Source organism: Novosphingobium sp. BL-A-28-Hi1-0D, from assembly GCF_055521755.1.
This window is the reverse complement of record NZ_CM145502.1, coordinates 1,115,327-1,171,921: the sequence shown is the minus strand read 5'-3', so window position 1 is coordinate 1,171,921 and position 56,595 is coordinate 1,115,327. Positions and strand designations below refer to the sequence as shown.

The 56,595-nt window shown below is 64.9% G+C and carries 48 protein-coding genes (1 of these 48 running past the window's edge); 24 read left to right on the top strand and 24 right to left on the bottom strand.

Going from position 1 to position 56,595, the window contains the following annotated elements; genetic code table 11:
* Window positions 1–12 precede the first annotated feature (12 nt).
* From msrB to ACZ1JW_RS05785, 3 genes are all read left to right on the top strand, one after another.
* A complete protein-coding gene (gene msrB, locus ACZ1JW_RS05795; RefSeq protein WP_465124454.1) occupies window positions 13–411 on the top strand; it encodes a peptide-methionine (R)-S-oxide reductase MsrB in 399 nt (132 codons plus the stop codon).
* Between the two features lie 174 nt (window positions 412–585).
* Window positions 586–2,721, top strand: coding sequence for a transglycosylase domain-containing protein (locus ACZ1JW_RS05790; RefSeq protein ID WP_465142298.1), 2,136 nt, complete (start codon window positions 586–588; stop codon window positions 2,719–2,721).
* A gap of 99 nt (window positions 2,722–2,820) precedes the next feature.
* Window positions 2,821–3,063 (top strand): hypothetical protein, encoded by a 243-nt coding sequence (locus ACZ1JW_RS05785; RefSeq protein ID WP_465124456.1) that lies wholly within the window; start codon window positions 2,821–2,823, stop codon window positions 3,061–3,063.
* 574 nt (window positions 3,064–3,637) lie between these two features.
* Here the strand turns inward: ACZ1JW_RS05785 and ACZ1JW_RS05780 are convergent.
* The 3 genes from ACZ1JW_RS05780 to hflK all read right to left on the bottom strand — a co-directional run bounded on the left by ACZ1JW_RS05780 (window position 3,638) and on the right by hflK (window position 7,271).
* On the bottom strand, window positions 3,638–5,176 hold the full coding sequence (locus tag ACZ1JW_RS05780; RefSeq protein WP_465142297.1) for a Do family serine endopeptidase: 1,539 nt from the start codon (window positions 5,174–5,176) through the stop codon (window positions 3,638–3,640).
* 141 nt (window positions 5,177–5,317) lie between these two features.
* Window positions 5,318–6,160 carry a protease modulator HflC gene (hflC, locus tag ACZ1JW_RS05775; RefSeq protein WP_465126438.1) on the bottom strand — a complete coding sequence of 281 codons (843 nt, stop codon included), beginning with the start codon at window positions 6,158–6,160 and terminating at the stop codon, window positions 5,318–5,320.
* Window positions 6,161–6,170: 10 nt separating this feature from the next.
* Window positions 6,171–7,271 carry an FtsH protease activity modulator HflK gene (gene hflK, locus ACZ1JW_RS05770; RefSeq protein WP_465142296.1) on the bottom strand — a complete coding sequence of 367 codons (1,101 nt, stop codon included), beginning with the start codon at window positions 7,269–7,271 and terminating at the stop codon, window positions 6,171–6,173.
* 353 nt (window positions 7,272–7,624) lie between these two features.
* On the opposite strand from hflK, the gene ACZ1JW_RS05765 reads away from it, so the two are divergent.
* The 7 genes from ACZ1JW_RS05765 to ACZ1JW_RS05735 all read left to right on the top strand — a co-directional run bounded on the left by ACZ1JW_RS05765 (window position 7,625) and on the right by ACZ1JW_RS05735 (window position 16,599).
* Window positions 7,625–8,392 (top strand): Mrp/NBP35 family ATP-binding protein, encoded by a 768-nt coding sequence (locus tag ACZ1JW_RS05765; RefSeq protein ID WP_465142734.1) that lies wholly within the window; start codon window positions 7,625–7,627, stop codon window positions 8,390–8,392.
* A gap of 5 nt (window positions 8,393–8,397) precedes the next feature.
* On the top strand, window positions 8,398–10,698 hold the full coding sequence (locus tag ACZ1JW_RS05760) for a xanthine dehydrogenase family protein molybdopterin-binding subunit (protein WP_465142295.1): 2,301 nt from the start codon (window positions 8,398–8,400) through the stop codon (window positions 10,696–10,698).
* Window positions 10,699–10,718: 20 nt separating this feature from the next.
* On the top strand, window positions 10,719–11,732 hold the full coding sequence (gene hemH / locus ACZ1JW_RS05755) for a ferrochelatase (RefSeq protein WP_465142294.1): 1,014 nt from the start codon (window positions 10,719–10,721) through the stop codon (window positions 11,730–11,732).
* 68 nt (window positions 11,733–11,800) lie between these two features.
* Window positions 11,801–13,195: a cytochrome P450 gene (locus ACZ1JW_RS05750; protein ID WP_465124461.1), complete on the top strand. Its 1,395-nt coding sequence runs from the start codon at window positions 11,801–11,803 to the stop codon at window positions 13,193–13,195.
* Between the two features lie 114 nt (window positions 13,196–13,309).
* Window positions 13,310–13,570 (top strand): 30S ribosomal protein S20, encoded by a 261-nt coding sequence (gene rpsT / locus ACZ1JW_RS05745; protein WP_144904814.1) that lies wholly within the window; start codon window positions 13,310–13,312, stop codon window positions 13,568–13,570.
* Between the two features lie 639 nt (window positions 13,571–14,209).
* A complete protein-coding gene (gene dnaA / locus ACZ1JW_RS05740) occupies window positions 14,210–15,604 on the top strand; it encodes a chromosomal replication initiator protein DnaA (RefSeq protein WP_465126440.1) in 1,395 nt (464 codons plus the stop codon).
* A 227-nt stretch (window positions 15,605–15,831) separates the two neighbouring features.
* Window positions 15,832–16,599 carry a HesA/MoeB/ThiF family protein gene (locus ACZ1JW_RS05735; protein WP_465142293.1) on the top strand — a complete coding sequence of 256 codons (768 nt, stop codon included), beginning with the start codon at window positions 15,832–15,834 and terminating at the stop codon, window positions 16,597–16,599.
* A 216-nt stretch (window positions 16,600–16,815) separates the two neighbouring features.
* Here ACZ1JW_RS05735 and acnA read toward each other — a convergent pair whose 3' ends face one another.
* Window positions 16,816–19,488, bottom strand: a complete 2,673-nt coding sequence (gene acnA / locus ACZ1JW_RS05730) for an aconitate hydratase AcnA (protein WP_465124463.1) — start codon at window positions 19,486–19,488, stop codon at window positions 16,816–16,818.
* Between the two features lie 229 nt (window positions 19,489–19,717).
* Window positions 19,718–20,593: a DMT family transporter gene (locus ACZ1JW_RS05725; RefSeq protein ID WP_465126441.1), complete on the bottom strand. Its 876-nt coding sequence runs from the start codon at window positions 20,591–20,593 to the stop codon at window positions 19,718–19,720.
* Window positions 20,594–20,773: 180 nt separating this feature from the next.
* On the opposite strand from ACZ1JW_RS05725, the gene ACZ1JW_RS05720 reads away from it, so the two are divergent.
* A complete protein-coding gene (locus tag ACZ1JW_RS05720) occupies window positions 20,774–22,165 on the top strand; it encodes a L,D-transpeptidase family protein (protein ID WP_465126442.1) in 1,392 nt (463 codons plus the stop codon).
* Window positions 22,166–22,346: 181 nt separating this feature from the next.
* On the opposite strand, the gene ACZ1JW_RS05715 is transcribed toward ACZ1JW_RS05720, so the two are convergent.
* The 8 genes from ACZ1JW_RS05715 to ACZ1JW_RS05680 form a co-directional block, all read right to left on the bottom strand.
* Window positions 22,347–22,970 carry a murein L,D-transpeptidase catalytic domain-containing protein gene (locus ACZ1JW_RS05715; RefSeq protein WP_465124464.1) on the bottom strand — a complete coding sequence of 208 codons (624 nt, stop codon included), beginning with the start codon at window positions 22,968–22,970 and terminating at the stop codon, window positions 22,347–22,349.
* A 51-nt stretch (window positions 22,971–23,021) separates the two neighbouring features.
* Window positions 23,022–23,525: an N-acetyltransferase family protein gene (locus ACZ1JW_RS05710; RefSeq protein ID WP_465142292.1), complete on the bottom strand. Its 504-nt coding sequence runs from the start codon at window positions 23,523–23,525 to the stop codon at window positions 23,022–23,024.
* A gap of 5 nt (window positions 23,526–23,530) precedes the next feature.
* Window positions 23,531–24,163, bottom strand: coding sequence for a DUF4919 domain-containing protein (locus ACZ1JW_RS05705; protein ID WP_465124466.1), 633 nt, complete (start codon window positions 24,161–24,163; stop codon window positions 23,531–23,533).
* A gap of 45 nt (window positions 24,164–24,208) precedes the next feature.
* Window positions 24,209–25,345, bottom strand: coding sequence for a flavodoxin-dependent (E)-4-hydroxy-3-methylbut-2-enyl-diphosphate synthase (ispG, locus tag ACZ1JW_RS05700; RefSeq protein WP_465142291.1), 1,137 nt, complete (start codon window positions 25,343–25,345; stop codon window positions 24,209–24,211).
* A 40-nt stretch (window positions 25,346–25,385) separates the two neighbouring features.
* Window positions 25,386–25,898, bottom strand: a complete 513-nt coding sequence (locus ACZ1JW_RS05695) for an N-acetyltransferase family protein (RefSeq protein ID WP_465124468.1) — start codon at window positions 25,896–25,898, stop codon at window positions 25,386–25,388.
* A 40-nt stretch (window positions 25,899–25,938) separates the two neighbouring features.
* On the bottom strand, window positions 25,939–26,361 hold the full coding sequence (locus ACZ1JW_RS05690) for a hypothetical protein (RefSeq protein ID WP_465124469.1): 423 nt from the start codon (window positions 26,359–26,361) through the stop codon (window positions 25,939–25,941).
* 95 nt (window positions 26,362–26,456) lie between these two features.
* A complete protein-coding gene (gene tldD / locus ACZ1JW_RS05685) occupies window positions 26,457–27,896 on the bottom strand; it encodes a metalloprotease TldD (protein ID WP_465124470.1) in 1,440 nt (479 codons plus the stop codon).
* A 56-nt stretch (window positions 27,897–27,952) separates the two neighbouring features.
* Complete coding sequence (locus tag ACZ1JW_RS05680; protein ID WP_465124471.1) at window positions 27,953–28,153, bottom strand: zinc-finger domain-containing protein; 201 nt, start codon at window positions 28,151–28,153, stop codon at window positions 27,953–27,955.
* A 71-nt stretch (window positions 28,154–28,224) separates the two neighbouring features.
* Between ACZ1JW_RS05680 and ACZ1JW_RS05675 the strand changes: the two genes are divergently transcribed.
* Window positions 28,225–29,184 carry an ABC transporter ATP-binding protein gene (locus ACZ1JW_RS05675; RefSeq protein ID WP_465124472.1) on the top strand — a complete coding sequence of 320 codons (960 nt, stop codon included), beginning with the start codon at window positions 28,225–28,227 and terminating at the stop codon, window positions 29,182–29,184.
* 450 nt (window positions 29,185–29,634) lie between these two features.
* On the top strand, window positions 29,635–31,221 hold the full coding sequence (nadB, locus tag ACZ1JW_RS05670) for an L-aspartate oxidase (RefSeq protein ID WP_465142290.1): 1,587 nt from the start codon (window positions 29,635–29,637) through the stop codon (window positions 31,219–31,221).
* Here the strand turns inward: nadB and ACZ1JW_RS05665 are convergent.
* From ACZ1JW_RS05665 to trmB, 3 genes are all read right to left on the bottom strand, one after another.
* Window positions 31,218–31,745, bottom strand: coding sequence for a hypothetical protein (locus ACZ1JW_RS05665; RefSeq protein WP_465142289.1), 528 nt, complete (start codon window positions 31,743–31,745; stop codon window positions 31,218–31,220). The two genes, nadB and ACZ1JW_RS05665, sit on opposite strands and share 4 nt — an antisense overlap.
* Before the next feature lie 124 nt (window positions 31,746–31,869).
* Window positions 31,870–32,637, bottom strand: coding sequence for a sulfite exporter TauE/SafE family protein (locus ACZ1JW_RS05660; protein WP_465124474.1), 768 nt, complete (start codon window positions 32,635–32,637; stop codon window positions 31,870–31,872).
* A 124-nt stretch (window positions 32,638–32,761) separates the two neighbouring features.
* Window positions 32,762–33,478: a tRNA (guanine(46)-N(7))-methyltransferase TrmB gene (gene trmB / locus ACZ1JW_RS05655; RefSeq protein ID WP_465142288.1), complete on the bottom strand. Its 717-nt coding sequence runs from the start codon at window positions 33,476–33,478 to the stop codon at window positions 32,762–32,764.
* A gap of 124 nt (window positions 33,479–33,602) precedes the next feature.
* Between trmB and ACZ1JW_RS05650 the strand changes: the two genes are divergently transcribed.
* The gene (locus ACZ1JW_RS05650; protein ID WP_465142287.1) at window positions 33,603–34,421 is read left to right on the top strand and encodes a helix-turn-helix domain-containing protein; all 819 of its coding nucleotides are present in this window, start codon (window positions 33,603–33,605) and stop codon (window positions 34,419–34,421) included.
* A gap of 77 nt (window positions 34,422–34,498) precedes the next feature.
* Here ACZ1JW_RS05650 and ctrA read toward each other — a convergent pair whose 3' ends face one another.
* Together ctrA and ACZ1JW_RS05640 are read right to left on the bottom strand one after the other, a co-directional pair.
* Window positions 34,499–35,200 carry a response regulator transcription factor CtrA gene (ctrA, locus tag ACZ1JW_RS05645; RefSeq protein ID WP_011443965.1) on the bottom strand — a complete coding sequence of 234 codons (702 nt, stop codon included), beginning with the start codon at window positions 35,198–35,200 and terminating at the stop codon, window positions 34,499–34,501.
* A gap of 317 nt (window positions 35,201–35,517) precedes the next feature.
* A complete protein-coding gene (locus ACZ1JW_RS05640; RefSeq protein ID WP_465142286.1) occupies window positions 35,518–36,513 on the bottom strand; it encodes a tetratricopeptide repeat protein in 996 nt (331 codons plus the stop codon).
* A 279-nt stretch (window positions 36,514–36,792) separates the two neighbouring features.
* On the opposite strand from ACZ1JW_RS05640, the gene ACZ1JW_RS05635 reads away from it, so the two are divergent.
* The 4 genes from ACZ1JW_RS05635 to ACZ1JW_RS05620 are packed head-to-tail and all read left to right on the top strand — an operon-like array spanning window position 36,793 to window position 42,985.
* Entirely contained in the window at window positions 36,793–39,321 is a 2,529-nt protein-coding gene (locus ACZ1JW_RS05635) for a cyclic nucleotide-binding domain-containing protein (protein ID WP_465142733.1), read from the top strand.
* A 4-nt stretch (window positions 39,322–39,325) separates the two neighbouring features.
* A complete protein-coding gene (locus ACZ1JW_RS05630; protein ID WP_465124479.1) occupies window positions 39,326–40,222 on the top strand; it encodes a hypothetical protein in 897 nt (298 codons plus the stop codon).
* A 7-nt stretch (window positions 40,223–40,229) separates the two neighbouring features.
* Window positions 40,230–42,113 (top strand): cytochrome c3 family protein, encoded by a 1,884-nt coding sequence (locus ACZ1JW_RS05625; protein ID WP_465142285.1) that lies wholly within the window; start codon window positions 40,230–40,232, stop codon window positions 42,111–42,113.
* Between the two features lie 20 nt (window positions 42,114–42,133).
* Window positions 42,134–42,985 (top strand): phosphodiesterase, encoded by an 852-nt coding sequence (locus ACZ1JW_RS05620; RefSeq protein ID WP_465142284.1) that lies wholly within the window; start codon window positions 42,134–42,136, stop codon window positions 42,983–42,985.
* A 12-nt stretch (window positions 42,986–42,997) separates the two neighbouring features.
* On the opposite strand, the gene ACZ1JW_RS05615 is transcribed toward ACZ1JW_RS05620, so the two are convergent.
* The 3 genes from ACZ1JW_RS05615 to lptB all read right to left on the bottom strand — a co-directional run bounded on the left by ACZ1JW_RS05615 (window position 42,998) and on the right by lptB (window position 47,469).
* Complete coding sequence (locus ACZ1JW_RS05615) at window positions 42,998–45,022, bottom strand: amidohydrolase family protein (protein WP_465142283.1); 2,025 nt, start codon at window positions 45,020–45,022, stop codon at window positions 42,998–43,000.
* Between the two features lie 49 nt (window positions 45,023–45,071).
* Window positions 45,072–46,565, bottom strand: coding sequence for an RNA polymerase factor sigma-54 (rpoN, locus tag ACZ1JW_RS05610; RefSeq protein ID WP_465142282.1), 1,494 nt, complete (start codon window positions 46,563–46,565; stop codon window positions 45,072–45,074).
* A 127-nt stretch (window positions 46,566–46,692) separates the two neighbouring features.
* Window positions 46,693–47,469: an LPS export ABC transporter ATP-binding protein gene (gene lptB / locus ACZ1JW_RS05605; RefSeq protein WP_465142281.1), complete on the bottom strand. Its 777-nt coding sequence runs from the start codon at window positions 47,467–47,469 to the stop codon at window positions 46,693–46,695.
* A 230-nt stretch (window positions 47,470–47,699) separates the two neighbouring features.
* On the opposite strand from lptB, the gene ACZ1JW_RS05600 reads away from it, so the two are divergent.
* Window positions 47,700–48,065, top strand: coding sequence for a hypothetical protein (locus ACZ1JW_RS05600; RefSeq protein ID WP_465124485.1), 366 nt, complete (start codon window positions 47,700–47,702; stop codon window positions 48,063–48,065).
* Between the two features lie 107 nt (window positions 48,066–48,172).
* Complete coding sequence (locus ACZ1JW_RS05595) at window positions 48,173–49,519, top strand: TldD/PmbA family protein (protein ID WP_465142280.1); 1,347 nt, start codon at window positions 48,173–48,175, stop codon at window positions 49,517–49,519.
* Between the two features lie 61 nt (window positions 49,520–49,580).
* On the opposite strand, the gene ppa is transcribed toward ACZ1JW_RS05595, so the two are convergent.
* The 3 genes from ppa to ACZ1JW_RS05580 all read right to left on the bottom strand — a co-directional run bounded on the left by ppa (window position 49,581) and on the right by ACZ1JW_RS05580 (window position 52,825).
* Window positions 49,581–50,120 carry an inorganic diphosphatase gene (gene ppa / locus ACZ1JW_RS05590; protein WP_465124487.1) on the bottom strand — a complete coding sequence of 180 codons (540 nt, stop codon included), beginning with the start codon at window positions 50,118–50,120 and terminating at the stop codon, window positions 49,581–49,583.
* Window positions 50,121–50,207: 87 nt separating this feature from the next.
* A complete protein-coding gene (locus ACZ1JW_RS05585; protein WP_465142279.1) occupies window positions 50,208–50,858 on the bottom strand; it encodes a DUF1345 domain-containing protein in 651 nt (216 codons plus the stop codon).
* Between the two features lie 5 nt (window positions 50,859–50,863).
* Complete coding sequence (locus tag ACZ1JW_RS05580; RefSeq protein ID WP_465142278.1) at window positions 50,864–52,825, bottom strand: M61 family metallopeptidase; 1,962 nt, start codon at window positions 52,823–52,825, stop codon at window positions 50,864–50,866.
* 102 nt (window positions 52,826–52,927) lie between these two features.
* On the opposite strand from ACZ1JW_RS05580, the gene hisS reads away from it, so the two are divergent.
* The 4 genes from hisS to ACZ1JW_RS05560 form a co-directional block, all read left to right on the top strand.
* Complete coding sequence (gene hisS, locus ACZ1JW_RS05575; RefSeq protein WP_465142277.1) at window positions 52,928–54,184, top strand: histidine--tRNA ligase; 1,257 nt, start codon at window positions 52,928–52,930, stop codon at window positions 54,182–54,184.
* Between the two features lie 136 nt (window positions 54,185–54,320).
* Window positions 54,321–55,385, top strand: a complete 1,065-nt coding sequence (gene prfA / locus ACZ1JW_RS05570; RefSeq protein ID WP_465142276.1) for a peptide chain release factor 1 — start codon at window positions 54,321–54,323, stop codon at window positions 55,383–55,385.
* 99 nt (window positions 55,386–55,484) lie between these two features.
* Window positions 55,485–56,351: a peptide chain release factor N(5)-glutamine methyltransferase gene (prmC, locus tag ACZ1JW_RS05565; RefSeq protein WP_465142275.1), complete on the top strand. Its 867-nt coding sequence runs from the start codon at window positions 55,485–55,487 to the stop codon at window positions 56,349–56,351.
* Between the two features lie 195 nt (window positions 56,352–56,546).
* Window positions 56,547–56,595, top strand: partial view of a DUF4167 domain-containing protein gene (locus ACZ1JW_RS05560; protein ID WP_465142274.1) — the start only. It continues 896 nt past the right edge of the window; 49 of the gene's 945 nt are visible here — the first part of the coding sequence; it begins with the start codon at window positions 56,547–56,549; its stop codon lies beyond the right edge, outside the window.

Sequence of the window (56,595 nt, the reverse complement as noted above, 5' to 3'; positions counted from 1 at the left end):
GAGATCCCCCAGATGCCCGACAAGATGAACCTGAGCGATGCCGAATGGCGCGAACGCCTCTCGCCCGAACAATACCATGTCCTGCGCCAGGGCGGCACGGAACGCGCCTTTACAGGGGCTTATGAGAAGAACAAGGCGAGCGGCGAGTATCACTGCGCCGGTTGTGGAGCGCCGCTGTTCACGTCCGAAACCAAGTACGACAGCGGATCGGGCTGGCCGAGCTTTTATGCCCCGGTCGCCCCTGACGCGATCGAGGAGCACCGCGATACCTCGCACGGCATGGTCCGTATCGAGGCGCGTTGTGCGCGCTGCGACGGGCACCTCGGGCACGTCTTTCCCGATGGTCCCAATCCGACCGGCCTGCGCTACTGCATGAACAGCGCCTCGCTGGATTTCACGCCGGACGATTGAGGCCTGACCGACGCTGGCAGATTGCCAGCGCCGGTTCGCCGATTTGCAGTTAACCCGGCGTTGCGATTGCCCTATGCACAGGCGCGGTGAGCGTGGCGCCATCTGCCGTTGTCGCATCCGGTCCTGCGGACCACTGCGTCACGGGTCGATATTGAGGGAAGCGGTACAAGACTGATGGCCAGACGGGACATTCCCCGCCGCCCCGACGGCGGCAGGTCCGAACCGCAACCCAAAGGCAGGTCCACGCTCGGACGGTGGTTTCGCCGTCTTGTGGCGTGGGGCGCAGGCTTCGCGCTGCTCGGCACGATCGCGCTGGTCGTGGCGGTTGCCGTCACCGCGCGATCGCTCCCCGGTTACAGCGAGCTGAAGTCGAGCCAGACCGGCCAGATGATCGTGGTGCGCGCCGCCGACGGTTCTGAGATCGTCACGCTTGGCCCGAGCTACGGCAAGTGGGTGCCCTACGAGCGCATTCCGCAGGCCATGAAGGATGCGATGATCTCGGTCGAGGACCGGCGCTATCGCAGCCACTGGGGCGTCGATCCCATCGGCATCGTCCGTTCGCTGATGGTCCGCGTCGAAAGCGGCACGTGGAAGCAGGGCGGCTCGACCATTACCCAGCAGCTGGCGCGCAACATCTTTCTGAACAACACCAAGACCTTCGCCCGCAAGGGACGCGAGTGGGTCCTGGCGCTTGCGCTGGAGCAGAAGTTCTCGAAGGACCAGATCCTCGAACTCTATCTCAACAAGGTCTATTTCGGCGGCGGCGCCTACGGGATCGACAGCGCCGCGCGCAAGTTCTTCGGCCATTCGGGCGAGGAGATCACCCTGCCCGAGGCCGCAATCATCGCGGGTCTGGTCAAGGCACCGTCGCGCTATTCACCGACCGCCGATGCCGATGCCGCAGTGGGCCGCGCAGGCGTGGTACTGCAGACCATGCAGAACGCAGGCGTGCTGACCGCGCAGGAAGTGCAGGGGATCGACCTCAAGGCCGTGAAGATGGTCGAGGATCGCGCCAGCCAGAACTCGGCGCGCTACTTCACCGACTGGGCCTTGCCGCAGCTCGACCTGATCCTGCCCGAGAACGACAAGCCGATCGAGGTCTGGACCACGCTCGATCCGATCGCCCAGAAGGCGGCGACGAGCGCGATTGCCGGATTTGCTCCGAAGGGCGCGCAAGGGGCGCTGGTCTCGCTTGACCGCGACGGTGCGGTGCTGGCGATGGTCGGCGGCACCGATTACGTGACCTCCAACTACAACCGCGCGGTCAACGCCGTGCGACAGCCGGGTTCGGCGTGGAAGCTGTTCGTCTATCTCTCCGCGCTTGAAGCAGGCTATACGCCGGATGACCGCGTGGTCGACGAGCCGGTCACCATCGATGGGTGGACGCCACGCAACGATGGCAACCGCTATGCCGGTGAAATCGACCTGCGCACCGCCTTTGCCTATTCCAAGAACACCGTGGCGGCGCAGCTTGGCAACGAAGTGGGCTTTGGCACCGTGGCCAACATGGCGCGGCGCTTTGGCATCACCACGCCGATCAACACGCTGCCCTCGATGGTGCTGGGATCATCCGAGGCGCGGGTGATCGACATGGTCCGCGCCTTCGCCTCGGTCCAGGCCAAGGGCATGTCGGTGACGCCCTATGGCATCCGCAAGGTGACCACGACCGACGGCGAAGTGCTCTACAAGCATCGGCCCGACAGCTCGCAACAGCTGGTGCCGCCCTATGTCGCGGCGGCCATGACCGACCTGATGCAGACTGCCGTCAACATCGGCACGGGCCGCGCCGCTCAGATCGGCAGGCCGGTGGCGGGCAAGACCGGCACGACCTCGTCCAACAAGGATGGCTGGTTCCTCGGCTTTTCGAGCGGGATCACCACCGGCGTGTGGATGGGCCGCGACGATGCAAAGGCCGTGCCCGGCCTGCAGGGCGGTGCGGCCCCGGCGCGCGCCTTTGCCGCCTACATGAAGGTCGCCACGCGCAAGCGCCCGGTCGAGCAGTTCGACACCGAGCTGAAGCTGCCGCAATGGCAGTTGGAGCCCGATGGCGAGGCGATGCAGGGCAATCCCGACGACTACTTCTACGTCGACGAGCAGGGTAACCTGGTAGATCCTTCGCGCAGGCAGGCGGTCAATCCTGACGGGCTCGATCCCGAGGCTCCACCGGAAGGTGTGCCGCCGGACGTGCCGCAGGCCGCAAACGATGACTTCCTCAACCGGGCGACCGGTCGGCGCGATCCGGAAACTGCGCCGCCCGCCGCCGGAACGCGTCCGAGGCCTACCAGCACGAGGCCTGCGACCTCTCCCTGATTCCTTTGCGGCCTGAACCTTTTGCCAGAACCATTTGGCTGTCCGTTCGTTGGCTGCTCGATGGGAGGCGCCCTCGCCTCCCGAACGAGGAGATGAACCATGAGCCTGCTGCAATGGGCGGTCGCTGGTGCGGCCGGATACGCGATCTATCGCGCGGTGCAGAAGAACAAGACCGAACAGGCCCCGGCCGCGTTCGCGCAAGGGGAAGAGACCGGCGGCAACTTTGCGCAAGTGCGCTCCGCCGGAGTTGAAGGGATGCGGTCGGATCCCAAGCGCTGGGATGCGGTAGATCAGGCCTCGGACGAAAGCTTCCCGGCCAGCGATCCGCCGTCGACGTATTGATCGCGGTTCTACCTTGCCTACGTCATCCCGGCGAAGGGCAGGATCCATGGGCTTTCGTTGAGACGCAAACATTGCGCTTTGCGAGAGGTTATGGGCCCCGGCCTTCGCCGGGGTGACGGTTGGGGTGAGTGGAGGATGGAGTTACATCTAGCCGGTGTTCTGCGGCCAACATCCTGAATGGCCGCCCTAACAACTCCCGTCATCCCGGCGCAGGCCGGGATCCATCGGCCTTCGTTAAGACACGATAGTTGTGTTTGGCGAGAGGTTGTGAGCCCCGGCTTTCGCCGGGGCGACGGTTTGAGGTGGGTGGAGGATGGAGCTTTCTGGTCGGCATTCTGCTGATGATCTGCTGAATGGTGACCCTACCACTTCCTCGTCATCCCGGCGCAGGCCGGGATCCATGGGCCTTCGTTGAGACGCAGACTTTGCGCTTTGCGAGAGGTTATGGTCCCTGGCCGACGCCGGGGTGACGGTTGGGAGAGGTGGGACTGACGGGAGAGGTGGGGCGGGGCCCAACAGAAAAGGGCCGCTCCATCGCTGGGGCGGCCCTTTCTCTTTTCGTTGTTTGCCTGGATCAGCGGATGCGGACCGGGGCGTAGAGTGGGGGCTGGCCGCGGCGCTGGATGCGCAGGAGCACGGCCTCGCGACCCTCGGTCTTGGCCTGACGCACGATCCGTTCAAGATCGGCGACCGTAGTGACGCTCACATAGTTTGCCGAGAGCACGATGTCGCCACGCTGCAGGCCCTTGGTCCCCGCATCCGAGGAAGCATCTACTGCCGTGATCACCACGCCCTTGGCGTCCTCGCCTGCGCCGAGCTGGCGGGCGATCTGCGGGGTCAGCGGGATGGCGGCAATGCCGAGCGAGCCTTGCAGGACGCTCGGGCCCTGCTGCTGTTGCGGCTTGCCATTGGGGCCGAACTGGTCATCGTCCTGCGCATCGGGATCGAAGGTCTGCTGGGCGAGTTCTTCTTCGCTCGGGCGCTTGCCGACGACGGTCTGCACGGTGAGGCGCTGACCGTTGCGGATCAGCTCGATCGGGATGCGCTTGCCGGGCGTGGTGTTGGCGACGATGAACGACAGGGTCTGGTCAGGGGTGACCTCCTTGCCATCGACCTTCACCACAACGTCGCCTGCCTGCATGCCGGCCTTGGCCGCTGCCTGTCCGGGTTCGACCGCCTGGATGAATTCGCCGCGGTTCTTCGGCAGGCCGAGCGAGGCGGCGAGGTCTTCCGAGAGGCCCTGGATACGCACGCCGAGGTAGCCGCGCTCGATCGCCTGACCCGCACGCAGCTTGTCGACGATGGGTGCGGCGATTTCTGCCGGGATGGCAAAGCCGATGCCGACCGAGCCGCCGGTGGGCGAGAAGATCGCATTGTTGATACCGATCACGTTGCCCGCCATGTCGAACATCGGGCCGCCCGAGTTGCCCCGGTTGATCGACGCGTCGGTCTGCAGATAGCGGTCATAGGCCGAGCCCGAACCGGTGTTGCGATAGACAGCCGAGATGATGCCCTGCGTGACCGTCCCGCCAAGGCCGAACGGGTTGCCGATGGCGATGACCCAGTCTCCCACCCGGGCCTTCCGCGAATCGCCGAACTTGACGAAGGGGAAGGGTGTCGGGCGGCTGATCTTGAGTACCGCGAGGTCGGATGCTGCGTCCTTGCCGATCAGCTTGGCGGGGTATTCGGTGCCATCCGGCGTGGTGACGGTGATCGATTCGACCTCGCCCTGCCCGTCGGCGGTGATGACGTGGTTGTTCGTCACTACGTAGCCGTCGGCCGAGATGATGAAGCCCGAGCCCAGCGACTGCGCCTCGCGCGTCTGCGGGCTGCCGCCCTGACCGCCGCCGAACAGATCGCCGAACGGCGTTCCGGCGAAGGGGTTGTTGGGCTGCACCTTCACGCGCTGGCGGGTGGAGATGTTGACCACCGCAGGCTGGAGCTGCTGCGTGAGGTCTGCAAAGCTTGACGGGGCGCCCGCGCGCGGGACGACGCTGCGCATCTCCGACTGGTCGTTCTGCGCGACTTGCGCGCCTGCGGGAAAGCCTGTCACCAGGGTCAGTGCGCTGCCTGCGAGCAGCAGCGCCGAAGTCACACCATAAGCGTATCGCACGTGGCCTGGTCCTCTTTTTCTATCAAGCGCCGAATGCGGCGCGGCTGACTTGTGCCGCAGTCGATTCACGCGTCTTGCGATGAACGGACTTTGAATGACGATGTTCCGTATCGTTCAGGTTGCGGTTTCACTTTCCCCGAGTCACTTACCTTTGAACTGGCGGAGGTATTCGTTGTCGGGCGAGAGCACGATCGAGGTGCTCGAACCCTTCTGCGCGAAGGTTGCGTCGTAGCTCTGCATTGCGCGGTAGAAGTCATAGAATGCCGGGTCCTTGTTGAAGGCATCGGCATAAGTCTTGGCGGCGGTGGCTTCGGCGGTGGCGCGGATGATCTGCGCCTGCTTCTGGCCCTGCGCACGGATCGTGGCGGCTTCCTGCTGGCGCGCGGTGGCCATGCGGGTGAACGCTGATTCGAGCGGCGTGCCTTCGGGAAGGTCGGCCCGCTTGATCCGCACGTCGATCACTTGCGCGCCATATTCGCGGGCTTCACGGTCAAGCCCTTCGCGGATCTGTTCCATCGCGCGGCCGCGATCGGCCGTGAGCAGCGAGCCGAACGTGCGCTTGCCCAATTCCTGGCGCAGCGCGGAGTTGAGGATCGGCTGGAGCTGTTCGGCGACGCGCTCGGTCGTCCCCGCGGTCTGCACCATGCGCACCGGATCGATGATGCGGAAGCGGGCGAAAGCGTCGACCTCGAGGCGGCGCTGATCGGCCGAGAGGACCTGCTGGCGCTCCATGTCGAGATCGAGGATGCGTTTGTCGACCTCGACCACCTGTTCCATGAACGGGATGCGCCAGATCAGGCCTGCGCCGGTCTGGCCGAAATCGGCATCGGGCTTGAAGCGGTTGACCACGCGTTCGGGCTGGCCGAGGCGGATGATCACGGCCTGGGTCTTCTCATCGACGACCTTGAGGCAGCTGGCGGCCGCGGCAAGCGCGATCAACGCGGCGATGATCGGGGCTTTGCGTTCCTGCCAGAGTGTCTGCATTGCGCTCATCTTACTGGCCCCCTTCCTGCGGCTTCTGATTACGCTTCATCTCGGGAAGCGGCAGGTAGGCCTGAGTGTTGGGCGTTTCGAGGATGACCTTGTCGGTCTGGCTCAGCACGCGCTCCATGGTTTCGTAGTACATGCGGCGGCGGGTCACCTCGGGCGCAAGCTTGTACTGTTCGTAGACCTTGTCGAACGCGGTTGCCTCGCCCCCTGCGCGGGCGGTGAGCTGTTGCGCCCACGACTGCGCGCGGTTGATTTCGCTCTGCGCGTCCTGCTGGGCGGCGAGCACTTCCTTGAAGGCATCGACGACCTTGGCCGGGGGATCGGTCTTCTTGATGTCGACGCCCTGGATCAGCACGCCCGAGCGGTAGGCATCGAGCACGCGCTGCATCCGGTCGCGGACGTTCTGTTCGATCTGCTGGCGGCCCGAGCCCATCGCGTCGTTGAGGTTCACCTCGGCAATGGACTGGCGCATCGCGGCTTCGGCCACTTCGCGCACCGTCTGGTCCGGATCGGCGAGCTGGAACATGTAGAGCTTGAGGTCCTTGATGTTCCAGCGGACGAGGTAGGTCAGGTCGACGAGGTTCTGGTCGGCGGTCAGCATGAGCTTTTCGCCATCGCCCTCGGGGATCGATTCGCGGCGGATCGAGGTGACGTCCTCCACCTTCACCGACTGGATCGGCCAGGGCAGGGTCAGCGCCATGCCGTTGTCGATGGTGCGGCTGTAGGAGCCGAAGGTGGTGACCACGCCCTTTTCCTGCGGGGCGATGCGGTGGACCATCGAAGTGCCGAGCCAGGCCGCAATGATCAGCGCGATGCCGACCGGCGCCCACGACTTGCCATCGGGGCGCTGCGGCAGGCGGGGCATGTTGGGACCGCGCCCGCCACCACCACCGTTGCCACCGCCCTTGCGGTTGCGGAACAGGTCTTCGATGTTGGGGCCACGGCGCGCAGGATCCTTGGCAGGCTCACCCGATTGCGGCGGGAGCCATGGGTTGCGCGGGCCTTCGGCAGGCGGTGAAGAGGGAGGCGGGGATGCTTCGCCATCGCCAGCGGGCGGCACATCGGTGCCTCCGCCAGAGCCCCAGGGGCTTTTCTTTCCGGTCATGTAAAGGCCCCGGCCAAAACGCGCGATCAATCCGCCCAAGTCTGTCATGCATTCGTTATAGGAAGCCCGGGCGCGAAAAACAGTGTCCATTCCCGAAAATTCATCTGCTAGGGGGCGTGAGAAGGCTCCGAGGCGGAGCAGAACAGGGAAATGGCGTGAGCATCGAAGAACAGGCGCTGCGCGAGGCGCTGAACGCAGTGGCAGGGGATCGCCTTCAGTCGGTCAAGCTGGCGGGCGAGGCCGCGACGATCGTGCTGGAAGTGGGCGGGCTGGACCGGCTCGACCGTGACAAGCTGGAAATGGCGCTGCGCGATGCGGCGCGGAAGGCTGGCGTGGCCGAAGTGCGCATCGGCATGACCGCCGAACGCAAGGCGCGGGTGATCATCGCGGTGGGATCGGGCAAAGGCGGCGTCGGCAAGTCGACGCTGTCTGCCAACCTCGCGGTGGCGATGGCGCGGCTCGGGCGCAAGGTCGGGCTGGTCGATGCCGACATCTACGGCCCCTCGCAACCGCGCCTGCTCCTGACCGAGGGCCGCAAGCCCGAGGCCGAGGGCAACAAGATGATCCCGATCGAAAGCCCGTGGGGTGTGCCGATGCTGTCGATGGGGCACCTCGTGCAGCCCGGGCAGGCGATTGCGTGGCGCGGGCCGATGGCGGGCAATGCGCTGGGCCAGCTGATCGACGCGCACTGGGGCGACACCGAGATCATCGTCGTCGACCTGCCGCCCGGCACTGGCGACGTGCAGTTGACGATGCTGTCCAAGCACAAGCCGGCAGGCGCGGTGATCGTATCGACGCCGCAGGATCTGGCGCTGATGGATGCGACGAGGGCCATCGGCCTGTTCGAGCAGGGCCAGGTCCCGATTGTCGGAATGGTCGAGAACATGGCTGGGTACATCTGCCCGCATTGCGGCGAGGAGAGCGATCCCTTCGGCGTGGGCGGAGCGGAAGCGGCGGCGAAGACGATGGGCCTGCCGTTCCTTGGCCGCGTGCCATTGGACATGGCGATCCGGCGCGAGAGCGATGCGGGCAATCCGCCTGCCGCAGGCGACAGCCCGCAGGCCGAGGCGTTCCTCTCGATTGCGCGGGCGGTGCTCGCCTGGCTTGACGGGAAGCGCTGAGGCCCATGCGCCTCACCCGGCGAGGGATGCTGGTGGGAGCGGGGGGGGGCGGCGCGCTGCTCATCGCCTTCCCGCTGATCCCCCGCCGTTATCCCGTGCCGCTTGAAGCAGGCAAGGACGAACATGTCGTCGATGCCTTCCTGAAAGTGGGGCGGGTCAAGGGCGGAAAGGACTGTATCCTCACGGTCGCCGTGCCCTTCTGCGAGATGGGGCAGGGGATCACCACGCTCGTCGCGCAGATCGTGGCTGACGAGGCAGGCGCAGACTGGCGCAAGGTGGCAGTGGAAGCCGCGCCGATAAGCCCGGCTTATGCTGATCCCGTGCTTTCGGCGAAATGGGCGCCACTGTGGATGCCCGCCTTTGCCTCGCTCGGCGCCGATGCCGAAGGAATGCTGGCCAGGCTCCATGCCGAGCGTGGGCCGCTGATGATCACGGCCGATGGCACTGCGCTGGCCGCTTTCGAAGCGCCCTTGCGCGAAGCGGGCGCTGCGCTGCGGGCGATGATGGCGCAGGCCGCTGCCAACAAATGGGGCGTGGGCTGGGAGGAGTGCGAGACGAAGGACAGTTTCGTGACGCATGGGTTCAAGCGCCTGTCCTTTGCCGAACTGCTCGATACCGCGGTGGACTACGATCCGCCCGCCGTACCGGTGCTGCGCGCCGAACCGCCCCGGGAGAAGCCGGGGCAGTTTCCCGAAGGTGCCCCTGCGCGCCATCCAAGGCTCGATCTTCCCGCCAAGGTCGATGGCAGCTTCACTTTTGCAGGCGATCTGCGCCTGCCCGACATGGTGTTTGCCGCGATTGCCCATGGGCCGCTGGGAGCCAGCGTGCTGTCGAGCTACGACAAGCAGGCGGCTGCGCAGGTGCGCGGTCTGGTCGGCGTGGTCCATGCCAAGCGCTGGCTGGCCGCCGTGGCGACCGACTGGTATTCGGCGGACAAGGCGGTGCGGGCGATGGAGCCGCGCTTCAAGGCGGACGGGCCGATTGCAGACAGCGAAAAGGTGCTGCTCGCGCTCGACAAGGCCTTGACCAAGGGTGAGCCGCAACGCCTGCTGGCCGAGGGCGATCCCGATGCCATGCTCGCCAAGCCCTCGCTGACCGCGCGCTACGATGTCGAGCCGGCCTTCCACGCTCCGCTGGAGACGGCGAGCGCGACGGCGCGATTGCGCCATGGCTTGCTGGAACTGTGGATCGCAACGCAGGCACCCGAGCGGGCAAGGCGCGCGGCGGCGCGGGCGGCGGGGCTCTCGCGCCGTGACGTGATCGTCTATCCCTTGCACGCGGGCGGCAGCTTCGATGCGCGGCTCGATGTGCGGATCGCCGCCGAAGTCGCAGCCATTGCCAAGACCATCGGCAAGCCGGTGCAACTCACGTACTCGCGCTGGCAGGAAGCGCTGGCCGGTATTCCCCGCACGCCCGTTTCGGCGCAGCTCGACGGCGCGCTGAGCCCGGACAAGACGCGGGTGCTCGGCTGGCGGGCGCGGCTGGCGGTGCCTGCGACCGCGATCGAATCCGGCGCGCGGTTGCTCGATGGCTGGGGCGTGAAGGATGCGCTCGACCTGCAGAACAAGGCCGATCCGATGGCCTGCGAAGGCGCCATGCCGCTTTACCGCATTCCGGAAAAGGCGGTGGAGCAGGTGCCGCTGGCGCTGCGCCAGCCCACCGCCCGGTTTCGCGGGCAGGCACATGGCTACACCGCGTTTTTCACAGAATGCTTCGTCGATGAACTGGCCCATGCGGCGGGTAAAGAGCCGCTGTCGTTCCGCGTCGGCATGCTGGAGGGCGAACCAAGGCTGGTGTCCTGCCTGCAGGGCGCAGGCCGTCTGGCGCAATGGGGCGGCGGGATCGACGCTTCGGGGCAGGGCATCGCCTGCCACCAGATGGAGGTTGCGCTTGGTGGCGGCAGGGTCGCCAAGGGCCTGATCGCCGTCGTCGCCACCGCGCGCAACGAAGCGGGCGTGGTTCGGGTCGAGCGGCTGAGCGCCTTCGTCGACATCGGCCGCATCGTGAATATCGACATCGCGCGTCAGCAGATCGAAGGCGGGCTGATGTTCGGGCTCGCCCATGCTGTCGGCGGGGCCAGTGGCTATGCCAGAGGGCGCCCCCTTTCGGGCAGACTCTCGCAATTGGGCCTTCCTCTGCTTGCCGATTGCCCCAAGGTTGATATTGCCTTTGCCGACAGCAACGAAGACCCGTTCGACCCCGGCGAACTGGGCATGGTTGCGGTGGCCCCTGCCATCGCCAATGCCCTGTTCTCTGCCACGGGCGTGCGCTTCCGCCGCCTGCCGCTGATTTCCGAAGGCCTCTAGGCCCTCTTTTAAGGACCGTAATGGAACGCCCAGCCGACCATCCTGTTGTGCTTACCGGCAAAGTCGGCGTGCTTGTCGTCAACCTCGGCACGCCTGACGCGCCCGATGTGAACGCGGTGAAGCGCTACCTCAAGGAGTTCCTCTCGGACCCGCGCGTGGTCGAGATTCCGAAGCTGATCTGGCAGCCGATCCTGCGCGGGATCATCCTCAACACCCGGCCGAAGAAGTCCGCCCACGCCTATTCACAGGTGTGGAGCGAGGACGGCTCGCCGCTTGCCGCGATCACCAAGGCGCAGGCGCGCGCGCTGCAGCAGCGGCTGGGCGATGCCGCGATCGTGCGCCATGCGATGCGCTACCAGTCGCCCTCGATGGCCAAGGAGCTCGATGCGCTGCTGGAGGCAGGGTGCGAGCGCATTCTGGTGGCCCCGCTCTATCCCCACTATTCGGGCGCAACGACTGCCTCGGCGCTCGATGCCGTGGCCGACTGGATCAAGGCGCGCCGCCGTCTGCCCGCGCTGCGCACGCTGCCGCCCTATCACGACGATCCGGCCTATATCGGTGCCCTCCATGCGGACATGAGCCGGCAGATGAGCGCGCTCGACTTCGCGCCCGAAGTGCTGATGCTGAGCTATCACGGCATGCCCGAACGCACGCTGTTTCTGGGCGATCCCTATCATTGCCACTGCCGCAAGACGTCGCGCCTGCTGGCCGAACGCTTTGCGCAGAGCCATCCCGAGCTGCGACTGGCAACCACGTTCCAGTCGCGCTTCGGGCGGGCCAAGTGGCTGGAGCCTGCGACCGATACCGTGCTGGTCGAGGAAGCGGGCAAGGGCACCAAGCGCGTGGTGATTGCCGCGCCGGGTTTTTCGGCCGACTGCCTCGAGACGCTCGAGGAACTGGCGATCCGCGGCAAGGAGGATTTCGAGGCGGCAGGCGGCACGCACTTTGCCGCGCTCGAATGCCTCAATGCCGGGGCGGAGGGCATGGACCTGCTCGAGACGCTGGCGCGGCGCGAGCTTTCGGGCTGGATCTGAAGAACCCGCTTGGCTGCTGCTGACAGCCATGTTAATTGACCGGTTAAACCACGATACCGGGAGATAGCATGGCCAGCCTCGCGCCGGACATCCGCAACGACCTTCATACAGAACGCGCCAATCCGCACTGGGTGCGGCTGGGCGGCGACCATAAGCTCGATCACATTCCGGGCGAGGACGGCTGGCCGGTGCTCGGCACCACGCTGATGCAGCTGGCCGACCCGATCGGCTTCCAGAAGCGCATGGTCGATGCTTACGGCCCGGTGTTCCGGACGCGCAGCTTCGGGCGGCGCGGGGTCAACCTGATCGGGGCCGACGCCAACGAACTGGTCCTGTTCGACCGCGACAAGCTGTTCTCGAACGAGCAGGGCTGGGGTCCGGTGCTCAACCTGCTGTTCCCGCGCGGGCTGATGCTGATGGACTTCGAGGCGCACCGGGTGGACCGCCGCGCGCTGTCGATCGCGTTCAAGCCCGAGCCGATGCGCGCCTATTGCTCCGTGCTCAACAGCGGCATTGCCTCGGCCATCGAAGGCTGGGGCGGCAAGATGCGCTTCTATGACGCGATCAAGGCGCTGACGCTCGATACCGCCGCGTCCAGCTTCCTCGGCCTGCCGCTGGGGCCGGAGGCGGACCGGCTGAACAAGGCCTTCGTCGACATGGTCCAGGCCTCGGTCGGCGTGGTGCGCAAGCCGCTGCCGTTCACCAAGATGGGCAAGGGCGTGGCCGGGCGGCGGCTGATGGTCGACTACTTCGGACGGCTGGTGCGCGAGCGTCGGGCCAATCCGGGGCAGGACATGTTCAGCCAGTTCGCGCTCGCCACGCGCGACGACGGATCGCTGCTGCCCGAAGACGTCGTGGTCGATCACATGATCTTCCTGATGATGGCCGCGCACGATACGATCACTTCGTCTGCCACGGTGCTGTTCTGGCAACTGGCGAAGAACCCCGAATGGCAGGACAGGCTGCGCGCAGAAGCGCGGGCAGTGACGGGGGGTGATGGCTTGCCGCTGGCCTACGAGGACCTCGGCCGGATGGAATTGACCGAGATGGCATTCAAGGAAGCGCTGCGCTTCATGCCGCCGGTGCCCAATATGCCGCGCCGCGCCTTGCGCGATTTCGAGTTCGGGGGTTTTCGCATTCCGGCAGGCACGCCCGTCGGCATCAGCCCGGCCGCCGTTCATGCCGACCCGGCGCACTGGGATTCGCCGGAAGTGTTCGATCCGCTGCGCTTCACGCCCGACAAGGTGGCGGCGCGGCACAAGTATGCCTGGGCGCCGTTCGGCGGCGGAGCGCACATGTGCCTGGGGCTCCACTTTGCCTATATGCAGGTCAAGCTGCTCGCCAATCACATCCTCACCCGCTTCGAGGTGCGGATGCAACCGGGGGCCGAGCCTTCGTGGCAGGCCTGGCCGATCCCCAAGCCGCGCGACGGGCTGCGCGTGGAACTGCGCCGAATCTGTTGACGATTCGGGCACTCGCAGTTAAGGGGCGCGCTTTCCGACGGGATTTCCCGTCACTCCACGAGAATTCATGCGGCCGCCCCGTGCGCCCGCTAAGGCACGAGAAACAGGAAAACCATGGCCAACACGCCGCAAGCCCGCAAGCGTATCCGTCGCAATGATCGTCGCGCCGAAATCAACGGCAACCGCCTTTCGCGCATCCGCACCTTCGTCAAGAAGGTCGAATCGGCGCTCGCTGGTGGCGACAAGACGGCTGCTGCTGCGGCGCTCAAGGAAGCCCAGCCTGAACTGGCGCGTGGCGTGGCCCGTGGCGTGCTTCACAAGAACACCGTTGCCCGCAAGATGTCCCGCCTGTCGAAGCGCGTCGCCGCGCTCTGATTCGGCTGCTCTCTGCCTGACCGGAGGTCGGGACGGGAGATTCGGATCTGCGCATGATTCTCTCCTGCCCCTTTGGGCCTAAGGGATATCCCGCAGATTCGGGCACAAAGACGGAACATGGCCGACGGGTTTCCCGTCGGCCGTTTTCGTTTCTGCGGCATGTCACGCAGCCGTCTGCGCATTGTTACAGTGTGCAGTCGCAACAAGTCACGGAATCTACGCGATTCGCTTGGCTCCAACCCAATGCATAAGTAAAAATCCCTATTTTTCAGTAACTTGATGCATCTCTGCGGGTTAGGGCGAGTCAAGGGCATTTATTTCAGTTTTTTTGCGCTCGCCCCGCTTGCGTGATGCCCCCCAACACCAATAGACAATGCGGACCGGGGGCGGGAATCACTGCTCATCGGCGTCACAAGAAAATTCTTCGAACGGGGTCTGCCGCGCGCGTGCGTGGCGGGGCGGCAGGTTAATTGTGCCTGCATGCCGGACAGCGTGCGGGTAGGGAAGTCGGGGCAGCGACGCGTGAAGATTGATGATTTCGCAGGGGGGGCCGGCAGCCACGACGTGGCGGCCGTGGCCGGAGCCGACCGGATCGGCAACGAGCGGACTATAGCGGGCAGGAAGGGAAAAGACAGCACGATGATCGAGGACCAGGAAGCGCTGGATCTTGCAGCAGACTGGGCCGACATCAGCCAGGGGCTGAAGAAGGATCTCGGCCCGCAATTGCATGCGCAGTGGATCAAGCCGATCCAGCTCGGATCGTTCTGCAAGGAAACCGGCACGCTGGACCTGTTCCTGCCGACCGAGTTCTCCGCGAACTGGGTGGCCGACCGTTTCGCCGACCGGCTGAGCCTTGCGTGGAAGATCGCCCGTTCGGAAGTGCGCCAGGTGCGCATCACCGTCCACCCGCGCCGTCGCTCGATGCCCGAGCTGCGCATCGGCGGTGAATCGCCGGTCCAGGCGCGCGTGCCAGCCCACATGAGCGCTGCTCCGGCCATGATCGATTCGGCGCTTTCGGGTCTCGATCCCTCACTGACATTCGCCGAATTCGTCTCGGGTTCGGCCAACGTGCTGGCGGTCAACGCCGCCCAGCGCATGGCCGCGATCGAAACCCCGCAGTTCTCGCCGCTTTACCTCAAGGGATCGACCGGACAGGGCAAGACGCACCTGCTCCACGCCATCGGCCACGCCTTTGCCGCCAACAAGCCCGGCGCGCGCATCTTCTACTGCTCGGCCGAGCGGTTCATGATCGAGTTCGTCCAGGCCATGCGCTCCAACGAGATGATCGAGTTCAAGGCCCGCCTGCGCGGCTTCGACATGCTGCTGGTTGACGACATCCAGTTCATCATCGGCAAGGCGAGCACGCAGGAGGAATTCCTCCACACGATCGACGCGCTGATGAGCGCGGGCAAGCGCCTTGTCGTCGCTGCCGACCGCGCACCGCAGGCACTGGACGGCGTCGAGCAGCGCTTGCTCTCGCGCCTGTCGATGGGCCTTGTGGCAGACATTCAGCCGGCCGACATCGAACTGCGCCGCAAGATCCTCGAACATCGCCTGAACCGTTTCGGCAACACGCAAGTGCCGTCAGACGTTGTCGAGTTCCTTGCCCGCACGATCAACCGCAATGTGCGCGAGCTGGTCGGCGGCCTCAACAAGCTGATCGCCTATGCGCAGCTGACCGGTCAGCCGGTCTCGCTGCAGCTGGCCGAAGAGCAGCTGACCGACATCCTCTCGGCCAACCGTCGCCGCATCACCATCGACGAGATCCAGCGCACGGTCTGCCAGTTCTACCGCGTTGACCGCACGGAGATGGCTTCCAAGCGCCGCGCGCGCGCTGTGGTGCGCCCGCGCCAGGTGGCGATGTACCTCGCCAAGGTGCTGACGCCGCGCTCGTATCCTGAAATCGGCCGCAAGTTTGGCGGGCGCGATCATTCGACGGTGATCCATGCCGTGCGCCTGATCGAGGAACTGCGCACCCGCGATGCCGACATGGACGGCGACGTGCGCACGCTGCTGCGGCAGCTGGAAGACTGAGAAGTTTAGGGGCGGTTCACGCAGAGACGCAGAGAAGAAGTGGAGGCGCAGAGAGGTCGGGCGCGGCCGATAGGCCGCTTTGTCCATCAATGATCACGTCAGAGTCCGGGCAGAGATTATCGAGCGGCTTTGCCGCAAGGGCAACGTCTCTCCGCGCCTCCACTTCTTCTCTGCGTCTCTGCGTGAACTCCCTTCCTCTTCTGCCCCGCAGCCCCTAACTGCACATCATGACGCCAGACCGCCTCGACCGCTTCGCCCGCCATATCGTCCTGCCCGAAGTGGGCGCGATGGGGCAGGCGCGGTTGGCGCAGAGCCATGTCGTGCTGATCGGCATGGGTGGCATCGGCTCGCCCGCCTTGCAGTATCTCGCAGGGGCTGGCGTGGGGCACCTGACGCTGGTCGACGATGATGTGGTCGAGGCGAGCAACCTGCAGCGCCAGACGATCTATACCGAGGCTGACATCGGCAAACCGAAGGCAGAGGCGGCGGCGGCTTGGGTGGCCGCGTTCGATCCAGCGCTGCAGGTCACGGCGCATGTCACCCGCATCATGCGCGACAACGCCGCCGGGTTGATTGCCGGAGCTGACGTGGTGCTCGATGGCTGCGACAACTTCGCCACGCGCCTTGCCGTCTCGGATGCCTGCGTGAAGGCGGGCGTACCGCTCACCAGTGCTGCGCTCGGGCGGTTCCAGGGACAGGTGGCGAACTTTGCCGGGCATCGTGAAGGGCATGCCTGCTATCGCTGCTTCGTGGGCGATGCCTTCGATTCCGAGGATTGCGATACCTGTGCCGATCTTGGCGTGCTGGGCGCGATGGTCGGCATGGTCGGCGCATTTGGCGCGATGGCTGCGATGCGGGTGCTGCTGGAGGGCGTCTCGACGCTCGGCGATCCGCAGTGGGGGCAGTTGCACGTTGTGGACGGCCTGAAGCCCTCCCTGCGCACGATGCGCATTGCGCGCGACACGGAGTGCCGCGGGTGTGGTTCTCGCCTCTGAGGCGGCGCAGGCAGCCCACCCCGCTGCGACTAACTTCACTGCGTTCAGTAAGTCTCGCGGCCCTCCCGTTTGCGGGAGGGCTGGAGCAGCGCGCTTAACTCCCCTCCCGCAAGCGGGAGGGGTTGGGGGTGGGCATTCCCTGACCTTGCCGTACAAACAGAAAAGGGCGCGAGGACCGAAGTCCCGGGCCCTTTCTGTGTGGCTTGAAGCCGCGTCTTACGAAGCGAGCTTGCGCAGCACGTAGTGCAGGATGCCGCCGTTCATGAAGTACTCGACTTCGTTGGCGGTATCGATGCGGCACAGTGCGGTGAAGGTCAGCTTGGTGCCGTCCTTGCGCGTGACTTCCACTTCCACGTCCTGACGCGGCTGGAGGTTGGCAACGCCCTTGATGGTGAAGGTGTCGTCAGCCGAGAGTGCCAACGAGGTGCGGTTCTGGCCTTCCTTGAACTGCAGCGGCAGCACGCCCATGCCGACGAGGTTCGAGCGGTGGATGCGCTCGAAGCTTTCGACGATCACGGCGCGAACGCCGAGCAGGTTGGTGCCCTTGGCCGCCCAGTCGCGCGAGGAGCCGGTGCCGTATTCCTTGCCCGCGATCACGACCGTCGGCGTGCCGTCGGCCTTGTGCCTCATGGCGACGTCATAGACCGAGCCGACTTCATCGCCATAGCGCGAGAAGCCGCCTTCGATGCCGGGGACCATCTCGTTCTTGATGCGGATGTTGGCGAAAGTGCCGCGCATCATCACTTCGTGGTGGCCACGGCGCGCGCCGTAGGAGTTGAAGTCCGCCTTCGAAACCTGATGTTCCATCAGCCACTTGCCCGCCGGGCTGTCAGCCTTGATCGAGCCTGCAGGGCTGATGTGGTCGGTGGTGATCGAATCGCCGAGGATCAGCAGCGGCTTGGCCTCGATGATGTCGTTCACCGGCGAAGGCGTCATGCTCATGCCTTCGAAGTACGGCGGGTTGGCGACATAGGTCGACCCGGCGCGCCACTGGTAGGTTTCCGAGCCGGTGACGTTGATTGCCTGCCAGTGCGCATCGCCCTTGTAGACGTCGGCATAGCGGGCCTGGAACATCGCGCGGTCCATGCAGCCGGCCATGGTGGTGGCGACTTCGCTGTTCGAGGGCCAGATGTCCTTCAGGTAGACGTCAACGCCATCCTTGCTCTTGCCGATCGGAGTGGTGGTGAAGTCTTCGATCACCGTGCCCTTGAGCGCATAGGCGACGACCAGCGGCGGCGAGGCGAGGAAGTTCGCGCGCACGTCGGGCGATACGCGGCCTTCGAAGTTGCGGTTGCCCGAGATCACGGCGGCAGCAACGAGGCCGTTGTCGTTGATCGCCTTGCTGATCGGTTCGGACAGTGGCCCTGAGTTGCCGATGCAGGTCGTGCAGCCATAGCCGACGAGGTTGAAGCCGACCGCATCGAGATGTTCCTGCAGGCCTGCACGGACGAGGTAGTCGGTGACGACCTGGCTGCCGGGGGCCAGCGAGGTCTTGACCCACGGCTTGGGCTTGAGGCCGAGTTCGTTTGCCTTCTTGGCCACCAGGCCAGCGGCCACCAGCACGCCCGGGTTCGAGGTGTTGGTGCACGAGGTGATCGCCGCGATGGTCACGTCACCGTCGCCGATGTCGTAGTCGGTGCCTGCCACCGGAACGCGCTGCTGCGCCTTCTTGTAGGTGTTGGCCATGTCGGCGTTGAACACGTCGTCGACTTCGGGAAGCGAGACGCGGTCCTGCGGGCGCTTGGGGCCTGCGAGCGAGGGCACCACTGTGCCAAGGTCGAGTTCCAGCGTCGAGGAGAAGATCGGCTCGACCGAGGGATCGATCCAGAAGCCCTGCTCCTTGGCATAGGCTTCGACGAGCGCGATCTGCGATTCCTCGCGGCCGGTCAGGCGCAGGTAGTCGAGCGTCTTTTCGTCGATGCCGAAGAAGCCGCAGGTCGCGCCATATTCAGGCGCCATGTTGGCGAGCGTCGCACGGTCGGCCAGCGACAGCGCGGCAAGGCCGGGGCCGTAGTATTCGACGAAGCGGCCGACCACGCCGTGCTTGCGAAGCAGATTGGTGCAGGTCAGCACGAGGTCGGTGGCGGTGACGCCTTCCTTGAGCTCGCCGGTGAACTTGAAGCCGACGACTTCGGGGATCAGCATCGAGACGGGCTGGCCGAGCATCGCGGCTTCGGCCTCGATCCCGCCAACGCCCCAGCCGAGCACGCCAAGGCCGTTGACCATGGTGGTGTGGCTGTCGGTGCCGACGCAAGTGTCAGGGTAGGCCACGGTCGCGCCGTTCTGGTCCGTGCTGGTCCACACCGTCTGCGCGATGTTTTCCAGATTGACCTGGTGGCAGATGCCGGTGCCCGGGGGCACGGCGTAGAAGTTGTTGAGGCTCTTCGAACCCCACTTGAGGAAGTCGTAGCGCTCCATGTTGCGCTCGTACTCGATCTCCATGTTCTGCTCGAACGCCTTGGGATGGCCGAATTCATCGACCATGACCGAGTGGTCGATCACGAGGTTGACCGGCACCAGCGGGTTGATCTTGCTGGTATCACCGCCGAGCGTGGCGATGGCATCGCGCATCGCGGCAAGGTCGACCACGCAGGGCACGCCGGTGAAATCCTGCAGCAGCACGCGCGCCGGGCGGTACTGGATTTCGTTGTTCGATTCGCTGGGGTTCTTCTGCCAGTCGACCACCGCCTTCACGTCGTCGGTCGAGACAGTGAAGCCGCCGTCCTCGAAGCGAAGGAGGTTTTCGAGCAGCACCTTCATCGAGAAGGGCAGGCGAGAGATGTCACCGAACTTGGCCGCAGCCTTGTTGAGCGAATAGTAGGCGAACTCCTTGCCGCCCACGTTCATCGTGCTGCGGGTGCCGAGCGTATCCTGTCCGACCTGGGTCATGGCTGTGCGTCTTCCCTCCTGTCGCGGCCGCAACGCGATTGTGTCGCGCGGGGAATCGCCGAAGGGCTCGTGGCCCATAGGCGGCGCGACGAAATGCGGCCTGAAAGCCCGAGCGCGATGCGCGCAAACCGGCCATGCGTCAAGGGCGGGAAGAGGCCAATCTGCGCAGGTGCGGCACAATTTGCCGCGCATCACGCCGTATTGATTATCAATAGCAATAATGACTGCTTCACGCTGCCGGTGTGCTGCTTCGCGTGGCATAGAGGCACCCTGCCACGATCAGCGCAACGCCGGTCAGCATGGTCAGCGTGACCGGCTCGGCAAAGGCAATCCAGCCGACGATGGCGGCCCAGATGAACGCGGTATACTCGAGCGGGACCAGCACTTGCGCCTCGGCGCGGCCATAGGCCCAGCTCAGCAGCATCAGCGAGGCGGCAGACAGGATCGCCGAGACGACCAGCAGTTCCCACACTGGTGCCGTGGGAAAGGGAGCGAACCACCAAGCGCCAAGGCCGAGAAAGCCGAACTGGACCAGCGCCTGAAAAAACGCCACTTCCTCGGGCCTGGCGAGCAGCGCCTGCTGCCGTTGCAGCACGAGGTTCCAGGCATAGAGCACGGCCGAGACCAGCGTGGCGACCAGGCCCTTGACCGCCTCGGTATCGGAAGGGCCGCTCAATTGCCCGCCCGCAATGATCGCCACCCCTGCCAGTGCCAGCAGCGAACCACCAATCGCCGCAGGGCGCACTTTTTCGCCCAGCAGGATGGCGGCGAGATAGAGCGCGATCAGCGGGGCGATGAACGACAGCGCAATGCCCTCGGCCAGCGGCAGGCGGACGATGCCGTAAAAGAACAGGACCGCCATGGTCGAAGCCACGGTGCCGCGCAGGATGTGGACCTTGAGCGTACTCCATGCAGGCCAGCCCTGTCCGCGCCATAACCACAGCGGCAGCATCAGCAGCGACCCGGCAAGGCCGCGCCAGCACATTGCGGCATAGGCACCGACCGCAATCGAGGCGGCTTTCATCACCCCGTCCATCACCGAGAAAAGCGCCAGGCCAAGCATTGCCGCCAGCACGGGGAACAGGGGAAAGCGCACGTCGTTCATCCATGTGCCATAGGCAAACTGGTTGCGACTTGAAACCATCTTGTAGGGCGAGCAGATGATTAAGCCTCCAGACAGGCCCGAGGTCCGATAGATGCGTGGCTTGATAGTCGATGGGGCTTGAGGCAGGACATGAAGGTGAGGCCTCAGGCCTTGCGAACGTGGGTGCGAGTGAACAGGGAAATGCAAAGCGTGAAGCGTGCGATCGAAGGGACCGGCCTTTCCGGCAAGCTTGGCGTGGCGTTCTTGGCGCTTTCCATCGCGACCCAGCCGCTGGCTGCACAAAGCGCTGCCTCGGCAGGGCCGGTCGATCTGACCAAGCAGGCCAAGCCCGCGCCCGTTGCACCCCCGATTGTTGCGCCGACTCCTGCTGCCGCTGCTACCGCCGCCCCTGCAGAGGCTTTGCCTGCACCTGCACCGCACTGGACGCAGAGCGACGCGCAGAGCCTGCTCGTGACGATCAAGGGCATTGGCGCCGAGGGTCTGTTCCCGCGCGACTATCAGCCCGAAGTGCTCTCCGCTGCCATCGTCAAGGGCGAGGGGCCGGAGCTTGACGAAACCGCGACCCGCCTGTTCGGCTGGCTTGCCGAAGACCTGCGCGACGGACGCACGCCGATGACCGCGCGCGTGCAGTGGTTCGCAGTCGATCCCGATCAGGACGTCAACCCGACCTCGCTGATCCTCGCCGACGCGCTGGCAAGGCATGACGTGAAGGGTGCGCTGATGGCGCTCCTGCCGACCGTGCCCGACTATGCCGCGCTCAAGGCCGCACTGCCCAAGGCACAGACACAGAAGCAGGCCGCACTGATCCGCGCCAACATGGACCGCTGGCGCTGGCTCGCTCGCGATCTCGGCACGCAGTATCTGCTCGCCAACGTGCCGGAACAGATGCTGCGCCTGACCGTGCGCAACAAGATCATCAGCACCTACAAGGTCATTGTCGGCAAGCCCGGCAAGACGGCGACGCCGCAGTTGGCCGAGACGGTCGAGGGCGTGATCTTCAATCCTACGTGGACCGTGCCGCAGTCGATCGTGGTGGGCGAAGGGCTCGGCGCGCGACTTGTCGGCAACCCCAAGCAGGCCGAGCGCGAGGGCTACAAGGTGACCAAGGCCGCTGATGGCACGATCTATGTCGTGCAGCAGCCCGGAGACACCAATTCACTGGGCCGCATGAAGCTCGACATGCCCAATGAACACGCGATCTTCCTGCACGACACGCCCAACCGCAACCTGTTCAACCTCCCCGCCCGTGCGCTCAGCCATGGTTGCGTGCGCGTGGAGCGGGCGACCGAACTGGCAATGACGATGGCGATTCTCGGGGCAGGCATGACGCCGGACGACGCGGTCACCGCGCACACCTCGAAAGTCTATACCAAGGTGCCGATGACCAAGACCTTCCCGGTCTATCTCACCTACTTCACCGTGGCGCGCGACGTGACAGGCATGCTGCGTTCGTTCCCCGACATCTACGGGCGTGACGCGCCGGTGCTGGCAAGCTTTGCCCAGCCGCGCCAGCTGCACACCACGCAGCGCAAGAGCAACGAAGCGGTGATCAAGCTCGATAATCCGCTTTGACGCGGGCGAGATGAGGACAAGGCTCAGCGTCTGCCAGCGCAAGGCGCGCTATGTCAGCGTGGAAGATGCCGTCGAGGCCGCGACAAAGAGCGGCCTCGTGCTCCATCCCTATAAATGTGACCGGTGCTTTCGCTGGCACCTGACGAGCCGGACCAAGGGGCGTCGTCAGCCCCGCCCTTTGTTAACCTAGGCCAAGCCTGTCCGCATAGATCAGGCGGCCGCCCGAAAGGTGCCACAGCGCCTCGTTGAAGTCCGCCTCGCTCATGGCGAAGCATCCGTCCGAGCGGCCGAGCTTGCCCCATTTCTCCAGCATGTCCGGGTTTGCGTACCATGCCGGGTGCAGCACGATCGCACGGTCGAGCACGTTGCTGTTCTCAGGGCCAAGACCGCCCAGCCGGATCGAGGTGCCGTACTTGCCCTTGTACCATTCGTAGGTGACATAGGCCCCGCGCGAGGTGGCAAGGCTGCCGACATCGTTCGAGAAGGTCTTGAGGAACCCGTCATGTTCCGGGTCAGACCCGCGACCGTGCGCGACGAGGAACGAGCGGACCTCGCCGCGTTCGAGATTGGCAAAATGGAACCGCGGCAGCGAGGAGGGCAGTGCGAAGTCCGCGATGCCGACGATGTCCGTCCGCCACAGCGAGGCGCGGTGCTTTTCGACCTGCTCGGCCGCGATGCGCAGGACTTCGCGGTGCTGCTCATTGGGATAGTAGGTCGCGGCCGCAACGCGCGGAGGGAAGACAGCTGCAGCAGCGCTTGCCGCAACGCCTGCCAGTACCGTTCGCCTGTCGACTCGATGTGTCATGCCAAGTCCCGTACCACGCCGCCCCCGTATCGGGCGTGAACGGTTGCCATTCTATGCGTTTTCGACCGAATTTCCAGCATTCGCGCCAAGCTGCTTCAAGGCCGGGCCATCGACGCGCATTACGGTCCATTCGTCCATGAACCTGGCGCCGAGCGACTTGTAGAAGCCGATGGCAGGTTCGTTCCAGTCGAGTACCGACCATTCCAGCCGCGCGCAGTCGCGTTCCACAGCCAGCGCAGCCAGATGCGAGAGCAGCGCCTTGCCAAGGCCCGACCCGCGCGCCTCAGGCTTTACGAACAAGTCTTCGAGATAGATCCCCGGCTTGCCCTCGAAGGTCGAGAAGTTGTGAAAGAACAAGGCAAAGCCCTGCGGCGTGCCGTCGATCTCGCCGATCACGACTTCGGCATAGGGGCGCGGTCCGAACAGCTTCTGCCCAAGCACGGCCTCGTCGAACCGCACTTCGTGGGCGAGCTTTTCATACTCGGCCAATGCGCGGATCAGGTTGGCAATCAGAGGGACGTCAGAGGAGGTGGCAGGGCGTATGGTCGTCTGCATCCCTGTCAAAGTCCCAGCCCTTCGAATTGCTTGCCGAAGAAGAAGTCGATGTTGAAGTGAAGCGTCAACTCCTTGCCCGTCTCGGAGCTCGTTACCGTCATTGCGTCAAATCTCTTGCCATCTTCCATCACGAGCGCCTGCATCTTCGGCTCGAAGCCGATCAGTCGCAGTACCTGATACTCTTCGTCGATGCTGACCGCATTCCATGCTGTCTTTGGAGACTGTCCGTCCTTGCCGTCCATAACCGACTCAAGCAGCGCCATGAGCAGGTTGTGCTGGCGGGCTTCCTCGTCCTTGCGCCCCAGCTTGGACAGCGCAATCTCGGTGAGCAGGTTTGCATCCATGTCGAGGGGGTTTTCCGCAAGTTGCTTTGCGGCAACCTCCAGTGCTTTTTCGGGGTTCTTCTCAAGCGTCTCGAAGGCCTTGCGGCCGTCCTCCCAGCGTGGTGCCATGTAGGAGAAGCGGCGTGAGTTTTCCTGCCGCAGCCATCTTACGTCGGCAGCGGGGTCCTTCGCCTTCGTTTTCTCGACCATGGCAGAGAGGGCGGCAGGATCGACCTTTTCCTTGGCCAGCACGGGGCTGGAGCCGAGGCCAAGCAACAACAATGCTCCGGCCGCGATGAACGCCCTTACTCCCATGATCTGCCCCCTGCTTCGATTGTCGACGGTAATCGGGCAGCCAAGCTACTCCGCCGCCTCGGTCACGTTCCCCGCGTCGCTGGTTGCCGCTTCGATTTCCGCCGCCTTGGCTTCGACCAGCGCGACGATGTGCTCCAGCATTTCCTCGGACTGCACGGTATGGTCGGTCACGCCCGAGAGATAGACCATGTGCTTGCCGTTGCCGCCGCCAGTGAGGCCGATGTCGGTCTCGCGCGCTTCGCCGGGGCCGTTAACGACGCAGCCCAGCACCGAGAGCGAGAGCGGCGTCTTGATGTGGGTCAGGCGCTTTTCGAGCGCTTCGACGGTGCGGATCACGTCGAATCCCTGTCGCGCGCACGACGGGCACGAGACGACGCGGACGCCGCGGGTGCGAAGGCCGAGCGACTTCAGGATCTCGAAGCCGACGCGCACTTCCTCTTCCGGCTCTGCCGAGAGCGAGACGCGCAAGGTATCGCCGATCCCCGCCCAGAGCAGATTGCCGATGCCGATGGAGGATTTGACCGTGCCGCCGATCAGCCCGCCTGCTTCGGTGATGCCGAGGTGCAATGGGCAGTCGACCGCTTCGGCAAGGCCCATGTAGGCCGCAACCGCAAGGAATACGTCGCTGGCCTTCACCGCCACCTTGTATTCGTGAAAATCGTGATCCTGCAGCAGCTTGATGTGATCGAGCGCGGATTCGACCAGCGCTTCGGGGCAGGGCTCGCCGTACTTCTCGAGCAGGTCCTTCTCGAGGCTGCCGGCGTTGACGCCGATGCGGATGGCGCAGCCGTTGGCCTTGGCGGCGCGGACCACTTCGGCGACGCGTTCGTTGCTGCCGATGTTGCCGGGATTGATGCGCAGGCACGCAGCGCCAGCATCAGCCGCTTCGAGGGCGCGCTTGTAGTGGAAATGGATGTCCGCAACGATCGGGATGCGCGCTGCCTTGACGATCTTGCCAAGCGCCGCCGTGCTTTCGACGTCGGGGCACGAAACGCGGATGATGTCTGCGCCCGCATCCTCGCAGCGGCGGATCTGGTTGATCGTGGCCACCGGGTCGGACGTTGGCGTGTTGGTCATCGTCTGCACGGTGATCGGGGCATCGCCGCCGACGGGGACCGCGCCGACCATGATCTGGCGGCTCTTGCGACGCGCGATATCGCGCCATGGACGGATCGAGGACATGCACCCTCTATAGGGTGTCCCGCGCCCGTCCGGAAGGCTTCTAAAGTGGCCCTGCGAACATGAACTCCGGATCGCAGTGATCGCCGACCCAGAATTCGATGTCGGCAACCTTTTCGAGGCCGTAGCGGCGGTAGAAGCGCTGAGCCTCCGGGTTGTGGGCATAGACCGAGAGCTGCATCTCGTCGGCTCCCCAGGCGCGTGCCTCGGCAATAGCCCAGTCCATCAGCCGCGCGCCGTGGCCGCGACCGATAAGGTCGGGATCGGTATAGAGTTGCTTGAGCTCCATCGGCCGTTCGGCACCGGTCTTCGGGGGCAGGGTGCTGGTGCGGACGATCTTGCAGAAGCTGGTGAGTCGACCCTGTTCCTCAACTACCGCGATCTTCATCGAAGGATCGGCAAGCTGCGCAGCGACTGTGCTCTCGGAATGCGATTCCTCGAGAAACCGGGCAAGGTTCCCGGCGCTGTAGAGATGGCCGAACTTGGCGATGAAGGCACGTTGTCCCAGATCAGCAAGGGCAGCAGTGTCGGCGGCGGTGGCAAGGCGGAGCGTCATGCCCCGCCTTAGCCCGCAATTGCCGCGTCTTCCAAGAGGCTCAGCTGCCCTTGGCGTCCTTCACCTTGGTGTAAGGCACGAACTTGCCCAGTCCGATCGACCCGCGCCAGAATCCGACATTGCGATCGACCATACGTACGATGTCGACGCTGCAAAGCTGTGCGCCGAAAGGCGTCGTCACCATGATGTCGTTGTCGTCGAGCGAGCTGGCGCCTGAGTCCGGGCGATTGACCCAGATCGTGTTGCCCGAGTCATATACGATCGCGGTCTTGTCGTAGATGCGCGTGTTGATCACGCGCGGCAGATAGAGGCAATCCTGCGGCTTGCCCGCAACGCGGCCTTCCAGGGTCTTTGCGAGCTCCTGCTCAGGGGTGAGACGCGGCTTGGCGTCGGCGGCAGCTCCGGAAAGGAGCAGCGATCCGGCGGCCAGTGCCGCAGCGATTCTGCTGGCGGTATTCTTCATGACTGGCACTTCCTTCTGAGTCGGTCTGGTACCTTTGGCACGGATCGGCTTAACCCGCGCTGACCACACAACGCCGCATGTCGGGAAAGCCTTCGTCAGGCTGTCCCGCCCACGGTCAGGCCTTCGACCAGCAGCGTCGGCTGCCCGACGCCCGCAGGAACGCTCTGCCCGCCCTTGCCGCAGACGCCGACGCCTTCATCGAGCGCAAGGTCGTTGCCGATTCCGGTGACCTTGGTGAGGCAGGTCGGGCCATCCCCAATCAGGGTCGCGCCCTTGATCGGAGCGCCGAGCTTGCCGTTCTCGATGCGGTAGGCCTCGGTGCAGGAAAACACGAACTTGCCGCTGGTGATGTCCACCTGCCCGCCGCCGAAGGATTTGGCGAAGATGCCATTCTTGACGCGGGACAGCAGTTCGGCCGGATCGTCGCTCCCGCCGCGCATGAAGGTGTTGGTCATGCGCGGCATCGGCGCATGGGCAAAGCTCTCGCGCCGCCCGTTGCCGGTGGGCGCAACGCCCATCAGGCGCGCGTTGAGACGATCGTGGATGTAGCCCTTGAGGATGCCGTCCTCGATCAGCACATTCTCCTGCGTCGGCGTACCCTCGTCGTCGATGGAGAGCGAGCCGCGGCGGCCCTGTCCGTTCACGCCCAGCAGCGTGCCATCGTCGACCACGGTGACGCCGGGTGCGGCCACGCGCTCACCGATGCGGCCGGAGAAGGCGCTGGTGCCCTTGCGGTTGAAATCGCCTTCAAGGCCGTGGCCGACCGCTTCGTGGAGCAACACGCCGGGCCAACCTGGGCCGAGCAGCACGGTCATCTCGCCCGCTGGTGCGGCCACCGATTCGAGGTTCACCAGCGCCTGTGCCAGTGCCTCGTCGATCGCGCGGTTCCAGGTCTCGGGCGAGAAGAGGTCGTCATAGAGGCGGCGGCCGCCGATGCCGAACGAGCCGGTTTCGCGCCGTCCGTTCTGTTCTGCCACGATTGAGACGTTCAGGCGCACCAGCGGGCGGACATCATGGGCGACGAAGCCGTCGGCGCGGACGATCTCCACCACCGACCACGAGCCCGAAAGCGAGGCGGAAACCTGTGCCACGCGCGGATCGCGGGCGCGCGCGGCAGCGTCGATGGTTTCGAGCAGCTTGACCTTGGCCTCGAACGGCACGGCGTCGAGCGGCGAGGCTTCGGTATAGAGATGGCGGTTGTTGTTGCGCGGCGGCGGGGCAGGCTGGCCCTTTGCCGGATCAAGCAGCTTGAGCGTCTCGCCAGCACGCGCGATGGCGGCGGCGGAAATCTCGTTGGCGTGGGCAAACCCGGTCATCTCGCCCGAGACGCCACGAAGGCCGAAGCCCGCATCGCGCGAATAGTCGGCGGTCTTCAGGCGCCCGTCGTCGAACCCGAAGCTCTCGCTGGCGATGAACTGGAGGTAGAGTTCGCCATCGTCGCAGGATTTCAGCGCATTGGCGGTTATTGCCCGCGCCTCGTCAGGAGAAAGCAGGCCGGAGCGGTAGAGCAGCGAGCGTGTATCGGGATCGGTCATGGGACCGATATAAGCACTGGGTCACAGAAGGCCAGAGGCGCTTCCGTGACGGTCCTTCAGGCAGCCGCCGCCGTATCGGCCGGACCGCCCTTGAGCACGAAGCGGCGATCGCAGTAGCCGCATTCGACGTAGCCCTTCTCGTCGATCTCGAGCCAGACGCGGGGGTGGCCGAGGGCGGCGCCGCCACGAATATCAGACGCGCCATCGCACTTGACGCGATGATGATCGGTGAAGACGGTTTCGGGTGCCTGAATCATTGGCCTGCGGCTAGCAAATCGGCGGGCTTGAGACAATTGCGTTTTCGCTGGCACTGGTGCAGGCAGCGGCGATGGCAAGCACCGACGATACTCCCCCCGCAATTCGAATTCGCGATCTGGTGAAGCGCTATGCGCCCACGGGCAAGGCACCAGGCAAGCTGGCCCTCGACGGCGTCAGCTTCGATGTGCCGCAAGGCCAGATATTCGGGCTGCTCGGACCGAACGGCGCGGGCAAGTCGACGCTGATCAACACGCTGGCCGGCCTCGTCATGAAGACTTCAGGCAGTGTCGAGATCTGGGGGCACGATATCGACCACGACGTGCGCAACGCCAAGGCCTCGATCGGGATCGTGCCGCAGGAGATCGTGTTCGACCCGTTCTTCACGCCCGCCGAAGTGCTCGACAACCAGGCCGGGCTCTATGGCGTGCCCAAGGCGATGCGGCGGACCATGGAACTGCTGCGCGCGGTGCATCTGGCCGACAAGGCCGATGCCTATGCCCGGTCACTGTCCGGTGGCATGAAGCGCCGGCTGCTCATCGCCAAGGCCATGGTCCATGCCCCGCCGGTTCTTGTGCTCGACGAGCCGACCGCAGGCGTCGACGTCGAGTTGCGCCGACAGTTGTGGGAACTGGTCGGCGAACTGAATCGTGACGGGGTGACGGTGGTGCTGACCACCCATTACCTCGAGGAGGCGGAAGAACTCTGCGACCGGATCGCGATCATCAACCATGGCAAGCTGATCGCCAACAAACCCACGCGCGAGCTTGTCGACATGGCGCGCGAAAAGATTGTCGTGCTCACGCTGGACCGCGACGTCGATGTTGCGCCGCAGCATCCAGCCTTCCTCAAGAGCTTGATTTCAGGCGAACGGCAGGTCGAGATCGGCTATGACAAGGACCGCATGACCGCAGGCGAAGTCATGTCTCTGGTACAGGGACAAGGGTTTGCCATTGTTGATGTTTCGACGCGCGAAGCGGACCTCGAAGACGTGTTCGTCACTCTGACCAGCCAGCCCAAGGAGGCGGCCTGAACATCTGTCAGAAGCGGCAGAAATACACGGGAAACCGACGTTCCTTAGGAATCCTTGCGCCAGCCACCTCGCTCGCGACGACGGATCTGCGCTTCACAACGCTTGCATTTGCCTACGAAGGAACGACCGTCCCATTCCACGCCAGCGCGTTGTGGACGGTGTCGGTCGAACAGGCAGAGCAGTCTTGCAAAAGGCACAGGGCCCTCCATCCCGCGTAGGAATTTATACGCAGAAATACCTACCATGCTGCGCCTGCGAAGCAAGCGACCAAAGTGGTTAAGGAGTATTAAAGTCGGCTCGACCGTGGGCGGCTCGGGCGCTGCCAAGACTTTCCCGATGGATCGCCAGTCGCTAGGGCAGATCCAGACCAGTCAAAGCAGTGCCATGAACCGGCATCAGGCAATGGAGAACCGCTTGAGCGGCAAGGACAAGGGCGAAAGGTCCGTGAGGATGCAGGACAGCCACGATGTGCTGATCATCGGATCAGGCGCGGCAGGGCTGACGGCTGCCCTGGTGCTCGCCGAGACCTGCCGGGTGCTGGTGCTTGCCAAGGGCGGGCTTGACGGCGGATCGACCAACTGGGCCCAAGGCGGCATTGCCGCCGTTCTCGATGCGGGCGATACCTTTGACGACCACATTCGCGACACGATGATCGCCGGGGCAGGGCTCAACCGGCGCGAGACGGTGGAGTTCGTGGTCGAGAATGCGCCAGAGGCGATTCGCCGCCTCGAACAACTTGGCGTGCCGTTCAATGCCGAGGCTGGCTCGCTCCATCTGACGCGCGAGGGCGGGCATTCGCATCGCCGCATCGTCCACGTCGATGACGCGACCGGTGCCGCTGTCCAGAAGGCCCTGCTCAAGGCTGCGCGAGAACATCCCAACGTCACCCTGCTGCCCGGGCGCACTTGCATCGACCTGATCACCGGTCGCCACGAGGCTGCGCGCTATTCGGGGTCGGGGCGGGTCTGGGGCGTCTATGCGCTCGACGAAGCGACCGGCAAGGTCGAGGCGCATACTGCGCGTGCGACCATTCTGGCGACGGGCGGTGCCGGGCGCGTCTACCAGTTCAGCACCGCACCGCGCGGGGCGACCGGCGACGGCATCGCCATGGCCTGGCGTGCGGGCGCGCGGGTTTCCAATATGGAAATGATGCAGTTCCACCCGACCTGCCTCTACAACCTCGAGGTCAAGAACTTCCTGATCACCGAGGCCGTGCGCGGCGAAGGCGGGCGGCTGATCAACCCCCGCACCGGCAAGCGCTTCATGGAGTTCTACGACGCCGCACGGCTTGAACTCGCACCGCGTGACGTGGTCGCGCGCGCGATCGACGCCGAAATCAAGAAGTTCGGCCTCGACTTCGTCCACTTGGACATCAGCCATATGCCCGAAGACTTCGTTCGCGGGCACTTTCCGAACATCTACGAAAAGCTGATGGGCCTGGGCATCGACATGACGCGCCAGCCAATCCCGGTAGTTCCGGCCCAGCACTATACCTGCGGTGGCATTCTGATCGATCTTGACGGTCGGACCGACCTGCCGGGTCTCTATGCTGCGGGTGAGTGCACTGAAAGCGGGTTGCATGGTGCGAACCGCCTTGCATCCAACTCGCTGCTGGAATGCTTCGTGTTTGGCGATGCCGCGGCGCGCGACATCCAGCGGCGCTGGGACAGCTTTGAAGCTCCGCCCGAAGTCCGCCCCTGGGACGAGAGCCGCGTCACTGATTCCGACGAGGAAGTGGTGATCAAGCAGAACTGGACCGAGATCCGCCGGTTCATGTGGAATTATGTCGGCATCGTCCGCACCGACAAGCGGCTCGAACGCGCCGCGCACCGGATCGCGATGCTGAGTGGCGAGGTCAACGACTACTACGGCCACTTCCGCGTGACGACCGACCTGATCGAACTGCGCAACCTGCTGCAAAGCGCCGAACTGATCGTTCGCTCGGCGCGGGCGCGGCACGAAAGCCGGGGGCTGCACTACACGCTGGATTATCCGCAGACCGATGCAGTGGCGCGCGATACGGTGCTCGTACCTTAGGCGGCCTCGGCTTCGACGAACTCGGGGTAAAACACTGGTTCCCGCTTTGACCAGCCTTGCGCTGTCGCAGCCGCTTCGCTGATCGACTGGAGCAGATCGCGGCGGCGGTCGGCGCGGATCACCGGCAGAGCGGCTGCGCCGCAGAACGCGCCGGGGAGCCATGGCCGGACTTCTGCGCCGAGCAACCGTTCGTAGAGGAAGCGAAAAGCCGAAAAGCCGGTCAGGCGGTCCTGCGAAAGGTCGAACGCAGTCAGCCGGACGAGCGGGCCGATGAAGGGCTCGAGGCTGCCAAGATCCTGCACGTCGGGCAACAACTGGCGTAGCAGGGGAAGCTCGCGGTAAAGGTCCGCCTGCTTTTCGATCGCGCGGGCCTCTTCGGAACTGCGCGCCCAGCGCCGCAGCGTATCGCTTCGTCCGCGCGCGATGTCGAGGCTGCGGCGGATGTAGCGCTGCTCGCACGGGGCGAAGCTTGCGAACTCGCGCAACTCTGCAATGGTCATGCTGCTTGCGCCGTGATGCGCCATGGTCCTGCCCTCCTGCCGCACGACTCGGGTTTTGCGGCAGGATCAGTATGGCGGATCGTGGTTAATGGTGCGTTAGAGGATCAATCCGATTGCGCTGCGCATGAATGCGCAGCGCAAGGCAGGATCACGCAAAGGCCTTGTACGCCCCGTAAGCGCTGGTCAGCGTGAGTACGATCCCGACCATGATCAGCATGGTCTTGGCAGGAATGTGCTTGGCAGCCCAGGCGCCGAACGGTGCGGCTGCCAGACCGCCGATCAGGAAACCGAGTGTAGCCCCGGCAACGTCGGCAACGCCAAGGTGCCAGATGAACGTGGCCGACACGGTCAGCGTCAGGAAAAACTCGACTGTGTTTACGGTGCCGACGACCTTCCGCGGATCGGCGCCTTGAATCAGCAGGTTGGAGGTCACCACCGGCCCCCAGCCACCACCGCCAGCAGCATCGAGGAAGCCGCCAACGAGCCCGAGCGGCGCAACCCAGCCTGCTTCCTTGATCTTGGGCGGATAGAAGATGCCGCGGACCAGCAGATAGACGCCGATCGCCGAAAGATAGAGCAGCACCCAAGGCTTCACCACCGACGCATCAAGCGAGGAAAGCACGTAGGCCCCGAGTATGCCGCCGGCCATGCCGGGCAAGAGCAGTCGGAAGAACAGCTTCTTGTCGACATTACCGTGGAACAGGTGGCTTATGCCCGAGGTCGCCGTGGTGAAGCATTCGACGATATGCACGCGCTGCGAGGCCAGTGCCGGCGGCACGCCCAGAACGCCGACGAGAAGCGTGTTCGAGATCACGCCGAAGGCCATGCCCAGCGCGCCGTCGACCATCTGCGCGGCAAAGCCGACCGCGATGAACGGAAGCAGTGCCGTGAAATCGAAGCCTGCCAGAAAATGCATCGCGAATCCTTCCCCTGTCGGGCGGGACGATTAGCCGGAAACAATCTCTACCAAAACAGAAGAATTTATTGCGCGCCACGAAATGCCGCTTTGCTGCGGCAGGCTGCAGGCCATTCAGTACCGCTCAGCGGCGCCGGTAGCGGAAGTACCACACTTCGTGCCCGTAAACCGTGCGTGCCTTGTGCTCGTAGCGCGTTTCCGGCCAGCCGCCGGGGCGGACCTGAAAGTCCTTTGCGTCCTTGGCCAGCCAGGCGAACTGGTGCTTGTGGCGACGCATGACCATCAAAGCGTGACGCAGGTAGATCGCGTGGTCGGTGCCGAAGCGGAATTCGCCACCGGGCTTGAGTTTTGCTGCGAACAGGTCGAGCGGGCCGTCGTTCATCATCCGCCGCTTGGCGTGGCGTGCCTTGGGCCAGGGGTCGGGATGGAGCAGGTAGAGGAAGGACAGCGCGCCATCGGGAATGCGCCGCAGCGCTTCCAACGCATCGCCGTGATGGATGCGCACGTTCGGGATCGGCGGATGGGCGCCATTGTCCCCCGACACATGGGTCAGCGCTTGCGCCACGCCGTTGAGAAACGGCTCTGCCCCGATGAAACCGTGGTCGGGCAGCATGTCGGCACGGAATGCCATGTGCTCTCCGCCGCCGAAGCCGATCTCGAAGTGGAGCGGACGAGCCTCGCCGAACAGCGCCTCTGCCGTGATCGGCCCTTCGGCAGGCATGGAGATCTGCGGGAGCAAATCGTCGACCAGCGCCTGCTGCCCTTGTCGCAGAGGCTTGCCCTTGGCGCGGCCATATAGGCGGTTGATCGTCGTCGGATCGCCGGATTTGTAGGCTGTCATGGCGGCGGCGTTTGGCAGCGGGGCGGGCGGGGGTCAATATGATCGGCCCCAAGATCGCACGCGCGCGCCAAGGTACAAGAAAATTGGATGGACGCTATGGGGCGGCTGTGGTGATCAAGCAGGCATGCCTGCCATCGATCCTGGCCCCCGCGCGATAGCGGAACTGACCGACAGGGAACTCGAAGTCCTTCGCCTGCTCACCGCCGGCCACACGATAAAGTCGATAGCGACCTCTCTTGGCCGTAGCGAAGCCTCGATCAACGAGCGGCTGCGCGACGCCCGGCGCAAGACCGGGATCGGCAGCAGCCGCGAACTGGCCCGGCTCGTGGCAGGACAGGAAAACTGGCCCAGAAAAACTGATCTTCCTTCGCCCGGCCTCTCGGGTGACGCCGATGAACAGCCCGCTGATGCGGCGCGTCATTGGCCGAAAGGAAAGATCGCCATGCTTACACTCATTCCCCTTGCCGCCGGTCTCATGCTGGTTTCGACCGGTTCCCAGCAAACCGCGCAGGCACCGGCTGAACACACGGCCGCTGCAATTGCCTCGCCGCTCGTCGGCAAGTGGTCGCTGGACACCGCGCGCATTCCCGCAGACGAGCGACCCCGCAGCGTCACGATCGCCTTCAGCGTCTCCCCCGATCAGCGGTGGAGCACGCAGGTCGATATCGTCGCGCCCGACGGCAACAAGATGACTGCAAGCTCGACGGCACGGCTTGATGGCGTGGCCGTGCCGATATCGGGCAACATTCCGATCTACGATGCGGCATCGCTGCGTCAGCCCGCTCCGAATACGCTTGTCATGACGCTCGGGAAGGCAGGCACGCCCGTTGCCACCCGCGTATATACGGTGGCCCGCGACGGCCAGTCCATGACCGAGACGATCGTCTGGGCGGACAAGACCATGCCCAAGATGGAAACGACTTACTTCAACCGCGTGGGTTGAGAGCACCGTCCTTGAAAACGAAAACGGCCCGCCGTTTCCGGCGGGCCGTCTCAGGGATGGCGTTGCTTGTGCGGCCGTCAGGCGGCTTCGATCGCGCTCATGTCGTCCGGATCGCGCAGCACGTAGCCGCGGCCCCAGACGGTTTCGATGTAGTTCTCGCCGCCGCAGGCATGGGCCAGCTTCTTGCGCAGCTTGCAGATGAACACGTCGATGATCTTGAGTTCGGGTTCGTCCATCCCGCCATAAAGGTGGTTGAGGAACATTTCCTTGGTCAGGGTGGTGCCCTTGCGCAGCGAAAGCAGCTCGAGCATCGCGTATTCCTTGCCGGTCAGGTGCACGCGGGCACCATCGACCTCGACCGTCTTGGCATCGAGGTTTACCGAAAGCTTGCCGGTGCGGATGACCGACTGCGAGTGGCCCTTCGAACGGCGCACGACCGCGTGGATGCGGGCAATCAGTTCTTCGCGGTGGAACGGCTTGGTCACGTAGTCGTCCGCGCCGAAGCCGAACGAGCGGACCTTGCTGTCCATCTCGGAGATGCCCGAAAGGATCAGGACCGGCGTCTGCACCTTGGCGACGCGCAGCTTCTTGAGCACGTCATAGCCGTGCATGTCCGGCAGGTTCAGGTCGAGCAGGATGATGTCGTAATCATACAGCTTGCCCAGATCGAGGCCTTCTTCGCCAAGATCGGTGGAATAGACGTTGAAGCCTTCGGTCGTGAGCATGAGCTCGATCGCCTTGGCCGTGGTAGGTTCGTCCTCGATCAGCAGTACGCGCATTGATCCGCCCCTTGATTGCCATGTCCCCTTGGCAATTAACCCGCCTTCAATTCGGGTTGCCCGCCATTAACCATAGGAGGAATGAACATGAAAGGTTAATTTGTTGTAAAGCCGCAGGCAGGGTTCAATCGCGTTAACCGGCCATGTGTCGGACAATGAATCGTTTTGGCACGAAAGTGATTCAGATCGGGACGAAAAGTGCCCGAATTCCGGGTGTCCCGTAATGAATCACCCGGTCTCGCAGGTCGGCTAAATAGCGCACCATGGTTAACGGGAATGCCATTCGGCCTTCGCAGAAACGATTCGCTCCGTGCGAATCAGGCCCCGGCAATCCCCAGAGTGGACGCCGCTTCGCGTAACTTTCTCGCACTCGCACTGTCGTTGCGGAAAGCCGCAAGGCCCTTCTGCAGGGCTTGCGCGGCCTTGCGCGGCTCGCCCAGCTGCATCCGGCTGCGCAGCAGCATGATCCAGCGGTCGACATCGGCCGGGTCCTTGTCGAGCTTCGCTTCCAGCCCGTCGACCATGCCGCGGATCATCGCTTCCTGCTGGCCTTTGGGCATACCCGCAGCGGCCTTCATCTGCTCGCTGGTGGGGCCGGGGATTGCCGCGGCGGCCTTGTGCGGGCCGTCGGTGATCACGCCATTGGCAGGCGCTGCGAACTTCGCTTCGGCCAGCCGCTTCTCGACATCGATCTTGCGCTTCTCGCCGACGTTGCGGATGACCTCGCGAATGTCCTCGGCATAGGGCGCATCGGCCGGCGTGTCCTCAAGCAGGTCGAACCACGCATTGATCGCCTGGCGGTGCCGTCCCGAAAGGTCCATCGCCACGGCCTGGAAATAGCGCGCGCGGGCGTCCTTGGGATCGAGCTTGATCGCCTTGTCGAACGCAGCCTTGGCGTCGCGCGGCATCCGGCCTTCTTCCTTGCTCGCCAGGACAAGTGCCTCGCCAAGGAACGACCAGGTCTCGGCATGGTCGGGATCCAGCTTGGTCGCCTTCTTGAGCGCTGTGGCCGCTTCGGCATAGCGTTCGGTCTGAAAGTACGACCAGCCGAGCATCCGCCAGCCTTCGGCATCGTCGGGCGTTTCGGCGAGCTTTGCCTCGAGCTTGGCAATGACGTCGTCGACCGATGGCTGCTGGCTCGGCACCGCAGGCGGCGGGACGGCGGCGGGCGGAGGCGTTTCCGGCCCACGCATCATCGCGATTCCGCCCGCACCGAGTGCGATCAGGCCCGCAGCCACGAGCGCGATCTTGCCGATTCGCAATGCACCCTGCGCAGGTTCGCGCGCTTCGGTGGCAGGTTCGGGATCGGTCATCGCAAACTCCTGTCGGATGCCTTGCACGTCATCCGTCTGCTGCGCCGCATATCGTGCGGGGGCGGGGGCGCGCAAGCCATTGCGCCGCAAAGACGGTGCAGCGAATTTTGCGACTGGCAATGCGCGGGTCTTCGGCTAAAGTCCGCGCGATAGGGGTCGCAAATCGGTTTTTGAAAGCGGGCAGGGGCAGGGACATGCTCCGTTCGCTTGCGATGCGGGGGACGCATACCGGTGGGCGAGGTTTTCAAGGTTGCGATTATCGGTTCGGGCCCGGCAGGCATGAGCGCTGCCGGACGCGCAGCGCAGCTTGGCCTGAGCCACGTGCTGCTCGAAAAGACCGATCACCTGTCGGACACGATCTACAAGTACCAGAAGGGCAAGCATGTGATGGCCACACCATCGCAGCTCATCCTGCGGTCGGATCAGGAGTTCGACGCGGGCAAGAAGGAAGACATCCTCGACAAGTGGAACCGCCGTACCGCCGAACTCGGCGTGAACGTGATGTACAATGCCGAGGTCAAGTCGATCAAAGGCACCGGCGATCCGATTCCGGGTTCCATCCAGAAGATCGTGACGCGCGCGAGAGATGGTTCGAGCACCACCACTGAACTCCAGCGCCATGCGCCGCCCTATGCCATCGTCCTGACCAACGGCGAGACGGTCATGGCCGAGAACGTCGTGCTGGCCATCGGCACGCAGGGCAACCCCAACCTGATGCGCTGCCCCGGCGGCGATCTGCCGCACGTCACCTATCAGCTCGATGACCCTTACGCCGTGCTCGACCAGCACATCGTCGTGGTCGGCACCGGTGACGCAGGGATCGAGAACGCGCGCGGCCTCGTCGAGGACCCGGCGCAGGGCAACGTGGTGACGGTGCTGAACCGCAGCCCGAAATCGACCAACGTCCGCGAAAGCTTCGCCACGGCCAAGGAGCCGAACGCCAAGGCGCTGGTCGAGGACGACGCTGCGGGCAAACTCACGATCCGCTACGAGACCGAGACCAAGGCCATCGAGCCGGGCTGGATCACGCTGTCCACGCGCGATGGCGAGGAGCGCATCCGCTGCGACCGGATCATTGCCCGCATCGGCTCGGCCCCGCCGCGCGGATTCGTCGAAGGCTGCGGCATCGAGTTCGCCAGCGCCGACCGTCTCGCCTTCCCGACGCTGTCGCCCCAGTTCGAATCGACCGCGCCCGGTATCTTCGTGATCGGCGCGCTGGCGGGCTATCCGCTGATCAAGCACTGCATGAATCAGGGCTACGATGTCGTCGAGTTCATCAACGGCAACACCGACTTGAAACCGGCGGACGAACCCCTGCTCGAAGCCAAGTTTGCAGGCCTCCCGGGCAATCGCTCGGTCAACGACTGGCTGGAATTCCTGCGTACCAACGTCACCATCCTCGATGGCATGACCACGCTGCAGCTGCGCGAATTCATGCTCGATTCCGCCGCGCGCGCCTATGCCAAGGGCGAGACCATCTTCGAGAAGAACGACCCCGGCTCCTCGCTTTTCGCGATTGCCTCGGGCTCGGTCCACGTCCGGCTTGATCCCAAGGATCCATCGAAGGTCGTTCCGATCCCGGCGGGCACGATCTTCGGCGAAGTCGGCCTGATCTCGGGCCGCAAGCGCGGCGCGACCATCGTTGCGGCCGAAGACACCATCTGCGTCGAGATCAGCCGCAACGCCGCGCTCAAGCTGCAGAGCCAGGTGCCGACCGCCAAGCGCGCGATCGAACGCATCTCGACCGAGCGCCAGATCCTGCAGATGTTCGGTTCGGGCCTGACCAGTGCCGACATTGCCGAAGTCGTCGAAAGCTCGAAGATCCTGCAGGTCCGTGCGGGCGATGCGATCATCAAGGAAGGTGACGAGGACAAGGACATCTACGTCATCCGCGTCGGCTCGATGGTGGTCGAAAAGGAAGTCGGCGGAAAGCAGGTGTTCCTGTCCTACCTGCCTGCCGGGTCGTATGTCGGGGAAATGGCGCTGATCGATGGCGGCCGCCGCACGGCTACGGTGCGCGCCGCGATCAAGAGCGAGGTCATCAAGATCGATGGCGAGGCATTCGGCCGTGTCCTTGCGGCCAAGCCTGCTCTGCTCGAACGCGCGCGCAAGGACATGGAAGTCCGCCGCGCGACCAACGCCTTCATCGAATCGAAGAAGGACAGCTTCTCCGGCGTTGTCGACCTCTACTCCGAACAGGCCAAGTTCCTCGTTTCGCAGGGTCTAGGCGAAGCGACCGACGTGCTGCTCATCGACGAGCGGCTTTGCGTGGGCTGCGACAATTGCGAGAAGGCCTGCGCCGACAGTCATGACGGCCTCTCGCGGCTGGACCGCGAGGCAGGCAAGAGCTTCGCCCACCTCCACGTGCCGACCTCGTGCCGACACTGTGAACACCCCCACTGCATGGCCGATTGCCCGCCCAACGCGATCCATCGCGGGCCGGACGGCGAGGTGTTCATCAACGATACCTGCATCGGCTGCGGCAATTGCCAGCGCAACTGCCCCTATGGCGTGATCCGGATGGACAAGGTGCCGCCGAAGAAGCCGTCGCTGCTGTCATGGCTGTTCTTCGGCTCCGGGCCGGGACCGGGCGAGCCGCCGTACAAATGGTCGAAGAAGAACACCAAATACACCGGCGATCCGGCAGTGGACGAACTTCTCGACCGCAAGAAGGCGATCAAGTGCGACATGTGCGCCGGGATCGAAGGCGGCCCCAGCTGCGTCCGCGCTTGCCCGACGGGCGCTGCCATCCGCGTATCGCCCGACGAGTTCCTGACCGTCGCGCGGCTCGAGAACGAGGGGGTCTGAGCCGATGGCATCTGTCGCACCACGCAAGCGTACCGGAGCCAGTCGCGAACGCACCAGCACGCACGAGGGCTTCCTCACCCACCGCAACCTGTTCTGGGGCAAGCTCTCCGCCGCGCTCGCCGCTGTCCTGATCGGGCTCTACATCTTCGTGCCGCTGCCGGGCACGCACTTCGGTTCGAGCTGGCTGGGCTACACGCTCGGCACTATCGGCGCGCTGCTGATCCTGTGGCTGACCATGCTCGGCATGCGCAAGCGCGCGATCACGCCGGGGCGCTGGAGCCTCAAGGGCTGGACTTCGGCTCACGTCTATCTCGGCCTGTGCCTTACCGTGATCGGCACGCTCCATTCGGGTTTCCACCTCGGCTGGAATGTCCACACCCTGGCCTGGGCACTGATGCTGATCGTGATCGGATCGGGGATTTTCGGCATCTGGGTCTATGCCACGCTGCCGCGCGCGCTCTCGTCCAACCGCTATGACGAAGAAGGTGCGATCACCGAAAAGCAGATGATCGAAGCGCTGCGCTCGCTCGACCGCCAGATCCACGATGCCGCCCAGCCGCTCGACGTTGAGACCGCAACGCTTGTAGGCAAAAGCCTCGACGAGGATCCCTTCGCGGGCTCGTTCTGGAACCGAATCACCGGCAAGTACCCGAACTGCACCACGCGCAGCACTGCGGCCGAACTGCGGCGCATTCGGACCTACCGCCCCCGCATCGCCAACGACCCGCTCGACAAGGTCGACGCGCTGCTGACGCGCAAGGAGGCGATGCTCGGGCGAATGCGACGGCACTTGAAGCTCAAGTCATGGCTGCAGGCCTGGCTCTACATCCACGTGCCCGTGACCTTTGCGCTGATTGCGGCGCTTTCCGCCCATATCGTCAGCGTCTTCTTCTACTGGTGAGCGAGAGATGAGCTTCCTAGTCCGCCAGATCGCGCTCAAGTCCAGTGGCGAGGAGATCGTCCGGCCGTCAACGGTCGAGGGCGACGTCCTGACCATCGGCCGCGATGCCGCATGCGACATCCACCTGCCCGACCTTGCCGTCGACCCGCGCCACGCGCAGGTCAGCCGGCAAGCCGACGGCAGCCTCGTCATCGCCTCGATCGGCGCGCAGCCGTTCGAGGTCAACGGTCGCAGCACCACGCAAAGCCCGCTCGATCCAGCGGTCGGAGCCGAGCTCACATTCGGCGGGCACCGCATATCGGTGTCGAACGATGTGGAAACCGGCGCCGCCACCTTCACCGTCCGCCGCGTCGAGGCCGTGTCCGATTCGGCCGAGGACAAGGACATCACCACTGTCTACACGCTCAAGGGCCTCCTGCCCGGCAAGCGCATGTCGGCGTGGACCTTCGCGGTGCTGGTGCTGATCTCGTTCCTCGCCTTCCCGATCTATAACTACATGACCTACAAGCCGCTGGCGATGCAGGAAAAGGCGCGCAGGCCCGATGGCTTCCATGCCGACCAGACCTGGTCGTCCGGCCCCTTGAGCCTTGCCCACAAGAACCTCGGCGGCGATTGTCAGGCCTGCCATACGCAGGCCTTCGTCGCGGTGACAGACAAGGCCTGCCTCACCTGCCACACCAAGGACGCGCATGATCACATCGCCGACAAGTCGCGCCTGCTGAAGGCTCGCGGCGCACCCACCGGCATGGCCGCATTCCAGCGCGCGATCGCCAATGCCTTCAACCGCCCCGCCGGTCGCTGTGTCGATTGTCACACCGAGCATGAAGGCGCGGGTGCTATGCCGGCCACCCAGCAGAAATTCTGCGCCGATTGCCACAACGGGATGAAGAGTCGCTTGGGCGATACCAAACTTGCCGATGCCGCCGATTTCGGAACGATGCACCCCCAGTTCAAGCCGATGATCATCAGCGGCATGAACGGCAAGAAGCCGCTGTTCCAGCGCGCGAACTGGACGCCGGGGCTGACCGAGAACAACGGCCTCAAGTTCACCCATGGCCAGCACCTGTCGAAGACCAACGGCATTGCCCAGATGGTCCGCCGCATGCCCGGCCGCTTTGCCGCGAACGATGCCCTGCAGTGCAAGGATTGCCACAAGGCCGATGCTACCGGCACCCGCTTCAAGCCCGTGGTGATGGAAGATTCCTGCCAGTCCTGCCACTCGCTCGGGTTTGACCAGATCGGCGGCACTTTTCGCACGCTGCGCCATGGCGAACCGGAACTGGTCGTGGCCGATCTGCGCGCCTTCTATCGCGGCGGCGCTCCGGCGCGTCCGGCCAACCTCTCAGGCCTCGCCCGCCGCGTGCCCGGCGATGCCGCGCTGCGTTCGACCGCGGCGGACTATGCCCGCGCCGTGCGCTTCTACCCGACGCAGGCCGATCAGGCCGTGGCGCAAGTCTTCTCACAGGGCGGCATGTGCTACGATTGCCATACCGTGACGCGCGGTGGTTCGGCTGCGACCGGCGGCTTCACCGTGCAGCCAGTCGCCCAGAACGATCGCTACTACCACAAGGGCTGGTTCGATCATAAGGCGCACAACAAGAGCGATTGCGCCGATTGCCACGTCAATGCAGGCACGTCGAACAAGGCGACTGACCTGCTGGTGCCGGGTATCGAGGGCAAGGGCGGTTGCCGCTCCTGCCACGTCGGCGGCGAGGGCGCGAAGCTTGCAACCGTATCCGTGAAAGACCCTGTCGATTCCTCCTGCGCAATGTGCCACTCCTATCACATGGATGCAGGCGCTCCCTGGGCGCCCAAGAAGGACCGGAAGAAGGACGTGGCGCAAACCGTTGCCGTGGCTGAAAGGCCCCGGTTCCCGGTCAAGCTGCGATAAAGCGCCGGGACGGGGGGACGATGCTGATCGCGCAGGTCACGGATATTCACCTGGGATTCGAACCCGATTCCCCCGGCGAATTCAACCGGCAGCGGCTTGACCGCGTGCTGGAAGAACTGGCTGCCATGCAGCCGCGCCCCGATCTGCTGCTCGCTACGGGAGACCTGATCGATCGCGGCGACAAGGCCAGTTACGAGCGCCTGCGCGAGGCTTTTGCCGACCTGCCGTTCCCCGTACACTATGCGCTCGGCAACCATGACGTGCGCGCCACGTTTCAGGAGGTCTTCCCCGAAGCCAGGTTCGATGGCGGCTTCCTCCAGTACGTGATCGAAACCGGCCCCCTGCGTCTGATCGTGCTCGATACGCTGGAAGAGGGACGGCACGGCGGTGCCTTCTGCGAAGCGCGCGCTGCTTGGCTACAGGCCCGCCTGGATGAAGCGCCCGACGTCCGCACCCTTATCGTGCAGCACCATCCGCCCGTCGAAGTCGGCATTCCGTGGATGAACACGGACCCTGCCGAACCGTGGGTCGAGCGGCTCGCCGCTTGCCTGCGCGGCCGCCAGAACGTCGTCGGCGTGGTCTGCGGGCACATCCACCGCGCGGTGACGACCGCTTGGGCAGGCACCATCGTCGCCACCTGTCCGTCAACCGCACCGCAAGTCGCGCTCGATCTGCGCCCGATCGATCCCGATGTGCCGGACGAGCGCCACCTGATCATCGCCGACCCGCCGGGCTATGCGCTGCACTGGTTCAACGGTCGCGAGCTGGTCACCCACTGGGATACGGCGGAGGATCACCCGGTCCTCGCGCGCTATGACGCCAACCTTCAGGGCATGATTCAGGACATGCTGGCCGAACGCCCTCAGGTCTAAGGCCCGTCCGCGCTATGGCGCGGCGCTGACTTTCGGAGCGGTGGCAAACGGCTTGATGCCAAGCTTGGGGTAGATCTCTGCCGGGTAATAGAACGTCCCGTCCTTCACAACCATGGCGATGGATTTGATCGCCTTGAGGTCCTGCGTCGGATCACCCGGCACGAGGAAGAAGTCCGCCAGCTTGCCCCGCTCCAGCGAGCCGAGCTGCTGATCCTGCTTGAGGTAGGCCGCCATTTCCAGCGTGGCGCGCGACAGGACCTGCCCCGGCGTCATCCCCAGCTTGCCGAACAGTTCCAGCTCGCGATGATAGTTGAACGCCCCGCCAAGGTCGGTGCCGGGGATCAGCAGGATGCCCTTGCGGTTCATCTCGGTCAGTGTTTCGAGCACCTTGCCATAGGCAGCCACGTACTGTGCGCGCTCCTGCGGCGTATCGGTGCCGAACAGTGCCTGCTTCAGCTGGCGCTGCTCCGCCGGTGGCATGTGGTCGATATAGTCCACCGCGCCCGGATTGGGCTGGCCATCCAGCGCGGTAAGGCCCAGTTCGTGGATGCCGATCGTCGGCTCGTGCGCGGTGTGCCGGGCGACCATTGCATCGAGCGTCGCCTGCACTTTGGCAGACTTCACGTCGAGCGCCGGGAAGCGGCGCATTGCGGTGAAGCGGAACAGGGTGCGGGTGTCCTCGCCGGGGTTCAGCACCCAGCCGAGCATGAGCTGGTTGACGTGGGTGATCTCGTCGAACCCTGCGGCGATCATCGCGTCGGCATTGGAAAACGCCGGCACATGCCCTGCCACCCTCATGCCCAGACGATGGGCTTCTGCCACCACCGCCGGAGCCCAGTCCGGATTCATCGAATTGTAGAGCTTGGCCTGCCAGAAGCCGCGCGCGGCATACTTGCGAACCGCAGCAATGGCTTCGTCCTGCGTCGATACCAGCGTGCCGTTGCGCGCCGAGAACGGGCTCTTGCCTTCGATGAAGCCCGAACGGACGATGCGCGGGCCTGCCAGTTCCCCCTTGTCGATCCGCGCCACCAGCTTGTCGAGCACGTCGTCGCGGTTGCCCATGTCGCGCACCGTGGTGACGCCTGCCAGCACATTGAGCAGCGCGTCCTGCTGCCCGACGTGCCCGTGCATCTCGTAGAGCCCCGGCACCAGCGTGCCGCCGCTACCCTCGATCATGGTTTCGCCCGGCGTTGCCACGCTGCCCGCAGCAACCACTTCGCTGATGCGGTTGCCGGACACGACCACGTCGCGCAGATCGGTCAGCGCCTTCGACGCGGGATCGAACAGCCGCACGTTGCGGATGCGCACCGGCCCGGCATAGTGCCGTGCGCCCTCCGCCTGTAGCCGCGAGAACCGCTCTGCCCCAAGCTTTTCGGCCAGAGCGACGAGCGGCTCTTCCGAAACCTTCTCATAGCCCTTGCGCACCAGCACGTTGCTGTCGGTCAGCACCGCGAACAGCTCGCCCGAACTGTCGAGCGCTATGTAGTTCGGATCGAGTGCCAGCCCGCCCAGTTCGTAGATCGTGACCTCGATCTTGCCCTCGGGACCATCGAAGCTGCGGCGGTCCCGTTCGACCAGCGTCGCCGTCCCGCCCGGCGCGATGGCAAGGCTGCGGCCGGGGGTAGCGAGAAGAGCCTTGGCAAGGATCGCGATGTCGAAGACGGACCCGTTCTGCGTGACGTAGAAGCGGGGGGCATCCTTGCCCTTGATCGTGCCCTTGCCGGCAAGGTCGGTCCAGCTGGCACCTGCTGCCGTGCGCCGGAAGCTTTCGTTGACGGCATTGCCGAACGTGGTCCTGCCGGTGATGCGCCAGTCGAGCGGTGCACCATCGGCATCAAGCGTCACCGTTTCCCGGATCGTCGGCCCGCGCCCGTTCTGCTTGATGTCGTAGTCGATGCTGACCTTGCGGCCCTCGCGGTCCACCACGTAGCGGCCGATGTCGACGCCCTCGGTCACCATGCGGAACTCAATGGGCCTGGCGCAGAGCGGCGATGCGGCGCTGGCGAGCGCCGCGGCGAGGAACAGCTTGAATTTCATGGCAGGATTGGCCCCGGAAAACGTTTCAATTGCGACGAGGCTAGCCCAGTCAGCGCACGCCTGCCAGAGCCTTCTGCCGCCGCCGCTGCACCGAACTGCCAAGGCCAATTGCCTCGCGATACTTCGCCACCGTGCGCCGTGCGAGGTCGAAGCCGCGCGCCTTAAGCAGGTCGACCAGCGCGTCGTCCGAAAGGATCGCCTTGGGGTCCTCGGCATCGATCAGCTGGCGGATCGCCGCCTTCACCGCCTCAGCCGACGCACCTTCGCCATCCGACGATCCCACGCCCGAAGTAAAGAAGTACTTCAGCTCGAAGGTGCCGCGATTGCAGTGCAGGTACTTGTTCGAGGTCACCCGGCTGACAGTCGATTCGTGCATCGAAATCGCCTCGGCCACGGTGCGCAGCGTCAGCGGGCGCAAGTGCGCGACGCCGTGGCGGAAGAAGCCGTCCTGCTGCTTCACGATCTCTGCCGCGACCTTGAGGATCGTCTTCTGCCGCTGGTCGAGCGCTTTCAGCAACCAGTTGGCATCAGCCAGCTTCTCGCCCAGCCAGGCCTTGGCGTCCTTGGTCATGCACGCGCCGCGCATCTCGACGTAGTAGCTGCGGTTGACGATCAGCCGGGGCAGGGTTGCCTGGTTAAGCGCGATGTCCCAGCCGCCATCCTTGCCGCTGCGGATCAGGATGTCGGGCACCACCGCCTCGGCCATTCCTCCCCCGAAGCGCAAGCCCGGACGCGGATCATAGCTGCGCAACTCTGCCAGCATCTCGGCAAAGTCCTCGTCATCGACCTGGCAGAGCCGCTTGAGGCGTGCGATTTCGCCCCGCGCGACCAGCTCCAGGTTGTCGATCAGACGCGCCATGCACGGATCGTAGCGGTCCGCTTCCTTGGCCTGCAGCGCGATGCATTCGGCCAGATTGCGCGCGCCCACGCCCGTCGGGTCGAGCGACTGGACCAGCCCCAGCGCGCGCTCTACCACCACCGCCGAAAGGCCAAGCGCTTCGGCCACTTCGCCCAGCGGCACCGTCAGATATCCGGCTTCGTCGAGCTGGTCGATCAGCCAGCGTGCCACGAACAGCAATTGCGGATCGGACGTCTCGGCACCGATCTGCGCATGAAGGTGCTCAGCCAGCGTTTCCTCGCTGCGTCCCCGCTCGTCGATGTCCGGCCCTTCGCCCCCACTGCCGCCCATCTCGCGCGCCGAGGACAGCTCGAACGTGCTGGCATCGCCAGTGTCGCGATCCCGGTCTAGCGCCGAAGCGTCGATGTCGAGCGGCCGGTCCTCGGCCACGCGCCCTTCCGACACGAGCTGGTCCACCGGCGAGGATTCGAGATGCGTGCGGCGCAGTTCTTCGGGCACCGCCTCCACGGGTTCGCCTGCGGAACTTTCGCCGATTTCAAGCAGGGGGTTGGCGTCCAGCGCCTCGCCGATAAAGGCCTCGACCTCGAGGTTGGACAGCGCCAGCAGCTTGATCGCCTGCTGCAACTGCGGCGTCATCACCAGCGACTGGGTCTGCCGGATGTCCAGCCTTGGTCCGAGCGCCATGGTCTAGATCCCCCCCGAGATCCGCATCAGCCAACCTGCTTCGACAGGCTCAGCATGAGCGGTGGAAAGGCAAGTTCATGCGCAGCCCCCGCTCGTCCTGAGCCTGTCGAAGGACCGCAAGCCAGTCTCACAGCGTAAAGCCCTCGCCCAGGTATAGTCGGCGCACGTTGGCGTCGGCGACCAGCGCTTCGGGGCTGCCGGCAAACAGCACCTGCCCGCCATAGATGATGCAGGCGCGGTCGACGATGTCGAGCGTTTCACGCACGTTGTGGTCGGTGATCAACACGCCGATGCCGCGCTCCGAAAGGTCCTTTACCAGATGGCGGATGTCGCTGATCGAGAGTGGGTCGATCCCGGCAAACGGTTCGTCGAGCAGGATGATCGAGGGCCGTGCGGCCAGCGCACGGGCAATCTCGCATCGCCGCCGCTCACCGCCCGAAAGCGCCATCGCCGGGCTGGACCGCAGCCGGGTCAGCCCGAACTCGTCAAGCAGGCGCTCCAGTTCCGCCTCGCGCGTTGTCTTGTCCGGTTCGATCAGTTCGAGCACGGTCGCGATGTTTTGCTCGACCGTCATGCCCCGGAAAATCGAGGTTTCCTGCGGCAGATAGCCGAGGCCAAGGATCGAACGGCGGTACATCGGCAGCTTGGTGATATCCACGCCGTCGAGCAGGATGCGCCCCGAATCCGGCCGGACCAGCCCCATGATCGAATAGAAGCAGGTCGTCTTGCCCGCGCCGTTCGGCCCCAGCAGGCCCAGCACTTCACCCTTGCCGACCGAAAGCGAGATGTCGGTCAGTACCGCCCGCTTGTCGTAGCTCTTGGCGATCGACACGACCTCGAGCCCGCCTTGCGGAATGGGCGGTGCGGCATTCGCGGGGGTGGCAGCTTCTTCGATCACAGTCATCAATCAGGCTCTGCAGTTTCAGGCGCTTGGGGCCACCAATAGCGTTTCAGTGCCGCGCGGCAAACCCCGCAGCGTGCGATTGGCAGGATTTATGCATGGTACTGCTTTTTGCAAAGGTGAACGGGCGATGATGTCCCGATGAAGAACGCACCGAATTGGAATTGATCTTGCAGGTTCGCCCCGCGCATGATCTAGTGCTGCCGGAGCAGGATAACCGAAGGAATGGTGCCATGAACAAGGCCCTCCAGTCGCAGAAGAGCCAGTCGGCAACGGTCGATTGGCGCAAGAAGATGAGCAACAATGTTGCCTACGGTCTTCTCGTATACACCGGCCTGCAGATCTTCGTGACCATGCACGAGATCCAGGGAAAAAGCGCCTCGATCCTGCCGGTCTTCGTGCTTGTCATGCTGGTCGCCGCGATCATCCCGCTGTTCCGCCATTTCGAACGTCGCTGGGAGCACCTCACCGACGATCAGGCGCACAATCCGGCCTACAGCGCTGCGTTCAGGCGCGATCAGATCAAGGTCTGGGCCTTGGCAGCGCTTCTGCCATTCCTGATCACCGGCGGGTTCAAGGCCTTCACCGCGCTTTCCTGATCGGCGGCCTGCTTCTCGACCTGATTGACCGCCACGACCTATCGATTGCCCCCGCCCCGCGAGGGCGCTAGACCCCGCAGCCTTGCCGCTTGCGAAAAGGTCTATCCATGCTGTCAACCGCCGATGCCCAGGAGCGCTGCGAAGCGCTGATCGCACGCGCACGCCGTGCCGGGGCCGATGCGGGCGATGCCGTGTACCTTGGTAATGCCTCCGAATCCGTCTCGGTCCGCCTGGGCGCGCTCGAGGAAGTGGAGCGCTCCGAGTCCGAGAACATCGGTCTTCGCGTATTCGTCGGCGGCGCGTCGGCCTCGATCGGATCGACCGACCTTGGCGATGCCGCGCTAGATGAACTCGCAACCCGCGCCGTCGCCATGGCGCGGCTTGCCCCTGCCGACAAGTTCGCAGGGCTCGCCCCCGAAGAACTGCTGCTGAAGGGTCCCGCTCCCGCTCTCGACCTTGATGATGCCACCGAACGCAGCCCTGCCGAACTGCGCCGCCTTGCCGAAGAGGCCGAAGACGCCGCGCGCGCGGTTGCTGGCGTGACCAACAGCGAAGGTGGCGGCGCCAGCGCCGGACGCGGCCTCTTTGCGCTCGCCACCAGCCACGGCTTCTCGGGCGCCTATGCCGCCTCCAGCCACAGCCTGTCAGCCAGTGTCGTCGCGGGCGAGGGAAGCGCGATGCAGCGCGACTATTCCTGGCGCAGCACCCGCTTTGCCGCAGACTTGCGCGCGCCTGCCGAAATCGGCCGCGAAGCAGGCGAGCGCGCCGTGCGCCGCCTCAATCCTGGTCGCGTCAAGAGCGGGCCGATGCCCGTGGTGTTCGACCCGCGCGTCGCCAACTCCATTGTCAGCCACCTCCTTGGCGCGATGTCGGGTGCTTCCATTGCCCGCCGCGCCAGCTTCCTGCTCGACCGCGACGGGCAGAAGCTGTTCGACAGCTCGATCACCATCACCGACGATCCCCTGGTCGCGCGCGGGATGCGCTCGCGGCCCTTCGATGGCGAAGGCCTGCCGACTTCGGCGCGCAAGATCGTCGATGCCGGGCAGATCACAGGCTGGCTGATGGACGCCGCCGCCGCGCGCCAGCTTGGCGCCACGCCCACCGGCCACGCCTCGCGCGGCTCGTCGGGCGCACCGCACGTCACCTCGAGCAACGTCGTGCTCCACCCCGGCACGATGACCCCGGCGCAACTCATCGCCGACATTGCCGATGGCGTCTATGTCACCGAACTGATCGGCCACGGCGTCAACGGCGTGACGGGCGACTACAGCCGCGGTGCATCGGGCTTCAGGATCGTGAATGGCGAGATCGCCGGGGCGATTGCCGAGTTCACTGTCGCGGGAAATCTCATCGACATGTTCGCCGCGATGACCGCCGCCAATGACCTCGAAGTCTATCGCGGCATCGACACGCCCACCCTGCGCATCGACGGCATGAGCGTCGCAGGAGACTGACGCAAAAAAGGGGCGCCGGTCCCTGCGAACCGACGCCCCCTCCTAATCTTGCGTGGAACGATCAGGCCGGCTTGGCGGCCTTGGCGCGTTCGATCGCCTCGATGGTGATGCGCTTGGCATCGTCCGCACCGCCCCAGGTGCCGACGCGGACCCACTTGTCCTTTTCGAGGTCCTTGTAGTGGGTGAAGAAGTGCTCGATCTGCTGCATCACGATCTCGGGCAGATCCTCGCGCTCCTTCACGTCCGAATAGTACGGGAAGGTCGAATCGACCGGCACGCAGACCAGCTTTTCGTCGCCGCCATGCTCATCTTCGAGATTGAGCACCGCAATCGGGCGCGCACGCACAACCGAGCCTGCCAGGAACGGCGAGCGGGCAATGACAAGTGCGTCAAGCGGGTCGCCATCGGGCGAGAGCGTGTGCGGCACGAAGCCATAGTTTGCCGGATAACGCATCGGCGTGTGCAGGATGCGATCGACGAACAAGGCGCCCGAGGCCTTGTCGAACTCGTACTTGACCGGCTCGCCGCCGACCGGAACCTCGATGATGACGTTGAGGCTTTCCGGCGGATTGTCACCGGTGGGAATCATGTCGATGCGCATCTTTGGCCCTGTTCGCTAAGGGTGGAGAGAATGCCCTGCCCCTAGCGAAGCCGCTTGTGCACCGCAACAAGACTTATGGCGAAAGGCCTATCCGAGTGCGTTGATAGTGAAGGCGATCACCCCAATGTTGAACACGAAGGCCACGAAAGAGTGCAACGTGGCAATCCGGCGGATCGAGCGTCCGGTGATCTGGGTGTCCGATGTCTGGAAGGTCATCCCCAGCGTGAAGCTGAAATAGGCGAAGTCGAGGTAGTCGGGCGTCTTCGTGCCGGGGAAGTCGATCCCTGCGCTGTCGGCCCCGTCGCGGGCGGAATAGTAGAGGTGCGCGTAGTGCAGCGCATATACGGTGTTGGCGAAAAGCCAGGTCAGTGCCAGCGTTCCGATCAGCTTGGCCAATGCCACCTGGTCGCCGCCCGATGCTCTTGGCAACTCGGCCGAGATCGCCGCGAGGACGACCATGGTCACGATCGTGGTGATCGCCAGCACGAACATCCGGTTGGCGTCGTTGTCGGCCGCGTGGCGACGAATTTCGGCCACGCTCGGATCGCGCAGCAGGGGGATAAGCGAGAGCAGGAACACCACCGCGGCCAGATCGAAGGCCATCGCGGCAGTGTCCGTCATGCTCTGTGCCGCAGCGAAGTGCCGGAACGTGAAGAAACCCGCCACCAGCACGACAAGGAACAGGACGAAGCGGGGCGGCGCTAGCCGGTTTCCCAGCGTTGCGCCGCCGCGCGCCATGCCGATTACTTCTTCGATTTCGCGACCGCAGCGCCGGGACGCTTCGGCTTGAGCAGCAGGTCGAGCCCGGTCGGCGTCTTGCCCGCAGCCACGCGTTCCAGCCACGGATAGCGCAGGCCATCCCTGTAATCGAGCTTCACCGTCTCGAAGCGGCTGCCGCGCTTGACCAGCAGTTCCAATGGCGCACCCTTTTCGCCCTTGGCCGCCGTGATCGCCTTCTTCAGGTCGTCCGCGCTGTAGGCCGTACCGTTCACCGCCATGATCTGCGTGCCGGTCACGATGCCGGCATTGAACGCCGGGCTGTCCCAGCGTGTGCCGGTGACCTTGCCGTCCTTGTCGAGCGAGATACCGATCGAGTTGGCAAGGCTCAGGCCCTTCCCGAAGTCGATCGCGGCCTTCATGTAGGGGTTGGGCTCTTCCTTCCAGACCAGCTTGTAGCCACCCTTCTCGATCCCGTTCAGCGGCGCGGGCTGGCCCGGCTGGTTGATGCGGGTGTCGATCAGTTTGGCCCAGTCATAGGGATAGAGCGCGTTGAGCTTGGCGACGATCTCGTCGACCTCAAACGGGATCTGGCCGTAATCGCCCGGATTCATGCCGAAGAAGGCCTTGGCGAAATCGTCGATCGACTTCTTGCCGCCGGTACCTTCGCGAAGGATCTGGTCGATCTCGAGCCAGACCAGCGCGCCCTCGGTGTAGTAGTCCTCGTTGCGAGCGAGCGAGGAGTAGGGCTTGGGCTTGCGCGAGGCGAAGACCGGATCGAACCCGGTATCCTCGACCGAGCGCCATTCGCGGCCGGGCTGCTGGGTAAAGCCACCGGCCCATGCCGCCAGCATGCCCAGCACCATGTCCTTGCCCTGCATCCCCGAACGCGCGGCGAGCACCGCGCCCCAGAACTGGTCCTGCCCTTCATAGGTCCACAGCAGGTCGCCCTGCATCGGCTGGCGATAATCGGGCGTCCACAGGCGAGCCGGACGCCGGAACTTGCCCGACCACGAATGCGAATATTCGTGCGGCAGCAGGTTACGGTCCCACTCCTGCTTGGCCCACTCGGTAAAGGCCTCGGGCTCCAGCTGGTTTTCGCTCGACCGGTGGTGCTCAAGCCCGATCCCGCCGATCTTGTCCGACAGGGCGAGCAGGAATTCGTAGTGATCGAAGTGGTTCGCGCCGAACGCCAGACGGGCCTCCTGCACCAGTGCAGTGTGCGCGGCGATGTGCTCGGGCTTGGCGGCAAGCTGCTCGGGCTTGTCGGCCACGACATTGAGCGTGACGTTCTGCCCCAGATCCCACTTCTTGAAGTACTTGCCGGCAAAGATCGGCGAATCGACCAGCGTTTCGTAGTCCGTCTCGGCCCAGGTCACGCGGTTGCCCGCCATGCTCATGCCGTCCAGCGCAGTTGCCGGAGTCCAACCCTGCGGCAGCGTCACCGTCGGCTTCACGCGGATGCGGCGGACGTAGTGGCCTGCGGGGTAAAGGCTCATTTTCTCCCACTGCAGGTTGAGCATTTCGGGCGTCATCGTGATGCGCCCTTCGGCCGATTGCAGCGGCGAGGTGTGGATCAGCTTGGCGACGACTTCCTTGGCCCCTGCGGGCAGCATGACGTGGAAGGCATAGACCTCGACCCGGTCACGCTTCCACTCGACCGGCTTGCCATCGACAAAGAACTGCACGCCCACCAGTTCGGCCAGAGGACCGCGCGGGCCATGGTTGCCGGGCAGCCATTGCGGATAGAGCAGGATGAGTTCCTTGGCGCCTGCCGCCACGGGAATCGTCTGGGTCACCTTGTAGTCGCCGCGCACGATGTCACTGGCGTCGATATCGAGCGTCATGGTGCCAGGATAAGCCACGTCCTGTGCGTCCGGCACGGTCTGCTGGATCGGCACGGCCATCGGCGCGGAATTGGCGGCAAGGGCCTGAGTGGAAACGGAAAGGGCGAGGAGGAGCGGGGCGACCGCGAGCGTCTTTTTCATGGCACCCGTTCATGGCGCGAAGAAGTCGCATCCGCAACCATCCGCGCACACCTTTTTCTGACCGCTTTCCGTTTTCGCGCTTTCGGGCTAATCGCGCGCTCCATGAGCACACAGACACCAAGCATCCAGACCCCTCAGGCCATCCGCGGCACCCAGGACATCTTCGGCCCCGATGCCGAGGCGTTTGCCTTCGTCGTCGAGACCTTCGAGCGCGTCCGCAAGCTCTACCGCTTCCGCCGCGTGGAAATGCCGGTGTTCGAAAAGACCGCCGTGTTCAGCCGCTCGCTGGGCGAGACGACCGATGTCGTCTCCAAGGAAATGTACAGCTTCGAGGATCGCGGCGGGGAATCGCTCACCCTGCGCCCCGAATTCACCGCCGGCATCGCGCGCGCCTACCTCACCGACGGCTGGCAGCAGTATGCCCCGCTCAAGGTCGCGACCCACGGCCCGCTGTTCCGCTACGAACGCCCGCAAAAAGGTCGCTACCGCCAGTTCCACCAGATCGACGCCGAAGTGATCGGCGCGGCCGAACCGCAAGCCGACGTCGAACTCCTCGTCATGGCCGACCAGTTGCTCAAGGAACTGGGTATCGCCGATGGCGTGACGCTCCAGCTCAACACGCTGGGCGATGGAGCCAGCCGCGAGGCATGGCGCACCGCGCTGATCGAATACTTCCGTGCGGTGAAGGGCGATCTGTCCGAGGACTCGCAGGACCGCCTCGAACGCAACCCCTTGCGCATCCTTGACAGCAAGGACCCGCGCGACAAGCCGTTCACCGCCGATGCCCCGAAGATCGACGATTTCCTCAGCGCCGAAGCACAGGACTTCTTCGCCAAGGTCACTGGCGGTCTGGACGCCGCAGGCGTTGCATGGACCCGCGCCCCGGCCTTGGTGCGCGGCCTCGACTACTACCGCCACACCGCCTTCGAATTCGTCACCGACCGCCTCGGTGCCCAGGGCACCGTGCTGGGTGGCGGCCGCTACGACGGCCTGATGGAAGCCCTCGGCGGCGCGGCCACCCCTGCCGTCGGCTGGGCTGCGGGGATCGAGCGGCTGGCGATGCTGGTGGGGGAGAAGGGCGAGGCCAAGGCCGACGTTATCGTTGTCGTAGAAGACGATGCGCTGCTCAATCGCGGCATCGCGCAAGTCTCGCACCTGCGTCGCGAAGGCGTTTCGGCGGAACTCGTCGCGTCCGGTTCGGCGCGCAAGCGGTTCGACAAGGCGGTCAAGATGGGTGCGAACGCCATCCTCGCCCTCGCCATGCGCGACGGCCAGCCTGCAGCCCGCGTCAAGGCCGAGGACAGCGCGCCTGCTGCTCTGCGTCAGCTTCTGGACGCAATGGCCTCGGATTTCGCGTGAGCCATCCCCTTTCCGTCACCCCGGCGCAGGCCGGGGCCCATGACCTTCAGGCAATGCGCGACTGCCCCGTAATGGGCCCCGGCCTGCGCCGGGGCGACGGAGTTTGTGGCGTTGCGGTGGAACGGGGAGCGGCCTGATGTCGGTAAGCGAAGCCCGCCTCGCGCAGATCGCCAACCGTTTCGCCGAACTCGAAGCGCGGCTCGCCTCGGGCACACTCGAAGGCGCGGATTTCATCGCCGCCAGCCGGGACTATGCCGAACTAGAACCCGTCGCCCGCGTCGCGCGCGAGATCGCGGACATGCGCGCCGAGCTGGTCAGCCTCGCCGCGATAGACGATCCCGACATGCGCGAACTGGCCGACGAGGAGCTGCGGCGCATCAACGCCGAACTGCCTGACGCCGAACACCGCCTCGCCATCGCGATGCTGCCGCGCGATGCAGCCGACAGCCGCCCCGCCATGCTCGAAATCCGCGCAGGCACTGGCGGCGATGAGGCCGCGCTCTTCGCCGCCGACCTGTTCCGCATGTACGAACGTTACGCCGCAGAGCAGGGCTGGCGGGTCGAGGTCGTCTCGGTCAACGCCAACGACATCGGCGGCTACAAGGAAGTCGTCGCCAACGTCGCGGGCAACGGCGTCTTCGCCAAGCTCAAGTTCGAGAGCGGAGTCCACCGCGTGCAGCGTGTGCCCGTGACCGAATCGGGCGGGCGCATCCACACCTCTGCCGCCACCGTAGCCGTCCTGCCCGAACCGGACGAGGTCGACGTGCGGATCGAGGACAAGGACCTCAAGATCGACGTCTACCGCGCCAGCGGCGCGGGCGGGCAGCACGTCAACACCACCGATTCGGCCGTGCGCATCACCCACCTGCCGACTGGCACCGTCGTCACCTGTCAGGACGGACGCAGCCAGCACAAGAACAAGGACAAGGCGATGCAGGTCCTGCGCGCCCGCCTGTTCGAAGCCCAGCGCGATGCCGCGCAAGGCGAGGAGGCCGAGGCGCGCAAGGCCATGGTCGGCTCTGGCGACCGCTCCGAACGCATCCGCACCTACAACTTCCCGCAAGGCCGCGTGACTGACCACCGCATCAACCTGACACTCCACCGCCTGCCGGAAATCCTCGAAGGCCCCGGCCTCGCCGAGCTGATCGATGCGCTGATTGCCGAGGACCAGGCCAAGCGGCTTGCGGCGATGGATGCCTGATCTGATCTCCCTGCGTCCCCGCGCAGGCGGGGACCTCAGGCGGTTCGCGGTGACGTTCCGTAACAACCCCGAGGCCCCCGCCTGCGCGGGGCAGCAGGCGTGACGGTAGCCGCCGCCCTTCGCGCCGCCACCGAGCGCCTGTCTTCCACCAGCGACACCGCGCGCCTCGATGCCGAACTGCTGATGGCCCACGCGCTCGGCTGCTTGCGCACCGATCTGCTGCTCCGGCATATGCAGGCGGAGGCCCCGGCCAGCTTCGCCCCGCTCGTGGAACGCCGCCTGACCCACGAACCCGTCGCCTACATCACCGGCAGCGCCGAGTTCTACGGGCTCGACCTTATCGTCACGCCCGACGTGCTGATCCCGCGCGGCGATACCGAAACCCTCGTCGAGGCCGCGCGCGAGGCCTTTGCCAATCGCGCACCGCCCCGACGCATCCTCGACCTAGGCACCGGTTCGGGCGCGCTACTGCTGGCGGCGCTGTCGCTTTGGCCGCAAGCGGAAGGCGTGGCGCTGGAACGCTCTCCCGGCGCGCTGGCCGTGGCGCAGGCCAATGGTGCCCGACACGCAACCACTGCCCGGTTCCTCGCAGGCGACTGGACACAGCCCGGCTGGGCAGACGATCTTGGGCAGTTCGACCTGGTCCTTTCCAATCCACCCTACGTCGAGGACGCCGCTGAACTGGACCCTTCGGTCCGCGTGCACGAACCCGCATCGGCGCTGTTCTCCGGGCCGGAAGGGCTCGACGACTACCGCGTGCTGATCCCGCAACTGCCAGGCCTGCTGGCAGCAGACGGCATCGCGATTGTCGAGATCGGCTGGACCCAGGCCGATGCCGTATCTGCTCTGGGGCAGGCCTCAGGCATGAGCACGCGGGTCCATTGCGATCTGGCGGGACGAAAAAGGGCGGTCGAAATGGCGCGAATTGCCAATATTCCTCTTGGCAAGGGACCTGCGGCCCACTAATTGTGTTTTCAGGCAGGGGACGGACGAAGGCTTCCCGTCCCGGCCAGCTCCACCATTTGCAGGGAATATCGGCCAACGGGGTCGGGACGAGCGCAGATGCTGGGAACCCCGATTCGCATGATGCGGACCGGTGGCGGAGGGTTGCGCGGCATACGGGTTGCTCAAGCTTTACGAGAGGCCGCCCCATTTAAGGAAGTGCCTGAGTTGAATAACAATCGTGGTAACAACCGCCGTCGCGGCCGGG

Bases quoted from the DNA above. Each gene is read 5' to 3' on its own strand.
- msrB (WP_465124454.1), top strand. From the start codon at position 13: ATGCCCGACAAGATGAACCTGAGCGATGCCGAATGGCGCGAACGCCTC.
- ACZ1JW_RS05790 (WP_465142298.1), top strand. From the start codon at position 586: ATGGCCAGACGGGACATTCCCCGCCGCCCCGACGGCGGCAGGTCCGAA.
- ACZ1JW_RS05785 (WP_465124456.1), top strand. From the start codon at position 2,821: ATGAGCCTGCTGCAATGGGCGGTCGCTGGTGCGGCCGGATACGCGATC.
- hflC (WP_465126438.1), bottom strand. From the start codon at position 6,160: ATGCAGACACTCTGGCAGGAACGCAAAGCCCCGATCATCGCCGCGTTG.
- hflK (WP_465142296.1), bottom strand. From the start codon at position 7,271: ATGACCGGAAAGAAAAGCCCCTGGGGCTCTGGCGGAGGCACCGATGTG.
- ACZ1JW_RS05765 (WP_465142734.1), top strand. From the start codon at position 7,625: ATGACCGCCGAACGCAAGGCGCGGGTGATCATCGCGGTGGGATCGGGC.
- ACZ1JW_RS05760 (WP_465142295.1), top strand. From the start codon at position 8,398: ATGCGCCTCACCCGGCGAGGGATGCTGGTGGGAGCGGGGGGGGGCGGC.
- hemH (WP_465142294.1), top strand. From the start codon at position 10,719: ATGGAACGCCCAGCCGACCATCCTGTTGTGCTTACCGGCAAAGTCGGC.
- ACZ1JW_RS05750 (WP_465124461.1), top strand. From the start codon at position 11,801: ATGGCCAGCCTCGCGCCGGACATCCGCAACGACCTTCATACAGAACGC.
- rpsT (WP_144904814.1), top strand. From the start codon at position 13,310: ATGGCCAACACGCCGCAAGCCCGCAAGCGTATCCGTCGCAATGATCGT.
- dnaA (WP_465126440.1), top strand. From the start codon at position 14,210: ATGATCGAGGACCAGGAAGCGCTGGATCTTGCAGCAGACTGGGCCGAC.
- ACZ1JW_RS05735 (WP_465142293.1), top strand. From the start codon at position 15,832: ATGACGCCAGACCGCCTCGACCGCTTCGCCCGCCATATCGTCCTGCCC.
- acnA (WP_465124463.1), bottom strand. From the start codon at position 19,488: ATGACCCAGGTCGGACAGGATACGCTCGGCACCCGCAGCACGATGAAC.
- ACZ1JW_RS05725 (WP_465126441.1), bottom strand. From the start codon at position 20,593: ATGAACGACGTGCGCTTTCCCCTGTTCCCCGTGCTGGCGGCAATGCTT.
- ACZ1JW_RS05720 (WP_465126442.1), top strand. From the start codon at position 20,774: ATGCAAAGCGTGAAGCGTGCGATCGAAGGGACCGGCCTTTCCGGCAAG.
- ACZ1JW_RS05715 (WP_465124464.1), bottom strand. From the start codon at position 22,970: ATGACACATCGAGTCGACAGGCGAACGGTACTGGCAGGCGTTGCGGCA.
- ACZ1JW_RS05710 (WP_465142292.1), bottom strand. From the start codon at position 23,525: ATGCAGACGACCATACGCCCTGCCACCTCCTCTGACGTCCCTCTGATT.
- ACZ1JW_RS05705 (WP_465124466.1), bottom strand. From the start codon at position 24,163: ATGGGAGTAAGGGCGTTCATCGCGGCCGGAGCATTGTTGTTGCTTGGC.
- ispG (WP_465142291.1), bottom strand. From the start codon at position 25,345: ATGTCCTCGATCCGTCCATGGCGCGATATCGCGCGTCGCAAGAGCCGC.
- ACZ1JW_RS05695 (WP_465124468.1), bottom strand. From the start codon at position 25,898: ATGACGCTCCGCCTTGCCACCGCCGCCGACACTGCTGCCCTTGCTGAT.
- ACZ1JW_RS05690 (WP_465124469.1), bottom strand. From the start codon at position 26,361: ATGAAGAATACCGCCAGCAGAATCGCTGCGGCACTGGCCGCCGGATCG.
- tldD (WP_465124470.1), bottom strand. From the start codon at position 27,896: ATGACCGATCCCGATACACGCTCGCTGCTCTACCGCTCCGGCCTGCTT.
- ACZ1JW_RS05680 (WP_465124471.1), bottom strand. From the start codon at position 28,153: ATGATTCAGGCACCCGAAACCGTCTTCACCGATCATCATCGCGTCAAG.
- ACZ1JW_RS05675 (WP_465124472.1), top strand. From the start codon at position 28,225: ATGGCAAGCACCGACGATACTCCCCCCGCAATTCGAATTCGCGATCTG.
- nadB (WP_465142290.1), top strand. From the start codon at position 29,635: ATGCAGGACAGCCACGATGTGCTGATCATCGGATCAGGCGCGGCAGGG.
- ACZ1JW_RS05665 (WP_465142289.1), bottom strand. From the start codon at position 31,745: ATGGCGCATCACGGCGCAAGCAGCATGACCATTGCAGAGTTGCGCGAG.
- ACZ1JW_RS05660 (WP_465124474.1), bottom strand. From the start codon at position 32,637: ATGCATTTTCTGGCAGGCTTCGATTTCACGGCACTGCTTCCGTTCATC.
- trmB (WP_465142288.1), bottom strand. From the start codon at position 33,478: ATGACAGCCTACAAATCCGGCGATCCGACGACGATCAACCGCCTATAT.
- ACZ1JW_RS05650 (WP_465142287.1), top strand. From the start codon at position 33,603: ATGCCTGCCATCGATCCTGGCCCCCGCGCGATAGCGGAACTGACCGAC.
- ctrA (WP_011443965.1), bottom strand. From the start codon at position 35,200: ATGCGCGTACTGCTGATCGAGGACGAACCTACCACGGCCAAGGCGATC.
- ACZ1JW_RS05640 (WP_465142286.1), bottom strand. From the start codon at position 36,513: ATGACCGATCCCGAACCTGCCACCGAAGCGCGCGAACCTGCGCAGGGT.
- ACZ1JW_RS05635 (WP_465142733.1), top strand. From the start codon at position 36,793: ATGAGCGCTGCCGGACGCGCAGCGCAGCTTGGCCTGAGCCACGTGCTG.
- ACZ1JW_RS05630 (WP_465124479.1), top strand. From the start codon at position 39,326: ATGGCATCTGTCGCACCACGCAAGCGTACCGGAGCCAGTCGCGAACGC.
- ACZ1JW_RS05625 (WP_465142285.1), top strand. From the start codon at position 40,230: ATGAGCTTCCTAGTCCGCCAGATCGCGCTCAAGTCCAGTGGCGAGGAG.
- ACZ1JW_RS05620 (WP_465142284.1), top strand. From the start codon at position 42,134: ATGCTGATCGCGCAGGTCACGGATATTCACCTGGGATTCGAACCCGAT.
- ACZ1JW_RS05615 (WP_465142283.1), bottom strand. From the start codon at position 45,022: ATGAAATTCAAGCTGTTCCTCGCCGCGGCGCTCGCCAGCGCCGCATCG.
- rpoN (WP_465142282.1), bottom strand. From the start codon at position 46,565: ATGGCGCTCGGACCAAGGCTGGACATCCGGCAGACCCAGTCGCTGGTG.
- lptB (WP_465142281.1), bottom strand. From the start codon at position 47,469: ATGACTGTGATCGAAGAAGCTGCCACCCCCGCGAATGCCGCACCGCCC.
- ACZ1JW_RS05600 (WP_465124485.1), top strand. From the start codon at position 47,700: ATGAACAAGGCCCTCCAGTCGCAGAAGAGCCAGTCGGCAACGGTCGAT.
- ACZ1JW_RS05595 (WP_465142280.1), top strand. From the start codon at position 48,173: ATGCTGTCAACCGCCGATGCCCAGGAGCGCTGCGAAGCGCTGATCGCA.
- ppa (WP_465124487.1), bottom strand. From the start codon at position 50,120: ATGCGCATCGACATGATTCCCACCGGTGACAATCCGCCGGAAAGCCTC.
- ACZ1JW_RS05585 (WP_465142279.1), bottom strand. From the start codon at position 50,858: ATGGCGCGCGGCGGCGCAACGCTGGGAAACCGGCTAGCGCCGCCCCGC.
- ACZ1JW_RS05580 (WP_465142278.1), bottom strand. From the start codon at position 52,825: ATGAAAAAGACGCTCGCGGTCGCCCCGCTCCTCCTCGCCCTTTCCGTT.
- hisS (WP_465142277.1), top strand. From the start codon at position 52,928: ATGAGCACACAGACACCAAGCATCCAGACCCCTCAGGCCATCCGCGGC.
- prfA (WP_465142276.1), top strand. From the start codon at position 54,321: ATGTCGGTAAGCGAAGCCCGCCTCGCGCAGATCGCCAACCGTTTCGCC.